The sequence below is a fragment of the Actinokineospora spheciospongiae genome (genome assembly GCF_000564855.1).
Taxonomy (GTDB): domain Bacteria; phylum Actinomycetota; class Actinomycetes; order Mycobacteriales; family Pseudonocardiaceae; genus Actinokineospora; species Actinokineospora spheciospongiae.
In genome coordinates this window covers 57,672-99,369 of record NZ_AYXG01000039.1, presented here as the reverse complement: position 1 = coordinate 99,369, position 41,698 = coordinate 57,672, and the positions used below count along the sequence as shown (strand labels likewise).

At 74.1% G+C, this 41,698-nt stretch carries 39 protein-coding genes and 1 pseudogene (1 of these 40 running past the window's edge); 16 read left to right on the top strand and 24 right to left on the bottom strand.

From position 1 onward, the window contains the following. Nucleotides 1-349: 349 nt before the first annotated feature. The 4 genes and pseudogenes from UO65_RS05005 to UO65_RS04995 all read right to left on the bottom strand — a co-directional run bounded on the left by UO65_RS05005 (nt 350) and on the right by UO65_RS04995 (nt 5,144). Nucleotides 350-1,825: a DUF4185 domain-containing protein gene (locus UO65_RS05005; RefSeq protein ID WP_035279145.1), complete on the bottom strand. Its 1,476-nt coding sequence runs from the start codon at nt 1,823-1,825 to the stop codon at nt 350-352. Between the two features lie 151 nt (nt 1,826-1,976). Further along, nucleotides 1,977-2,993 carry a glycerophosphodiester phosphodiesterase family protein gene (locus UO65_RS37890; protein WP_267880585.1) on the bottom strand — a complete coding sequence of 339 codons (1,017 nt, stop codon included), beginning with the start codon at nt 2,991-2,993 and terminating at the stop codon, nt 1,977-1,979. After that, nucleotides 2,979-3,992, bottom strand: a pseudogene (locus UO65_RS37885) (glycerophosphodiester phosphodiesterase family protein); the annotation flags it as partial. The pseudogene UO65_RS37885 and the gene UO65_RS37890, both read right to left, overlap by 15 nt. Nucleotides 3,993-4,250: 258 nt before the next feature. Continuing rightward, on the bottom strand, nt 4,251-5,144 hold the full coding sequence (locus UO65_RS04995; protein WP_035279144.1) for an MBL fold metallo-hydrolase: 894 nt from the start codon (nt 5,142-5,144) through the stop codon (nt 4,251-4,253). A gap of 82 nt (nt 5,145-5,226) precedes the next feature. Between UO65_RS04995 and UO65_RS04990 the strand changes: the two genes are divergently transcribed. Beyond that, nucleotides 5,227-6,126: a LysR family transcriptional regulator gene (locus UO65_RS04990; protein WP_052020752.1), complete on the top strand. Its 900-nt coding sequence runs from the start codon at nt 5,227-5,229 to the stop codon at nt 6,124-6,126. Here UO65_RS04990 and UO65_RS04985 read toward each other — a convergent pair. Then, entirely contained in the window at nt 6,095-6,946 is an 852-nt protein-coding gene (locus tag UO65_RS04985; RefSeq protein WP_200873311.1) for an alpha/beta fold hydrolase, read from the bottom strand. The two genes, UO65_RS04990 and UO65_RS04985, sit on opposite strands and share 32 nt — an antisense overlap. A gap of 173 nt (nt 6,947-7,119) precedes the next feature. Here UO65_RS04985 and UO65_RS38545 point away from each other — a divergent pair, with 173 nt between their 5' ends. Beyond that, on the top strand, nt 7,120-10,230 hold the full coding sequence (locus tag UO65_RS38545) for a CHAT domain-containing protein (RefSeq protein ID WP_052020750.1): 3,111 nt from the start codon (nt 7,120-7,122) through the stop codon (nt 10,228-10,230). A 42-nt stretch (nt 10,231-10,272) separates the two neighbouring features. Here the strand turns inward: UO65_RS38545 and UO65_RS04975 are convergent, their stop codons facing one another. Further along, entirely contained in the window at nt 10,273-10,926 is a 654-nt protein-coding gene (locus UO65_RS04975; RefSeq protein ID WP_035279142.1) for an FMN-dependent NADH-azoreductase, read from the bottom strand. Between the two features lie 101 nt (nt 10,927-11,027). On the opposite strand from UO65_RS04975, the gene UO65_RS04970 reads away from it, so the two are divergent. Together UO65_RS04970 and UO65_RS37215 are read left to right on the top strand one after the other, a co-directional pair. Further along, nucleotides 11,028-11,513, top strand: a complete 486-nt coding sequence (locus tag UO65_RS04970) for a MarR family winged helix-turn-helix transcriptional regulator (protein ID WP_035279139.1) — start codon at nt 11,028-11,030, stop codon at nt 11,511-11,513. Between the two features lie 257 nt (nt 11,514-11,770). Further along, a complete protein-coding gene (locus UO65_RS37215; RefSeq protein ID WP_035279136.1) occupies nt 11,771-12,415 on the top strand; it encodes a hypothetical protein in 645 nt (214 codons plus the stop codon). A gap of 46 nt (nt 12,416-12,461) precedes the next feature. Here UO65_RS37215 and UO65_RS04960 read toward each other — a convergent pair whose 3' ends face one another. The 3 genes from UO65_RS04960 to UO65_RS04950 form a co-directional block, all read right to left on the bottom strand. Next, nucleotides 12,462-13,574: a serine hydrolase domain-containing protein gene (locus tag UO65_RS04960; protein ID WP_052020749.1), complete on the bottom strand. Its 1,113-nt coding sequence runs from the start codon at nt 13,572-13,574 to the stop codon at nt 12,462-12,464. Nucleotides 13,575-13,652: 78 nt separating this feature from the next. Further along, nucleotides 13,653-14,513 (bottom strand): DMT family transporter, encoded by an 861-nt coding sequence (locus UO65_RS04955; protein ID WP_052020748.1) that lies wholly within the window; start codon nt 14,511-14,513, stop codon nt 13,653-13,655. Between the two features lie 130 nt (nt 14,514-14,643). Further along, nucleotides 14,644-15,135, bottom strand: a complete 492-nt coding sequence (locus UO65_RS04950) for an SRPBCC family protein (protein ID WP_035279134.1) — start codon at nt 15,133-15,135, stop codon at nt 14,644-14,646. A 55-nt stretch (nt 15,136-15,190) separates the two neighbouring features. On the opposite strand from UO65_RS04950, the gene UO65_RS04945 reads away from it, so the two are divergent. Next, nucleotides 15,191-16,216 (top strand): LLM class flavin-dependent oxidoreductase, encoded by a 1,026-nt coding sequence (locus tag UO65_RS04945; RefSeq protein ID WP_035279132.1) that lies wholly within the window; start codon nt 15,191-15,193, stop codon nt 16,214-16,216. A gap of 2 nt (nt 16,217-16,218) precedes the next feature. Continuing rightward, nucleotides 16,219-16,785 (top strand): TetR/AcrR family transcriptional regulator, encoded by a 567-nt coding sequence (locus UO65_RS04940; protein WP_233427445.1) that lies wholly within the window; start codon nt 16,219-16,221, stop codon nt 16,783-16,785. 36 nt (nt 16,786-16,821) lie between these two features. Here the strand turns inward: UO65_RS04940 and UO65_RS04935 are convergent, their stop codons facing one another. Together UO65_RS04935 and UO65_RS04930 are read right to left on the bottom strand one after the other, a co-directional pair. After that, a complete protein-coding gene (locus tag UO65_RS04935) occupies nt 16,822-17,631 on the bottom strand; it encodes an LLM class flavin-dependent oxidoreductase (RefSeq protein ID WP_233427444.1) in 810 nt (269 codons plus the stop codon). A 296-nt stretch (nt 17,632-17,927) separates the two neighbouring features. Further along, nucleotides 17,928-18,227, bottom strand: a complete 300-nt coding sequence (locus UO65_RS04930; protein WP_035279131.1) for a DUF1540 domain-containing protein — start codon at nt 18,225-18,227, stop codon at nt 17,928-17,930. 395 nt (nt 18,228-18,622) lie between these two features. Here UO65_RS04930 and UO65_RS04925 point away from each other — a divergent pair, with 395 nt between their 5' ends. Next, on the top strand, nt 18,623-19,426 hold the full coding sequence (locus tag UO65_RS04925) for an isocitrate lyase/PEP mutase family protein (RefSeq protein ID WP_035279129.1): 804 nt from the start codon (nt 18,623-18,625) through the stop codon (nt 19,424-19,426). Nucleotides 19,427-19,471: 45 nt separating this feature from the next. Here UO65_RS04925 and UO65_RS04920 read toward each other — a convergent pair whose 3' ends face one another. Beyond that, a complete protein-coding gene (locus tag UO65_RS04920) occupies nt 19,472-20,692 on the bottom strand; it encodes an alpha-amylase family glycosyl hydrolase (protein ID WP_063935885.1) in 1,221 nt (406 codons plus the stop codon). A 160-nt stretch (nt 20,693-20,852) separates the two neighbouring features. On the opposite strand from UO65_RS04920, the gene UO65_RS04915 reads away from it, so the two are divergent. Both UO65_RS04915 and UO65_RS04910 read left to right on the top strand, forming a co-directional pair. Next, entirely contained in the window at nt 20,853-21,593 is a 741-nt protein-coding gene (locus tag UO65_RS04915) for an SDR family oxidoreductase (RefSeq protein WP_035279127.1), read from the top strand. Further along, complete coding sequence (locus UO65_RS04910) at nt 21,575-22,006, top strand: hypothetical protein (RefSeq protein ID WP_200873309.1); 432 nt, start codon at nt 21,575-21,577, stop codon at nt 22,004-22,006. The genes UO65_RS04915 and UO65_RS04910 overlap by 19 nt, the downstream gene beginning before the upstream one ends. Before the next feature lie 198 nt (nt 22,007-22,204). On the opposite strand, the gene UO65_RS04905 is transcribed toward UO65_RS04910, so the two are convergent. Then, nucleotides 22,205-23,119 carry an alpha/beta hydrolase family protein gene (locus UO65_RS04905; RefSeq protein ID WP_035279125.1) on the bottom strand — a complete coding sequence of 305 codons (915 nt, stop codon included), beginning with the start codon at nt 23,117-23,119 and terminating at the stop codon, nt 22,205-22,207. Between the two features lie 138 nt (nt 23,120-23,257). On the opposite strand from UO65_RS04905, the gene UO65_RS04900 reads away from it, so the two are divergent. Both UO65_RS04900 and UO65_RS04895 read left to right on the top strand, forming a co-directional pair. Then, on the top strand, nt 23,258-23,851 hold the full coding sequence (locus tag UO65_RS04900) for a TetR/AcrR family transcriptional regulator (protein WP_035279123.1): 594 nt from the start codon (nt 23,258-23,260) through the stop codon (nt 23,849-23,851). 37 nt (nt 23,852-23,888) lie between these two features. Beyond that, nucleotides 23,889-24,320, top strand: coding sequence for a protein-tyrosine phosphatase family protein (locus tag UO65_RS04895; RefSeq protein ID WP_035279121.1), 432 nt, complete (start codon nt 23,889-23,891; stop codon nt 24,318-24,320). Between the two features lie 6 nt (nt 24,321-24,326). Here the strand turns inward: UO65_RS04895 and UO65_RS04890 are convergent, their stop codons facing one another. From UO65_RS04890 to UO65_RS04875, 4 genes are all read right to left on the bottom strand, one after another. Next, on the bottom strand, nt 24,327-25,955 hold the full coding sequence (locus UO65_RS04890) for a hypothetical protein (RefSeq protein WP_052020747.1): 1,629 nt from the start codon (nt 25,953-25,955) through the stop codon (nt 24,327-24,329). Between the two features lie 235 nt (nt 25,956-26,190). Further along, on the bottom strand, nt 26,191-28,287 hold the full coding sequence (locus UO65_RS04885; protein WP_035279118.1) for an alkaline phosphatase family protein: 2,097 nt from the start codon (nt 28,285-28,287) through the stop codon (nt 26,191-26,193). Further along, complete coding sequence (locus UO65_RS04880; protein WP_324608951.1) at nt 28,277-28,885, bottom strand: DedA family protein; 609 nt, start codon at nt 28,883-28,885, stop codon at nt 28,277-28,279. Before UO65_RS04880 ends, UO65_RS04885 begins: the two co-directional genes overlap by 11 nt. A gap of 395 nt (nt 28,886-29,280) precedes the next feature. Further along, complete coding sequence (locus UO65_RS04875) at nt 29,281-30,078, bottom strand: MBL fold metallo-hydrolase (protein WP_035279117.1); 798 nt, start codon at nt 30,076-30,078, stop codon at nt 29,281-29,283. A gap of 135 nt (nt 30,079-30,213) precedes the next feature. Here UO65_RS04875 and UO65_RS04870 point away from each other — a divergent pair, with 135 nt between their 5' ends. Both UO65_RS04870 and UO65_RS04865 read left to right on the top strand, forming a co-directional pair. Next, nucleotides 30,214-30,870 (top strand): carbohydrate kinase family protein, encoded by a 657-nt coding sequence (locus tag UO65_RS04870; RefSeq protein WP_052020746.1) that lies wholly within the window; start codon nt 30,214-30,216, stop codon nt 30,868-30,870. 107 nt (nt 30,871-30,977) lie between these two features. Next, nucleotides 30,978-33,002, top strand: coding sequence for a trehalose-6-phosphate synthase (locus UO65_RS04865; RefSeq protein ID WP_052020745.1), 2,025 nt, complete (start codon nt 30,978-30,980; stop codon nt 33,000-33,002). Here the strand turns inward: UO65_RS04865 and UO65_RS04860 are convergent. Then, the gene (locus UO65_RS04860) at nt 32,989-33,729 is read right to left on the bottom strand and encodes a PP2C family protein-serine/threonine phosphatase (RefSeq protein ID WP_233427443.1); all 741 of its coding nucleotides are present in this window, start codon (nt 33,727-33,729) and stop codon (nt 32,989-32,991) included. The genes UO65_RS04865 and UO65_RS04860 overlap by 14 nt on opposite strands. A gap of 276 nt (nt 33,730-34,005) precedes the next feature. Further along, nucleotides 34,006-34,467, bottom strand: coding sequence for an SRPBCC family protein (locus UO65_RS04855; protein ID WP_035279116.1), 462 nt, complete (start codon nt 34,465-34,467; stop codon nt 34,006-34,008). Between the two features lie 75 nt (nt 34,468-34,542). Here UO65_RS04855 and UO65_RS04850 point away from each other — a divergent pair, with 75 nt between their 5' ends. The 3 genes from UO65_RS04850 to UO65_RS04840 all read left to right on the top strand — a co-directional run bounded on the left by UO65_RS04850 (nt 34,543) and on the right by UO65_RS04840 (nt 36,879). After that, on the top strand, nt 34,543-35,406 hold the full coding sequence (locus UO65_RS04850; protein ID WP_035279115.1) for an ADP-ribosylglycohydrolase family protein: 864 nt from the start codon (nt 34,543-34,545) through the stop codon (nt 35,404-35,406). A 259-nt stretch (nt 35,407-35,665) separates the two neighbouring features. Continuing rightward, the gene (locus UO65_RS37210) at nt 35,666-36,565 is read left to right on the top strand and encodes a peptidoglycan recognition protein family protein (protein ID WP_052020743.1); all 900 of its coding nucleotides are present in this window, start codon (nt 35,666-35,668) and stop codon (nt 36,563-36,565) included. Further along, the gene (locus tag UO65_RS04840) at nt 36,565-36,879 is read left to right on the top strand and encodes a hypothetical protein (RefSeq protein WP_035279114.1); all 315 of its coding nucleotides are present in this window, start codon (nt 36,565-36,567) and stop codon (nt 36,877-36,879) included. The genes UO65_RS37210 and UO65_RS04840 overlap by 1 nt, the downstream gene beginning before the upstream one ends. 16 nt (nt 36,880-36,895) lie before the next feature. Here the strand turns inward: UO65_RS04840 and UO65_RS04835 are convergent, their stop codons facing one another. The 5 genes from UO65_RS04835 to UO65_RS33045 form a co-directional block, all read right to left on the bottom strand. Then, on the bottom strand, nt 36,896-38,353 hold the full coding sequence (locus UO65_RS04835; protein ID WP_084175323.1) for a DHA2 family efflux MFS transporter permease subunit: 1,458 nt from the start codon (nt 38,351-38,353) through the stop codon (nt 36,896-36,898). Between the two features lie 99 nt (nt 38,354-38,452). Beyond that, on the bottom strand, nt 38,453-39,292 hold the full coding sequence (locus tag UO65_RS04830; protein WP_035279113.1) for an LLM class flavin-dependent oxidoreductase: 840 nt from the start codon (nt 39,290-39,292) through the stop codon (nt 38,453-38,455). Beyond that, nucleotides 39,292-40,026, bottom strand: a complete 735-nt coding sequence (locus tag UO65_RS04825) for a class I SAM-dependent methyltransferase (RefSeq protein WP_084175322.1) — start codon at nt 40,024-40,026, stop codon at nt 39,292-39,294. Before UO65_RS04825 ends, UO65_RS04830 begins: the two co-directional genes overlap by 1 nt. Next, a complete protein-coding gene (locus UO65_RS33050; RefSeq protein ID WP_084175321.1) occupies nt 40,023-40,871 on the bottom strand; it encodes a class I SAM-dependent methyltransferase in 849 nt (282 codons plus the stop codon). The genes UO65_RS04825 and UO65_RS33050 overlap by 4 nt, the downstream gene beginning before the upstream one ends. A 42-nt stretch (nt 40,872-40,913) precedes the next feature. Then, nucleotides 40,914-41,698: the 3' end of a hypothetical protein gene (locus UO65_RS33045; protein ID WP_052020741.1), read on the bottom strand. The gene runs 1,078 nt beyond the window's last position; the window shows 785 of its 1,863 coding nt (coding positions 1,079-1,863); the start codon falls outside the window, past its right edge — the gene reads right to left on this strand; it ends in the stop codon at nt 40,914-40,916.

The window sequence follows — 41,698 nt, the reverse complement described above, 5'->3', positions numbered from 1 at the left end:
CGGCGGTTTGTTGGGTGGTCGGCTGGCCGAGCACATCCACCCACCCGGGCAGTTGGCTTGCCGGGCCGCCGGTTTCGGGGGTGGTTGGCTGGGCAAGCACATCCACCCACCCGGGCAGGGGCGTAGCCGGGCTGGCGGTTTGTTGGGTGGTCGGCTGGCCAAGCACCTCCACCCACCCGGGCAGTTGGCTCGCCGGGTCGCTGGTTCTCGGGGTGATCGGCTGGCCAAGCACACCCGCCCACCCGGGCGTTTGCTTGGCCGGGCTGGCGGGTTTCGGGTGGTCGGCTGGGCGGGCACCTCCACCCACCTGGGCATTCGCTCGCCGGGCTGGCGGTTGCGGGGTGGCAGGCTAGCCGGTCGACGCCATCGCCCCCGCTCGGTGGCGTGCCGCCGACACCCCGGTGTTGGCGCCCGCCGCAGTCCTGGTCACCGCCGCGATGTCGGCTCTGCTCACGCGGTTGTCGGTGTTGTCACCGAGTACCGCGATCTGCTCGGCCAGTGGCAGCTTCTGCCACTGCGGCGACACCGGCCCGACGTGCCCGGGAAGGGCGGGCTCGTCCTTCGTCACCTCCAGCGTGGCACCGACCGAGCCACGCGCCGCGACGGTGCCGTACATGTTGCCGGTCCACTGGCGGACGCCGTAGTACTCCAATCCGACCCATTGCGACAACAGGATGTGGGAGTTCGCCAATGTCGAGTACGGATGCACGATCGGCGCGTAGATGTTCTGGGCCTGCGCGTAGGTCACGTGGGTCTTCGGGGCGGTCCACAGGCCCGTCGGGTACGTCGCCGTCTGGGTGACCGCGCCGCGGCCGCCGTTGAGGAACGACAACACGACCCGACCCTCGATGACCTGTGCCGACAGCTCGCCGATGGCTTCGTTGCGACTCGGTGCGTTGATGATCGGCGTGATCGGCCCGTACTGGCGCCAGTCCCAGCGACCGGAGCCGTCGACGCCCCAGAAGCGGTACTGGCTGTAGTTCCACATCTTGTCCCACGGCACCCGCATGAGGTGGATGCCACCGCCGTTCCAGCGGCCCTCGTTGGTCCCGTAGACGTAGACGAAGTTCTCACCCGGCCACATGATCATGGTGTTGTTCTGGAACAGGCTCATGTCGCCGCTGTTCCAGTAGTCCATGTTCTCCCGGTTGGTCTCCAGGTTCCACGTGGTGGTCCAGTTCTCCGCGTTGGTGTCGGTGGACGTCCACAGCCGGGAGTACCAGGTGCGCCAACTGCCACCGGCACTCGGGATGCCGCCCTGCTCGGGGATCGCCCAGTCCCGCACACCGAACGTGCTCATGATGTAGCGGCCGTCGGGCAGGTGGATCAGGTCGTTGGGGATCTCGGTGACGACCTGCCCCGGCGTGTTCCTGGCGTAGGCGGGATCGTTGTGCCGGTAGAGGATCATCTCCTTGGCCCGTGAGCCACCGATGGCGTTGTCCCAGCGGATGCCGTTCTGCAGGTCGGTGTTCGACTGGCGCAGCCCGACGGGCGAACGCCACCCGGTGACGTTGACCGGCACCGGCTGGTCGAAGGTGTCGCCGAAGATCGAGATGCAGTAGCCGTGGTTGGTCCGTGCGGTGAACCCGAGGTCGGTGCCTCGGAAGCCGAACCGGGCCGTCTCGTTGCCCGTGAGGTCCTTGAGGTAGCCCGCACGCGGTGTGCTGGCTGCGCTGGCCGTCGCGGCGCCGAGCCCGCCGAGCCCGGTGCCTGCGCCGAGCAGTGCGCCCGCGGCCCCCTTGAGGAACGTCGCACGGCTGATGCCGAGGCCCGTCCGTGCTGTCGGATCGGTGCCATCGCCGCTGGTGTGGTCGTCGCGTCGCATTCCGCTCCTTCAGGAGTGACCGCTGTGTGACCACGACGCTACCCACTGTTCCAGAAAACCGGAATGACCAGATTTTGCCGGTGCCGGAACCCGGGGTCTGGCTGCCGGGTGGGGCGGGGTGGCGCCATGCCCGGCGCCGCCCCGCCCGGGGTCAGCGCAGGCCGTTGCGGCGGGCGACCGCGATCAGCAGGTCGGGGTCGTCGCTGATCGCGCCGGTGACCCCCAGGTCGATCACCCGCTGGATGGTGGCCTCGTCGTTCACGGTGTACGGGACGACCTTGAGCCCGTACCGGGACTGCAAGGTCCGCACGTCCGGGCCGAAGTGGTAGGCCGGGTCGGTGCGCAGGTACCAGTCGTCGTTCGGGGACTTGGTCTGGGTCGGGTCGTGCACCTGCCAGTTGGCCGACACCGTGGACGCGCCGGAAGCCTTCACCAGCTTGCCGAGGTCGCGGTACCGCCACCAGTCCAGGCCGCCGGTCCACTGGCTGCGCACCGACGGGTCGCCGTAGACCGCCTGCAAGGAGCACTCGTCGGCGGCGGTCTTGCACTCCTCCGGGCCGTACTGCCAGACCAGGGCCACGGTTTCGATGCGCGGGTCCAGTGCCCGGGCCAGGCGGATCGTCCGCCAGTCGAACGACTGGATGGTGGCGCGGCGGGCGAACCCGGCCCGCTCGATCGCGGCCACCAACTGCGCGGCGAACTGCTGGTGGGGGGCGGTGTCGTCGGCGGTGGGGCTGAGCTTGGTCTCGACGTTGAGCCGGATGTCGGTCCGGCCGCTGCGCCTGACCAGTGCGAAGACCTCGTCCAGCGTCGGGATGCGCTGGCCGGGGGCCGCCTGCTGCCTGGGGAACTCCGGCAGGGTCTTGCTGCCGCAGTCGATGGTCTTGAGCTGCGCCAGGGTGAGCTGCCGCACCTGCTTGCCGACGTACGGGTACAGCGGGTCGCCCGCGCGGACCGGGGCGGTGTCGACGCAGTGCGAACCGTTGACCGTCCGGTCGTGCAGCACCACCAGGCGGTTGTCGCGGGTGATGCCGGTGTCCAGTTCCAGTGTGGACACGTCGCGCTCGGCCAGCGAGTACCCGAAGGCCGCCAGGGTGTTCTCCGGGCGCACCGACCGGCCGCCGCGGTGGGCCTGGACGTCGAAGGGGGAGGCGTACCCGCGGGGCAGGGCGACACCGCGCTCGCGCAGGACCTCGCGCAGCCGGTCGGGGTAGTCGGTGATCAGGCCGTCCACGCCGTCGTCGACCAGCTTGGCCATGGTGGGGGCGTCGTCGACCGTCCAGGGGATGACCTCGATGCCGTTGGCGTGCGCATGCCGCACCAGTTCGGCGGTGACGTAGGGCCGGTAGTCCGGGTCGGTCACCTTGCCCGCCTGCGGGAACCCGTGCACGGGGGAGAAGGCGTTCGCACCGAAGGACTTCACCGCCGCGATCGGGTCGCCGCCGAAGTCGTCGACGTCCAGCCCGCCCAACCACGGCGAGCGGCCGGGCTGCCCGGTCTGCAGGAAGTCGAAGTTGGTCAGCGCGACCAGGGGCAGCTTCGGCGACACCTGGCGCATCCGCATCAGCGCGCCCCAGTCGAAGCTCTGCACCGACACCCGGTCACCCACGCCCGCCTCGGCGATCACCCGCGCGGTGACCCGCACGAACTGCTCGCGCGGCGCGGTCTCCTGCGGGGCGCCCGCCTCGACCTTCGTCTCCACGTTGAACCGCACGTTGTCGGCGCGGTGGCGGGCGGCCAGCGCGAACACCTCGCCCAGCAACGGCATCCGCGAACCCGGCGACAGGACCTGGCCGGGGAAGTTCGGCAGCCGCTTCGACCCGCAGTCGAGCGTGCGCACCTGCGCCAGGGTCAGGTCCTTGACGTAGCGGCCGACGTACCGCGCCCCCGGTTCGGTGTCGGCGCACTTGTTCCCGTCCACCTTGCGGTCGTGCGTCACCACGGCCTGCCCGTCGGCGGTGATCTGCACGTCCAACTCCAGCGTGCTCACCCCCAGCCGCAGGGCGTTGCCGAACGCGCTGAGCGTGCTCTCCGACCGCAGCCCGATCCCACCCCGGTGCGCCTGCAGGTCGAACCCACGCCGCTCCCCGGGCGCCGCGTCGGCGGGCGCCACCACGAGCCCCGCCGCCAGCGCCGCCACCACCACAGCCCAGCCCGTACGTCTCATGCCCGGCATGGTGCCAACGGGTCCGGCCCGGACCAAGGCGCGCACCCGCCATTCACCCAGGTTTCCCCCGGCGTACCCCGGATGCCCCAACCCTCGGCCGCCGCAGGTTCCCTGAGGTAAATATAAGCTATCTCTTATCAAGATATTTCAGAGCCTGAAACGTGGTGGGAACGATATTCGGGTAGGAGATGGACGAACGCGAAGATGGGACCCCGCCTGGCTGTACGCGAGCTGAGGCAGGTGCCGCGTTCTCGGGGGTCACGGGTGTTCGGCGCAGAAGCAGCCGATGCCCTTCTCGATCCAGTCGCGGCCGACCCATTCCGGGTGGCGTTCGATCGCCAGGGCCGAGACCTCCGCGACGATCGTCTCCCGGCTCACGGCCGAGTCGCGTCGGAGCCAGGTTTCGTCGCGCAGGAATTCGAGGTAGGTGCGGACCTCGTCGAGCACCCGGGGGCCGGAGATGTCGCCGTGGCCGGGGACGACGGTGTCCGGGGTGGTGGTGATGAGGGTGCCCATGACGTCGATCCAGCGGGTGCCGGAGACGTCGGTGTCGTACGGCGGGAACCAGGGGAAGATCGCGAACTGCCCGGCTTCGACCAGGTCGCCGGTGAACAGCACGCCCGCGTCGGGGATGGAGATGACCTGGTCGCCCTTGCTGTGGGCGCGGCCGGTGGCCCGCAGGTGCACGGTCCGGCCGCCCAGGTCGAGGTCGTGTGCGCTGTCGTAGACGGTGTCCGGGGTGATCGGTTCGACGCCTTCGAGGCGGCGGGCGACCGGTGTTCCGAGGCCTCGGAACATGTCCAGGTAGGCCGGGCCCTTGTCCGCCAGGTCCGCCGCTTGGGCGCGGTTGAGCAGGTAGGTCGCCTCGCCCGCGAAGGACTGGGCGCCGAAGGCGTGTTCGGGGTGGAAGTGGGTGGTGGTCAGGTGGATCTTGCGGCCCCGGGCGTACTCGGTGGCGAAGGTGAGCACGTCGGTGCCTGCGCGCGGTCCCAGGCCGGTGTCGACGACCAGGATGGAGTGGCTGCCGCCGATGATGCCGATGTTGGGCACCAGTTCCACCCCGCGGTTGGGGATGACCACCAGGTCGTCGGCGATTTCCCGGGCGTCGGTGGTGGTGACGGCCGGGTCGTGGGTGAGGGGTTCGAAGGCCATGTCCTGACCTTGGTGGTCGGGGGTGGCGGGCGTCCAACACCGATCCCGCACCGCCGATACCGCGTTGGTATTGTCGCTGGTGATGGAGCTTCGCCTGCTGCGCTACTTCGTGGCCCTCGTCGAGGAGCGGCACTTCGGTCGGGCGGCTGCCCGGTTGCACATGACGCAGCCGCCGCTGAGTCGGGCCATCCGGCAGTTGGAGGCCGACCTGGGGGTCGTGCTGCTGCTCCGTTCGGCGGTCGGTGTCGAGCCCACGCCCGCCGGGGACGTCCTGTACGCGGAGGCGCGCACGTTGTTGGAGCGGGCTGAGCGGGCTCGTGGGCGGGTGGCGGCGGCGGGTGCGGTGGCGTTGACCGTGGGCATGCTCGCGGACAGTGCGGCCGAGGTGGGTACGCGGGTGGTGGAGGCGTTCCGGGAGCGCCACCCCGGGGTGTCGATCCGGTTCCGGGAGGCGGACTTCGCCGATCCGACCGCTGGGTTGCGCACCGGTCTGGCCGATGTGGCGCTGACCCGGACCCCCTTCGACGACACCGGCATCGGTTCGCGCGTGTTGCGGTCGGACCCGACCGGGGTGGTGCTGCGCGTGGACGACCCGCTCGCCCGCCGCGACACCCTGTGCCTGGCCGACCTCGCTGACCGCCCGTGGCCGCAGTTGCCGGAGGGTGTGGACCCGGTGTGGGGTGCCTTCTGGAACGGGGCGACCCCGGTTGGGGGGCGGTTGGCGGGTCCGGTGGTGCGGACGGTCAACGAGTGCGTGCAGGCCGTGCTGTGGAACGGCTCGGTCGGGGTCGCGCCGTTGGGCCACGCCCTGCCTGTCGGGTTGGTCTGCGTGCCGTTGGCCGACATGCCGCCGAGTTCGCTGGTGGTGGCCTGGGCGGTGGGGAACCGGAGTCCGCTGGTCGGTTCGTTCGTCGACATCGCCGACCGGTCGGCGCGGGTGTGGGGTGGGGTCAGGTCAGCCAGTCGAGGATGCGCCGGTTGATGTCGGTGGGGGCTTGCAGGTGCAGGAAGTGGCCGACGCCGGGGATGACCTCGGCCTTGGAGCCGGGGGAGAGCAGGGCCTGGGTGGTGGTCGGGTCCGGGGGGAGGATGCAGCCGTCGTCGGCGCCGTGCAGGTAGAGGGTGGGGGGGTCGGGGGTGCGTTCGGTGGCGGCCTGTTCGGTGGCGTAGCGGGGTTGGTGCAGGTCGGGGTTCATCCGGGCCCGGTAGTAGCCGAGGGCGGCGGTGAGGTTGCGGGGGTCGGCGAGGGCGGCTTTTACCTCGGCGAGGTCGTCGGCGGCGGGGTAACCGGGGGACCAGTCGGCCCAGAGGCCGTCGAGGAAGGCGAAGTCGTCGGCGGCGACGGCGCGTTCGGCGCCGGGGAGTTGGAAGAGGTAGGAGTAGAAGAAGCGCTTGTGCTGCTCGTAGCTGTGGTTCCAGGCCCCGGCGGGGGGTGCGGCGAGGGTGACCAGTTTGCGCCAGCGGCCGGTGCTCGCGGCGGCGTAGGCGGCGAAGGCGCCCCAGTCGTGGCCGATGAGGACCGCGTCGTCGGTGCCGTCGAAGGCGTGGTGCAGGGCGTTGGCGTCGGCGGCGAGGGCGCCGACCTGGTAGGCGCCGTCGGTGGGGATGGCGGTGGGTGCGTAGCCGCGCAGGAACGGGGCGACGGCGTGGTGGCCCTGTTCGGCGAGGGCGGGCAGCAGGTGGCGCCAGGTGTGGGCGGTGTCGGGGAAGCCGTGCAGGCACAGGGCCAGTGGTCCTGATCCGGCTTCGAGCAGCCCGAATTCCAGTCCGCCCGCCACCACGCTCCGCGCTGTCACAGTCACGCGCCGACCATAACGGTTGTCGAACCGGGCCGGGGTGATGTGTTGTGCGGGGGTACCGGTGGGCTGGAAGTGTGCCAGGCTCGAGTGATGAGCGCGTACGACTACGACCTGGTCGCCACCGGTACCCGGCCCGCGCGGCCGGGGAAGGCCTAGGTCGCACGGGCGAGGGAATCGTGGACTTCGACGAGTTGCTGCGCCGGGTCGATGCCCGGGTGCGGCGCTACGACGGCCCGGACGACGCCGCGGTGGTGTTGGGTGCGGCGGCGGAGGCCGAGGCGGACGCGCTGTGGGGTGCGGCCCAGCCCGCGGACCCGGGTCGGGTGAGCGGGGTGGAGGAGGAGCGGCGGGCGGCGGCGAGCCTGGTGTTGGGGTGGTTGGCCTATTGCAGGCACACCGCTCTGGGGCCGGGGCTGCCTGCGGTGGTGGAGTTGGCCAGGGCGGTGTTGCGGTTGTCGCCGATCGCGTCCGCGGGTGCGACCGTTCCCGCCGCGCTGCGGTCGATGATCGGTGCGGAGGCGGATGCGCAGGTGCAGGCCGACACGGGGACCAGGTTGTTGTTGGCCACCGGGCACACCGATGACCGGGGGGTTCTCCAGGCGGCGGTGGTGCTGCTCGGTTCGGCGTTGGGGCGGTTGCCCGCGGAGCACCCGGAGTGGGCGCGGTTCACGGCGAACTTCGGGTTGGCGTCGTTGCGGCTGTACGAGAGCCAGGGGTCCGTCGGGGACCTCGACCTCGCGGCGGAGGCGATCGAGGCGGCCGTGGCCGCCGACGGGGAGCACCCGGACCGGCCGGGGTGGTTGTCGAACCTGGCCCGCGTGCACCAGGCGCGTTACGGTCTGACGGGGGACGTCGCCGAGTTGCACCGGCAGGTCGACGTGCTCGGGCAGGCGCTCGCCGGGGGGCACTTCGACGAGCCGGGTGTGCTGGGGATGCTGGGTGCGGCGCACCGGAACCTGTACTGGCGCGATCGGGAGCCGGCCGACCTGGACCGGGCGGTGGACAGCCACGAGCGGGCGGTGGCGTCCACACCGGACGGTGCGCCGCGGGTGGCGGAGCAGTGGGCCGCGTTGGGGGTGGTGCGCCTGGAGCGGTGGGAGCACACCGGGGTCGAGGCCGACCTCGACCGCGGGATCGAGGTGCTGGGGGCGGCGGTGGCCGCGGCGCCCGCCGGGCACCCGGACCGGCCGGGGTGGTTGTCCGGGCTGGGGGTCGCGCACCGCAAGCGGTACCGGTTGACGGGGGTGCCCGCGGACCTGGATCGGGCGGTGGAGCTGCTGGAGGGGGCGGTGGCGGCGTTGCCGCCCGGGCGGCGGGAGCGGCCGGGGTTGCTGTCGGCCCTGGGGTCGGCCTACCGGGCGCGCTTCGACCGCGCCGGTGCGGTGGCCGACCTGGACCGGGGGGTGCGGTGCTTGGCGGCGGCGTCGGCGGAGACCCCGCCTTCGGGTGGGGGGCAGCCGGTGCTGCTGGCGGACTTGGCGGCGCTGCACGCGAGCCGGTTCGGGCACAGCGGGCAGGAGTCCGACGCCGCCGCGGCGATCCGGTTGCTGCACCTGGCGGCGTCGGCCGAGGAGCACCCGGCGCGGCCGGTGTTCCTGCGGGACCTGGCCGCCCAGTACGAGTCGCGGTACGCGCGGTCGGGCAGCGCCGCGGACCTGGATCGGGCGATCGCGCTGCTGCGGCAGGTGCTCGCGGTGATCCCGGTCGGGCACGGTGGGCGGGCGCCGGTGCTGGCCCGGTTGGGTCGGGCGTACCTGCGGGCGTTCGAGGCGGGGGACCACAGCGTGACCCCGGTGTTGCTGCGGGACTTGGCCGAGGGGGCGCGTGCGGCTGCCGCCGGCACCCCGGCCGATCGGGTTCGCGCGCACCGGGCGGTGGGGGAGTTGGCCTACGCCATGGGTGATCACGAGGTCGCGGTGCGGTCGCTGGGGGCGGCGGTGGCCCTGTTGCCGTCGGTGGCGCCGGGGGGTGGTGGGCCGCGGGACCGGGAGCGCCTGCTGGGTGAGTGCGCCGGGGTGGTGTCGGAGGCGGTGGCGGCGCACTGCGAGGTGGGGGACGCGGCCGGTGCGGTGGAGGTGGCCGAGCACGGGCGTGGGGTCCTGCTGGCCGCCCGGCTGGGTGGTCGGTCGGAGTTGGCGGAGTTGGAGCGCGCGCACCCGGAGGTGGCCGAGCGCTTCCACCGCCTCCGGGACGACCTGGGGTTCGCGGAGTCGGCGGACCAGGTGGAGGGCCGCGGGCGGTTGTGGGCGCGGTACGAGGCGCTGTTGGCGGAGATCCGGCGGCACGAGGGCTTTTCCCGGTTCCTGCTGCCGCCGGGGTTGGCCGAGCTGCGCCCGGCGGGTGGGGTGGTCGTGCTGGTCAACGCGGGCAGCCGCCGCTGCGACGCGGTCCTGGTCGGGGCGGCGGGGGAGCCGGTGGTGGTGCGGCTGCCGGACCTGACCCGGGCTGAGGTGTCGGTGCGGGCGGCGGAACTGCTCGACGCGCACGGTCCGGGCAGGCAGGCGGTGATCAGCGCGCACCTGGCGTGGTTGTGGACCGCGGTCGTCGGCCCGGTCCTGGGTGCCCTGCCCGAGGGGGTGTCGCGGGTCTGGTGGTCGCCGACGGGTCTGCTCGGTCTGCTGCCGCTGCACGCCGCGGGCCCGCCGGGGGAGCCGGGTGCGTTGGAGCGCGTGGTCTCGTCGTACACGCCGACGCTGCGCGCCCTCGTCGACGCGCGCAGCCGGCCCACCGCGACGGTGCGCGAGCAGGTGGTGGTGGCGCTCTCGCGCACCCCCGGTCTGCCGGACCTGCCCGGCGCCGACCCGCACCCGGACGCCCCGCACCTGCTCGACCGGGACGCGACCGCCGAGCGCGTGCTGGCCGCGTTGTCCGGTGCCACGTGGGCGCACCTGGCCTGCCACGCGGTCTGCGACCCGGAGGTCCCGGCGCGCAGCGGCCTGCGCCTGGCCGACGGCCCGCTGCCGGTGGCGGGGCTCACCGGGCTGCGCCCCGACGCCGAACTGGCCTACCTGGCGGCGTGTTCCACCGCCCCGGGCGGGCAGGCCGACGAGTCGGTCCACCTCGCCTCGGCGGTGGTGCTGGCCGGGTTCCGGCACGTCGTCGCCGGGCTGTGGCACCTCAACGACCAGGTCGCCACCTACGTCGCGCAGGCCTTCCACCACCACCTGCCCGACGGCCCGACCGCCGACGGCGCGGCCGAGGCGCTGCACGCGGTGACCAGGACCCTGCGGGGCAAGTACCCCAACCGCCCCGAGCTGTGGGCGGCATTGGTCCACAGTGGACCCTGACCGGCGCGCGGGGCACCCCGCGCGCCGGTCGGGCGGTGCCGGTCAGACGGAGGCGGCGGCGCGCTCGCCGAAGGACCTGCCGGTGGCGGTGGCCAGCTCGTGCGCGGCGGCCGCGGACTCCTTGGCCAGCGGGATCAGCTCGGCCATGGCCGGGTTGACCTCGGCCAGGGTCAGCTCGGCGGCCACCACGGTGACCTCCGCGCCCCAGACGTCGCGCAGGATGCGCACCAGGTAAGGGGTGGCGTGGTCCCAGCCCGCGCGCGGGGTGCCCTCGCCGTAGCCGCCGCCGCGGGCGACGACCAGGGCGACGGACCTGCCCGCCAGCGGCTGGGTGCCCGGGCCGAAGCGCGGGTCGAGGATCAGCAGGTCGATCCACGCCTTGAGGTGCTGCGACACCCCGAAGTTGTACAGCGAGGTGGCGATGACCACCGCGTCGGCGGCGGCGAGCTGGTCGGCGCTCGCGGTCACCTCGGCGAGCGCGGCGGTCTGCTCGGCGGTGCGCTGGTCCTCCGGGGTCTGCCCGGCACCCAGGGCGGTGGCCCAGGTGCTCGCGCCGAGCGGGTCGGCCCCCAGGTCGCGCCGCACGACCTCGGCGCCGGGGTGCACCTCGCGCCAGCCCGCCTCCAGCGAGTCGGCGACGGCGCGGCTGACCGAGCCCTCCTGGCGGATGCTGCTGTCGAGCCGGAACAGGCCCATGTCCACTCCAAGGTTGCGATGCGGATTAGATGTTCTGTTTTACAGACTATCGTCTCCACAGACCATACCCTTCGGCGGGTCCCCTCCCGTAGGATGGGACCGTGCACACCCCCGCCGTCGAAGCCGATCTCGGCTGGGCTCTGGGCTCGGTCTTCCGCGGGTACCTGCGCGCCACCGGCGAAGCGCTGGCCGGGCTGCCCGGCGGCCCCCGCGGCTACCAGGTGCTGACCTCCGCCGAACAGGGCGAACCCTCCAGCCAACTGGCCCTGGCCCACCGGCTCGGCGTGGACCGCACGGTGATGACCTACCTGATCGACGACCTGGAGCGCTCCGGCCTCGTCGAGCGGCGACCCGACCCGGCCGACCGCCGGGCCCGCCTGCTCTCGGCCACCGCGGCGGGCCGGGCCCGCCTCGCCGAGGCCACCGAGGCGCTGCGCCGGGCGGAAGACCACGTGCTGGCCCCGCTCAACCCCGCCGAACGCGACCAGTTGCGGGACCTGCTGCGCAAGCTCGCCACCGAGGCGCCCGGGGAGAACGCCTGCCGGGTCGTGGCGGACGTGGCCGCGCTGGAGGGCGGTTCCTGCTAGGTCATCCCCGTCTGCCCGCTCCGAACCCGTTGCGCGGGAACACGTCCGACTTCCCGTCTGTTTCCAGTGGAGTGTCGAGTTCGACGGTTGTGTCCTTTTGGGATCATCGAGCCGGGGTGTGGGCATGGCGGTGCGGGTGGGTGGTCGGGAGATCACCAACCGGGCCGGTTCCCCGAAATCGAGGCGGGGTCGGTAACGCGTGGCGGGGGCTGCCGATGTAGGGGGGCATACACCGCACGTCCGTCTGGAGTGGTCACATGCAGAACCCATCGGCCGAGCAGGCCATGATGTCGGGCGAGGTGGCCGTGTCGGTCGCCGAGGAGCAGTACCGGGGTGTGCTCCCGCGCCGCCGGGCCGCCCGGTGGCGCGCGTTCTCCGGTTTCCGCCGCCCGGTTGTCGTCACGGGTCTGCTCGTTGCCGTGGTCGCCCTCGTCACCGCCTGTTCGGGTGGTGGCGACGCGCGTGGCGGCGGTGCGGCCGGGATTTCCGTGGCCGCGTCGACCTCCGCCATGCCGACCTCCACCACCGCGGCGCCCACGACGACCACCACCACGACCACGACCACGGTGGCCCCGCCGCCCCCGGTCCCCACGACCGTCGCCGCCCCGGTCGCCGTGCCCCCGGTGCAGCCGCCCGTGACGGTGGCCAAGCCCGCCACCACGACCAAGAAGCCCGCCACCACGACCAAGCGCACCACCGCGGCCGCGCCGCCGCCTGCCGAGAAGGCCGCTCCGGCGTCGAAATGCGACCCGAACTACAGCGGCTGCGTGCCGGTGGCCTCCGACGTCGACTGCGCGGGTGGCAGCGGCAACGGTCCGGCCTACGTGCAGGGACCGGTGCGGGTCACCGGGAGCGACATCTACGGGCTCGACAACGACAACGACGGCCTGGGCTGCGAATGACGGTCCCGGCGCCGACCGCCCGGGGGCGGTCGGCGCCGGTCGTCGCTCACCCGCACAGGGCGTGGTTGACCAGGTCCCGCTGCGCCTGTGACGCGGCGGCGCTGTCGGCCACGACCGGGGTGTTGTTGATCGCGATCGACACCGCCCGCTCGCCGTCGCCCACGGTCAGCGTGGTGTAGCCGGCGATCTGTCCGGAGTGGCCCCAGACCTGGCCGCAGTCGGTGCTGTAGCGCTGCAGGCCCAGGCCGTAGTTGGGGAGGCCGGGGCCGGGTGCCACGTCGCGCATCTGCGCCAGCAGGGTGGGGGACACCAGTTCCCCGCTGAACAGGGCGTTGAGGAACGCGGTCAGGTCCTCCCCGGTGGAGACCAGTCCGCCCGCGGCGCCCCAGACGGTGGGCTCGTAGCCGGTGACGTCGGCGAAGGCCATGCCGCCCACCGACAGGTAGCCGTGGGAGGCGGGGGCGGGCAGTGCCTTCTGGCCCGGGGCGGGCAGGAACGTCGAGGGCATGCCGACCCGGTCCAGCACCCGTTCCTTGATGGCGGTGCGCAGGTCCTGGCCGGTCAGCTTCTCCACCAGCATGCCCAGCACCGTGTAGCCGGTGTTGGAGTAGGCGCCGCCCTGGCCGGGGGCGAACTGCGCGCCCTTGCCGGTGCCCTCGTCCACCAGCCGCTGCGGGGTGGGTGGGGTGATCTGCCAGGTGGGGTTGAGCAGCAGCACGGCGGTCTGCAGGTAGTCGCCGCCGACGAAGCCGAGGTAGTCGGGGATGCCGGAGCGGTGTTCGAGCAGGTGCCGCACGGTGATCGCGTTCGGGTCGATGCCGGGACCGCGCACGACGCCGGGCAGCACCTGCTCGATCGGCGCGTCCAGGTCGAGCCTGCCCTCGTCGACCAGTTGCAACAGAACGGTGGCGACGAACATCTTCGTCTGGCTGCCGACGCGGAAGCGGGTGTGCTCGTCGGGGGCGACCCCGGTCAGCACGGCGGTGCGACCGCTGCCCCACCCGGCCACCGCGTCGCCGTCGCGGGTGGTGACCATCGCCCCGACCGAACCGGTCGCCACCCGGTAGGCGTTGAGCCGGTCCTGCTCCGCAGCCTGGGCGGGGGCGGCCGAGGCGCCGAGCAGGGCGCAGATCGCCGTGGTCACGAGCAGGCAGCGCACGGGGCCTCCAAGAAGGGTTTGCGAACACCGGTGTTCACAATCGTAGCGCGCGGGTGCTCCGGTTGTCACGGCACCGGATCACCCGGTGGCGGGGGAGGTCTCCGCGACGGCGGCGGGCGCCACGTCGCGGGCGCGGGCCAGGCGGGTGACCCCGAAGGCGGCGAGCGCCGCGCAGGCCACCGCCAGCACCACCAGCAACCCGTTGGTCGCCAGCTCCTCGCCCAGGAACACCACGCCGATCGCGGTGGCGCTCGCCGGGTTGACCAGGTTCGTCACCGCCAGCGGGGCACCCAGCCCGGCGCGGTAGGACTGCTGGGTGAGCACGGTGGCCGCGATGGCGAACGCGACGATGGCCACGACCGTCAGCAGCGTGCCCAGGCGCAGCAGGACCCCCGGGCCCCCGCTCTCCAGGTTGCGCACCACGGTCTGGCACAGCGCCGAGCACACCGCGAACGCGATGCCGCCCGCGACCGCCTCCCACAGCGGCGAGGCCCCCGGCCTGCTGCCCTTGACGCCCAGCAGCGCGACCAGCACCATCGTGGCCAGCAGCAGCCCGGACAGCTCCGCGTTGGTCAGCGTGTCCGAGCGGCCCCCGGTGGTGATTAGCATGGTGAGACCGGCGAGGCCGACCACGGTGGCGCCCATGCCGACCGCCTCCAGCCGGGTGACCCGCCGGTGGCCTGCCGCTGCCGTCAGCGGCACCGCGATGACCAGGGTGAGCACGCCCAGCGGCTGGATCAGCGACAGCGGCCCGAAGTTCAGCGACAGCACGTGCAGCCCGGCGCCCGCCACGTTGAGCAGTTGCGCCAGCCACCACACCGGCACCTTCAGCAGCTCCCGCACCGACAGGTGCGCAACCCGGGCCTGGATCAGCGCGGCCGAGGCGTAGACGACGGCGACCACGACGCACAGCGCGATCGTGATGAACAGGTCATTCATGAGTCGCGGCCGCCCCAGTCTCCCGCTCGGCCGACCCCCACGTCGACCCGATGTCGCTATCGACGGCCACAGTAACGCCTCACCCGCTGTGACCGGGCGATTCCGGCGCAACTCCCGGGTGGACGGTGCCTCAGCCGCCCAGCTCGGCGCGAATCCCGGCCAGGTTCGCGCGGATGCCCGCCTCCCACTCCCCGAGCCGGTGGGCGATGATCCTGCCCTCCTTGTCCGGCATCGAGGCGATGACCGCCGTCAGCCCCGACGGGTCCGGCCCCATCCGCCCCCACTGCCGCACCAGGACCGCCCCGCGCCCCGGGTCCACCTCGAAACCCCAGGTGGCGATCGTCGACCCGGCGGCGGTCACCCGCCAGACCCACCGCCGCCCGTCCTCCACCTCCACGACCACCGACTCCGTGGACCACTCGCCCATCCGCGGGTGCCGGTTGTGCCCGACGAACCGGTTGCCCACCGCCACCCGGTCCGCGTCGCCCACCCAGGCCACCGACTGGAGTTCCGGGGAGTGGCGGGCGGGCAGGTCGATGTCGGTGACCAGCGCCCACGCGGCCTCCGGGGTGGTCTCGATCCGCTCGGTGACCTCGACGGTCGGGCAGTCCCGGTAGCGCACGCCACACCTCCAGTCGTTAATATGTCATAGAGCATAGTACGGCGGAGGGGTGCGGATGAGGGTCGGCGTGCTGGTCGAACCGAGGCTCCCCGGGGCCGCGGAGTTCGCGGTGGAGGCCGAACGCCTCGGGGTGGACTCCCTCTGGGTGGCCGAGGTGTGGGGCTACGACGCCCTGACCGGTCTGGCCTACCTCGCCGCCAAGACGGAGACGATCGGCCTGGGCACCTTCGTCGTGCAGTTGGGCTCGCGCAGCCCCGCCCTGCTCGCCACCTCCGCGCTGAGCCTGCAAGCCCTCTCCGGTGGCCGCTTCTCCCTCGGGGTGGGCGTGTCCGGCCCGCGGGTCATGGAGGGCTGGCACGGGGTGCCGTTCCGCAAACCCGTGCAGACCACCCGCGAGACCATCGAGATCATCCGCACCGTCAGCGGCGGCCACCGCCTCGAACACGCCGGTGAGGTCTACCCGCTGCCCCTGCCCGGCGGCCGGGGCAGACCCCTCACCCCCATGGTCGAACCCGCCCACGTGCCGGTCTACGTCGCCGCCATGGGCCCGGCCAACCTCCGCCTCACCGGCGAGGCCGCCGACGGCTGGCTCGGCAACGCGTTCATCCCCGAATCCGCCGAGGTCTTCCTCGACCCCCTGGCCGAGGGCGCCCGCGCCGCGAGCCGCTGCCTCGACGCGCTCGACCTGGTCGCTCCGGTCGCCGTCTCCTTCGCCGACACCGCCGAGCAGGCCGCGCAACTGGGCCGCAAGCACGCCAACGGCTACGCCTTCACCATCGGCGCCATGGGCTCGGGCCCGGACAACTATTACAACCGCGCCTTCGCCCGCCTGGGCTTCGCCGACGAGGTCGCCGAGGTCGCCGCCCTCTGGCAGCGGGGCAGGCGCGCCGAAGCCGCCGCCGCCGTCCCCCTGGAACTGGGCACCATGACCAACCTCGTCGGCCTCCCCGACACCGTCGCCGACCGCGTCACCCGCTACCGCGACGCCGGGATCACCACCCTGCTGGCCAAGGTGGACGGAACCTTCGAGGAACAGGCCCGCACCCTCGCCACCCTCCTCGACATCACCGGCCGGAGCTGATCGTGTCCCCCCGAGGCACCCGCGACCGGATGATCGACAGCGCCATCGTCCTCATGCGCGAACGCGGCGCCGCCGCGGTGAGCATCGACGCCGTGCTGACCCACTCCGGGGCACCGCGCGGGTCGGTGTACCACCACTTCCCCGGCGGGCGCGACGAACTGATCCTCGCCGCCGGGCGGCGGGCGGCCGACGTCATCAGCGGGCTGATCTCGCAGGCCGCCGAGGCCGGGGACGCGCGGGCGGCGGTCGAGCGCATCGCGGCGTTCTGGAAGAAGGTGCTCGTCGCGGGCGGGTTCCGGGCCGGGTGCCCCATCGTGGCCCTGGCCGTGGACGCCCGGGCGGACCTGCCCGAGGCCGAGGCGGTGGTCCGGGAGGCGTTCGAGCGGTGGCAGGGGCTGCTGCGCGAGGCGATCGAGGCTGCCGGGGTGCGGACCGAGGAGGCCGACGAGCTGGCGGCGCTGGTGCTGGCGGCCATCGAGGGAGCGGTGGTGCTGTGCCGCGGCAAGCGGAGCGTGGAACCGCTCGACGTCGTCACCCGGCGGCTCGTGGGGTTGCTGCCAGAGGGGTGATCGGAGCTGTGGACACCCCAGGCTCCACGCGCGGGTTCAGCGGCAGGCCAGCCGCTCGAGCACGGGGGCGAACGCGTCGGTGTTGCTGCCGTGCACGGCGAAGTAGGTGACACCGAGCCGGTCACGGCGACGGAGCAGTTCATCGGCCGTGGCGACAGGGTCTCCCCGTAGCAGGGACAGCGAATCCCGGGCCGACAATTCGGCTGTCGACGCGCCGAGCAGGTTCTCGGCCCACGGCTCCAGGCGGTCCTCGACCGCGAACACGGTCATGGCGAACTCGACCGGGCGGGTGCCCGCCGCGGCACGGATCTCACGCACCAGCGCCGCCACCTCGTCGCGGGTGGCCAGGGCTGGAGCGGCGACCATGACGATGTCGGCGATCTCCGCTGCCAGCGCGCGAGCCCGGGGGCCCGCGGCGGGGATCATCACCGGAGTGTGTTCCTCGCCGTCCGACTCCCGCAGCGCGGCGACGGTGGCGGCCACCCGCTCCAACGCGCTGCCCTCGTGCGCGAGCCCCAGCTCCCGCGCTGCCGCGCGCGTCCCCGGGTTGCCGATCCCGATGCCGAACTCGAACCGCCGCCCGGTCAGCACCGACAGGCTGTGGGCCTCCCGTGCCGCCATGCGCGGCACGCGAAGCGCGCCGGACATCACCAGGGTGCCCAGTCGCAACCGCTGCGTGAGACCCGCGGCCATCCCCAGCGACACCGCGGGAGCAGGCATGTGCAGGTTGTCCGCGGTCAGCAGGGTGTCGTAGCCGAGGTCCTCCGCCCGGCGCACCACCGTCCGCCACTGCTGTGCGTCGCGGGGGTTGGCCACCATGCCGAACCGCAACCTGCCCTCTGCCACCGCAGTCCTTCCCCGTGTGGTCCGAACCCCGGACCGCACAGCGATCGAACGCCCGGACCGGCGAACGTGCAGCGGCGAACGTAGTGCCACAGCGCCGACACCACGACCGAATATCGCTCGAACCCACTGGGACGTGTGCTTCGGTCGCCGGTGTTTTCGCGGGGGTGGCCGCCGGTTCGCTCGCGGGAGGCCCCGAGGGCGCTTGAGCGCCCGAGGAGCCCGCGCGGGGTCCTCGGGCGCTCGTCGGTGCGCTGGCCGCCCGGTCTGCGCTCGCCGACGCGGCTCCGGGCGGGTGTTCAGTTGGTGGTGTAGGTGAGGCAGTTGGCGTCGTGGGCGCCCTGGCCGGGGCCGACGCGGACACCGGAGGCGGTGCACTCCAGGTTGGCGTTGAACTTGCAGTCGACGCGGGAACAGGCCCCGACCTGGGCGACGACCTTGTCCAGGCCGCCCTTGCGGGCCAGCGGGACGAAGGTGCCGCAGTCGGCGGCGCCGTTGTTGCCGCCGACGGTGATGGCGAAGGCGTGGCAGCCGTCGTGGTTGTACGAGCAGCCGGTGACGGTGCACTCGTTGACGGCGGGCATCTCGGTGGTGGTCATGGCTTCTCCTGTGGTGGGAGTCGGCAGTCCTCGCGGCCTGGCCACCGGGTGGTTCGCCCGGCGGTGCTTCGACGGTCCCACCGGTCCCGGGAGGTCGCAACAGGGGGGCGATTAGGTGAGGCTAACCTAGAAACCGTTGTGCTGGGCCGGATTCGGTGTGTCGCAAGAGGATTGGAGAGGGGAGGGGCCGCCAGGGTGCGCCAGGGTTGACCCGTCCGTGGAGGGGGCGCGGGTGGGCTCCGCGCCGACCGCGCGGCCTGCGGCGGGGCTGGGCGGCACCCGGTTGCGGCTAGGATCGGGCGCCGACGCGGGGGGCGGTGGCTCGGCCCACCCGCGCGCCCGGCCCGAGTCGGCTCGGGTCCCGATGACCTCCCCTACCCCGTGCTGGAGCAGACATGAGCGAGTGGCAGAACAAGGCGGCGGCGTTCCGGGCGCTGCACGACGACGGTGTGCTGGTGCTCCCCAACGCGTGGGACGCGGGCAGCGCCGTCGCCGTCGTGCGGGCCGGGGCGGCGGCCGTGGCGACCAGCAGTGCCGGGGTCTCGTGGTCGTTGGGCAGGCCGGACGGGCACGGGGTGAGCGGGGCGGACATGGTCGAGGCCGTGCGGCGCATCGCCGGGGCCGTCCAGGTCCCGGTCACCGCCGACGTCGAGGGCGGCTACGAGGACGTGGCCGCCACCGTGCGGGGCGTCGTCGACGCGGGTGCCGTGGGGGTGAACCTGGAGGACCCCCTCTCCGGCACCGAGCTGCGCGCCGCTGCCGCGCAGGCTGATCTGATCCGCGTCGCCCGCGCCGCGGGCGGGGCTGACCTGTGGATCAACGCCCGCACCGACGTGTACCTGCTCGGCATCGGCGAACCCGGCGGTCGGTTCGACGAGGTGGTCAGCCGGGGGCGGGTCTACGCCGACGCGGGGGCCGACTCGTTCTTCGTGCCGGGGTTGCTGGACCTGGAGGTGCTGGCGGCGCTCACCGCCGCGGTTCCGCTGCCGGTCAACGCACTCGCCGGACCCGGGGCCCCCGGCATCGCCGAGTTGGGCGCCGCGGGGGTGCGCCGGGTCAGCCTCGGCGCCGCTGTGAGCAAGGCCGTTTTCGGGTTGGTCCACCGGGCGACGCGGGAGGTGCTGGCCGAGGGGACCTACGGCGCGTTGGCGGATGCGATGGACTACGACGCGGTGAACGGGCTGTTCGACCGGTCGTGAGCCCGCCTGCTCGTGCGACCGGTGGGTTCGGGACCCGGGCGTGGGTCAGCGTCGGGCGATGCGCCAGCCGAAGGGGCCGAGGTGGTCGGCGGGTTCGCCCGCCACGGCCTCGGTGCCCGCCGCCCTGACGGTGCCGGGGCCGTAGTTGAGGGTGACCACCAGGGCGTTGTCGCCGGAGGTGGATTCGTAGGTCAGGTGTTCGTGGGTGGTTTCGGTGATCCTGGTGCGGGCGGTGTGGAGCCAGGGGTGGCGCCTGCGCAGGCCGATGAGGTCCTGGTGCAGGCGCAGGACGGCCGGGTCGCTGCCGGGGAACGGGTCCTCGGGGGTGGCGGGGAACTCCGGGCGGATCGCGTCGTCGCCGCCGTGGCGGTCCTCTTTGACCGCGTGCAGGCCCAGTTCGTCGCCCGCGTAGACGGCGGGGGTGCCCGCGGTGGTGAACAGGACGACCAGGGCGTGGGGGAGGTGGTGTGGGTCGGTGAGCTTCGCGGCGATGCGGGTGACGTCGTGGTTGCCCACGAACGTCGCCGGGACGAAGGTGTCGAGGAAGCCGTCGTGGCGGGTCAGGGCCCAGGCCAGTTCGTGGGGGTTGCCGTCGTTGAGGCTCGACCACACCGCCTTCCACAGCTCGTACTGGGTGACGCTGTCCACTGTGGACTTGGTGGTGAAGTCGGCGTAGTCGCCGTGGATGACCTCGGCGACGAACCAGGCGCCGGGGTGGCGGGCGCGGACCCGGGGCAGCACGTCGGCCCAGAAGTCGGGGGGCGTGGCGTAGGCGGCGTCGAGGCGCCAGGCGTCGGCGCCCCGGTCCAGCCAGTGGGCCAGCACGGCGGTGACGTGGTCGCGGACCTCCGGGTTGGCGTGGTCGAGGGTCAGCAGGCCCTCGTGCCCCTCGAAGGTGTGCCCGGGCCGCAGCCACCCCGGGTGACCGAACCCCGGGCCCACGTGGTTGAACACCCCGTCGAGCAGGACCCGCAGACCGCGCTGCCGGGCCTCGGTGACCAGGGTGTCGAAGTCCTGGTCGTCGCCCAGGCGGGGGTCGACGCGGAAGTGGTCGGTGGTGTCGTAGCCGTGGCTGGTGGAGGCGAACACCGGGCCGAGGGCGATGCCGGAGGCGCCGAGCCGCACCGCGTGGTCCAGCCAGGGCAGCAGCCGCAGCAGCCGGTGCTCGTGCGGTCCCGGCGCCGGGTCGGCCGGGTACGCGCCGGTCATCCCCAGCGGGTACCCGTGCCACCAGATCGCGTGCCGCACCCAGTCCGGCTCACCCACGCCCGATCCCTCCCTCGACACCGCTGCGCGCCCAGCATCCCGCCCCGCCGGGGCCGCCGCCATCGCAACCGCCCCGCTGACCTGCCGGAAGCGCCCGGTGTCACATCCCGGCCGCCTGCCTCGTCCTGGGAGTGGAACTCGACGGACGGGAAGGTGCGACATGCGGATCGCGGTGGCGGGTGGGACGGGGGCTGTCGGGGCCCCGGTGGTCGAGGCGGCGCGGGCGGCGGGGCACGAGCCGGTGGTGATCGCCCGGTCGGCCGGGGTGGACCTGGTGACCGGGGAAGGGCTGGCAGCGGCCCTGGACGGGGTCGAGGCGGTGATCGACGTCAGCAGCGTGACCACCACCAGCGCCGCGGAGTCGGTGGCGTTCTTCGAGCAGGCCACCACGCGGCTGCTGCGGGCCGGGGCCGACGCCGGGGTGCGCCACCACGTGGTGCTCTCCATCGTCGGCTGCGACCGGGTGGACCTGGGCTACTACCTGGGCAAGCGGCGGCAGGAGGAGCTGGTGCTGGCCGGGCCGGTGCCCGCCACCGTCCTGCGCGCCACCCAGTTCCACGAGTTCGCCGAGCAGGTGCTGCGCCGCACCGCGTTCGGGCCGGTGGTGCTGGCCCCGCGGATGCGCAGCAAGCCGATCGCCGCCAGGGAGGTCGCGGCGGCGCTGGTGGCGGCGGCCGAGGCCGAACCGGTGGGGCGGGCACCGGACCTGGCGGGACCGCAGGAGCGGGACGTGCCCGCGATGATCCGGCAGGTGCAACGCGCTCGCGGTGGGCACCGGCTCGTGCTGTCCATCCGGCCCCCGGGCAAGCTCGGCGCCCAGTTGTCCGGCGGCGGCCTCCTGCCCACCGGACCCGGCCCGCTCGGGGTGGAGACCTTCGACGAGTGGCTGGCGCGCTCGTGACCGCCACCGCCCAACGCGTCCTGCTGCTGGTGCTCGCGGTCGTGGCGGCGTTCATCGGCGGGTGGGCCTACTTCGCCGCGGAGGGCTGGTACGCGACGTTCCCCGGGTTGGGGATGAGCTGGCTGCCCCGGCTGGGCCCCTACAACCAGCACCTGGTCAAGGACGTCGGCTCCTTCTACCTCGGGTTCGCGGCCCTGAGCGTCGCCGCCGCGTGGCGACCGCGCACCACCGCCCTGGTCGCCGCGACGGGGCTGGCGTGGGTGGTGTTCAGCGTGCCGCACCTGGTCTACCACCTCCAGCACCTGGACATGTACGACGGTGTGGACCGGGTGTTGAACGTGGTGAGCCTGAGCGCGTTCGTCGTCGCCGGTGCCCTGCTCCTGGTGCGGCCCCGGCCCGAGCCCGACCGCTGAGGGCGGGCCGTCGACCGGTCAGGCCGACGCGGTGACGAGTTCGGCGGCGGCCCAGCGGGCCACACCGGTGGGGTACGGCGAGGCCGTCCACCGAGTGGTCCCGGTGGTCGACCTGCATGGGGGCGGTCATGACGCCGAAGCTGGGCATGGTGCCGCAGGGCCTTTCCGGTGTTCTGGGATGTCGGGCTTCCCGGGGCGTCACTTGGATTCGACCCGGCCCAAGGGATTCGTGCTCTCCGCCAGTTCGGCGCGGGCCGCGGCGAAGCCGGTGTCCCCGGGGTACAGCGCGCTGCGGAGGAAAGCCGAGGTGAGCCGCTGGACCAGCGCGACCCGCTCGGGGCTCTCGTCGGTCGTCTCCGTGGCGGCGTAGCCGGTGATGCCACCGAGGGAGTGCTCCGCCCCGAACAGGGTGAGCAGGCTCTTGGGCCCCGGGCTCAGGGAGTACGGGTCGGTGAACCACTCCGGCCCCCGGGTGGTCAGGGCGGACTGGTCCGCGTCCCCGGCGACCACCAGGGCGGGCGTGGTCATGCCCGCGAAGCCCGGGTTCATGAAGGGGAACTGCTCGGCGGCGAACGGTGCCAGGTCGGCGCCCCCCGTGCCCGGCGCGGCGAGCAGCACACCGGCCGTGATCCGCGGGTCGGACAGGTCCTCGCCCGGCACGCCGTCGGCGTCGAGGACCCGCGCGCCCAGCAGCGTGCTCGCCGTCTGGGCGCCCCAGGAGTGCCCGGCGGCGGCGACGCGGCTCCGGTCGAGGCGCCCGGCGAGGCCGGGGACGGCGGCTTCGACGACGTCCAACTGGTCGACGACCCGGGTCAGGTCCTCGACCCGGGTGCGCCAGATGTCGGGGTGGCGGGGGTCGTCGGGTGCGAGGTCCAGCGTCCGCGAGTCGAGGTGGGTGGGCTGGACGACCACGAAACCGTGGGCGGCCCAGAAGTCGACCAGCGGGGCGTAGCCGTCCAACGACTCGCCGAAGCCGTGCGAGAAGACGATGACGGGCAGTTCGCCGCCGGTCGCCGGGGCCGACACCCGCACGTGCAGGTCGGTGCCGCGGCCCGGGGCCGCCAGCGCCACCGGGCGCAGCGAGAGGACGGGTGTGCTGACGAGGTCTTGCACGGGATCTCCTTGACGGGTGGGGGTGAGTGGTGACGGGACGGGCGGTCTGACATGATGGTCAAACGGATCGCCGTTCCGCTACTGAACATACGGATCAATGTTCCGTTTGGCAAGCCGAGTGATGGGGGCGACAGGCCAGTGGCCGACACCGACAGCGGACCGGGCTCGTCCGCGCCCAGGAAGCGGGCCGATGCCCGGCGCAACGAGCAGGCGCTGCTGGAAGCGGCCGCCGCGACGTTCGTCGCCTCCGGCGTCGACGCGCCCGTGCGCGACATCGCCGCCGCGGCGGGCGTCGGCATCGCCACGATCTACCGGCACTTCCCGACGCGGGCCGACCTCGTCGTCGCCGTCTACCGCCACCAGGTCGAAGCGTGCGCCGCGGCGGCACCCGACCTGCTCGCGACCAGCGGCTCACCGCACACCGCCCTGGCCGGGTGGATCGATCTCTTCGTCGACTTCCTGGTCACCAAGCACGGCCTCGCCGAAGCGCTGCGGTCCGACGACCCCACCTCCACGACCCTGCACGCCCACTTCCTCGACCGCCTCGTGCCCGTCTGCGCCGGACTGCTCGACGCCGCGGTCGGGGCGGGCGAGATCCGCTCCGACATCCAGGCCCTGGAGCTGATGTTCGGCGTCGGCAACCTCTGCATCGGCGCGGGCAAGGACCCCCGGTACGACGCCCGTCGCATGGTCGGGGTCCTCCTGGCCGGGCTGCGCCTGCCCCGGGGGTGATGGCCCGGGTGTCGGTGGTGGGCTCTAGCCTGGCGTGATGTCGACCTGGGATGCCGATGCCGAGGGAGTGCTGCGGCTGCCCTCCGGCCGCCTCGTGCGCGGGCGCGGCCTGCGCCACCCGCTGCCCGCCGGTCCCGAACCCCACTTCGCCCTGCACCTGCGGGGGCGCAGGCCGCCGGAGTTCGCGTGGGAGACCCGGTGGGTCCGGTGGCCGGACTTCTGGCTGCCCCTGGACCGCCCGGGCTTCGTCGCCGACCTGCGCGAGCTGTTGCGCCGCGCCGACACCGAGCGCGTCGAGGTGGCCTGCGGTGGCGGCAACGGGCGCACCGGCACGGCCCTGGCCTGCCTGGCGGTCCTGGACGGGGTCGCACCCGGGGACGCGGTGGCCCACGTCCGCGCCCACTACCGAAAGCACGCCGTGGAGACGCCCTGGCAGCGGCGCCTCGTGGAGGGCTTCCGCGCGGGCTGAGCGGGCTCAGGCGTCCGGGCGGCCGAGCACCCGGTGGAAGGTGCCGTCGAGGTGGACCAGGACGTCGCCCGCCCCGGGGCCGACGACCACGCGGAAGCCCGCCAGGCCGCCGGTCCGGGGGACGTCGGGGCGGGGCAGGGCGGTGATGCCACCGCCGACCACGAGCCCGTCCGGGGTGGTCACCAGGGCGCAGGTGCCCGCCCGCCCGGCGAGGTCGGCCCAGCCCGCGACCACGGTGTCCGCGGTGAGGGCCGGGGCGTCGACCACGCCGTCGGCGCGGGGCAGGTCGCGGGTGCGGGCCGGGTCGACGCGGTCGCCGAGTTCCAGGTTCGCGCAGCCCAGGGTGTGGGTGCCGTCGAAGGGGTACATGCCCAGGGCCTTGGCGGCGGGGAGCACGGCGGGTTGGACCTGGAGGGCGGCCAGTGCCCGGGTGCTCTCCATGCGCAGGGCCACCGGGACCACGCCGAGGGGCGCGTGGGAGTTGCGCACGGCCCCGGCCTTCGCGGTTCCGGTCACGAAGGTGATCGCGACCAGGGCCGCGGCGAGCGGAACCGCCACCCGCCCCGGCACCGGCCGCCGCCGGACCAGCAGGGCGATGAGGGCGCAGGTCGCCAGGACACCCGCCAGGGCGTAGCGGCTGATCAGGCCCGCGTTGCCACCCGGTGCGGCCGGGGTGGTCCGCCCCAGCCCGATGAGCACGGCCACCGCCACCGCGTACGCCGCCAACCCCACCCACCCGGCGTCCGCGACGGTCTCCGCGCTGCCGCGCCGCCGTGCCGCCGCGACCCCCAGCCCGACGAGCACCGCCCCCACGGCCGCGCCCACCACCACCGCGACCGCGGGGGTGGCCGAGGTCCACACGCTCCCGAGCACCGCCGTGACGACCTTCGCCCGCGCCACCGGCGCGAACCCCGAACCGGCCATCGACTGCGCTTCCGGCGGCCGGGTCGCCAACCACCCCGCGACCACCACGACCCCCACGGCCGCGGGCACCACGACCCGCCACCACCGCTCCCGCCGCAACCACAGCACCAGGGCCACGGCGAACCACACCGGCATCGCCGCCCCGAACGACACCGCGCCCACCGCGGCGGCGGCGAGGGCGAACCCCACCCGCCCGTGGTGCGCGGCCACGACCGCCAGCACCGACAGCACCACCGCGGGGACCCAGCTCATGCCGTTCGTGGCCTGCACCCACAGCTCCGCCAGGTGCGGGGTGCAGACCAGGAACGCGAACACCGCCACGACCGCCGCCCGCGCGACCCCGCTGACCGCCAGCATCGACCGCATCGCCACCAGGGCGACGACGAGCAACCCGACGGTCAGCAGGGTCAGCACCCGGTTGTCCCCGCCGAACCACGCGGCGTCGCCGTAGAACAGCAGGGACGGCAGGACGAACGGCTGCTCCAGGTGGTAGCTCCACAGTGGACCGAACTCCAGGGAACCGGAGTCCGACGTGACCTTCGCCAGCACGTGCCAGTAGTCCAGCAGCACGTTGACCCGCGTCGTCCGCACGGACTCCCAGGCCGCCAGGAGCACCGGCGCGGCTGCCAGGAGCCCGAGCGCCACCACCCACCGCCGCTGCTGTTCCCGCTCCCGCACCACCGGTTCCGCGGCGCGCTCGGCCACCACCATCGACCTCCCCAGTTCGGAGGGTGATGGTACTGAGCTGCATTCACCTGCTCGTGTACGCCCGATGTGGTGAAACTTGTGCGGTCAGTACTGTTTGTCGCCCACTTTTTCGTCGATGCGGCCGGTGTGACCGATCATCGGTCGGTCGGTTCGGCGGCGGGTCGGGCTGTCCTGTCCGGCCGGAGTCGGCGGCGTCCGGGCGCGAACCGTGAGTGAGCGGTCTCGTTCTCCGCCGACTTCACCCGGGCGGGACAGGGGCGGTCCGGGCTCCGGTGTCGGCTTGGCCCGGTTCGGGGTGGCCCAGGCCGGTGAGCCAGTCGCGGACCACCCGGTGCAGGTGCTCGGCGCCGATGATCTCGCCGGGCGGTGGGAACTCCGCCGGGTGCACCAGGAAGCCGCGGGACTGGCCGCCGCCGAGGCCGCCGTGCGAGCCGACGTGGACCTCGAACGGGGAGGCCTCGTCGGTGGCCGGGCTGTAGCGGCTGTTGATCAGGATGTCGGGGCAGTGGGCGAAGCCGTCGGTGCGGCGGATGAGGTCCGCCGCGTGCGGGCCGTAGTGCGCCAGCGGGTCCGCGCCGCGCACGGTGTCGTCGGACAGGTGGCGGATGCCGTCGCGGCCGAGGACCAGGGGGCCGGATTCGGCGCTGCGCACCAGCATGAACCCCACCCCGGGGTGGTCGACCAGGGTGGGCAGCAGGTCGGGGAACAGGCGCTCGACGGTCTCCACGTCCACCCGGCCCTCGACGTCGGTGAACGACACCATCGCCACGTGCCCGGACACCACCACGACCACCCCGGGCGCCGCCCTGGTCACCGCCGCGGGCCTGCCCTGCTCGGTGCGGTGCCGGTCGGGGGCCGCCGCCCGGGCCGCCCGGGCCCGCAGCGCGCTCGCGATCGGACCGGAGCCGGTGGACGCCTCGGCGACCGCGGCCCCCAGTTGCCAGCCCTCCGCCGGTGAGCGGCGCGGTCCGCGCCCGGACCGCGGCTCCCCGCACAGCCTGCCGACCAGTTGCTCGATCGACTCGCCGAAGCGGTTGGTGAACGCCTCGCCCTGGGTCACCCCGTGGTCGGAGAGCACCACCAGGTGGTAGCGGCGCGGGGCCAGCCGGGCCGCGCGGTGCAGCCTGCCGATCTGCTGGTCGATCGAGCGCAGCACCGCCAGCGCGTCGAACCGCTCGATGCCGGTGTGGTGGGCGACCTCGTCGTAGCCCAGGAAGTCCGCGTACACCACCGGGCGACCCGCCAGCATGTCGCCGATCAGCGCGGACACGACCAGGTCGCGGACGATGACCGTGGTGCCCGCGCGGGCGAACGGGTAGAAGCCGCCGCGCCTGACCCGCGGTCGCACCCCGGCGCGGCGCTGGCGGGTGGAGGCGGACACCTCGCGCAGCACGTCGACCAGCGCCGAACCCAGGGTGCGCAACAGGTTCACCGGGTTGGCGAAGTAGGCGTAGTACCCGGCGCCGATGGTGTCGCGCGGGCGCCGGGTGAGGAACGGGACCGCGCTCATGGTCAGGCTGGTCTGCTCGGCGTCACCGGTGAACAGCCCGCCGCGGGCCGCGCCGCCGCCCGCGAGCAGACCGCGGCCGTCGGAGTGCCTGCGCTCGATCTCGGCGGCGTCGCCCGGGTGCGCGCACGCCATCACGTGGTCGCGGTCCTTCTCGTACCAGCGGAAGCCGAGGATGTCGTCGTTGGAGCCGTGCAGCAGCCCGCACACGCTCGCCCCGGTCTGCGAACTCCAGTCGCAGTGCCAGTCGGTGAGCACGTGGCTGCCGGTGGACAGCCAGCGCGCCAGGGTGGGCAGGTCGCCGTCGCGGACCGCCCGGCGCACGGTGTCGTGTCCCAGCCCGTCGATCTGGAGCAGCAGCACCCCCGGTGGCTCATCGGCGGGGGAGCGGTCACCGTCGCGGAACCGGCGGGCCGCGCGGCGGAAGAAGACCTCGTCCTCGTCGATCGCCAGGACGCTCGACGCCAGACCGGCCACGGCGGAAACCACGACCGCCACCAGCACCGCCGTGTGCAGGTTGCCGATCACCACGTACGGCACCGCCAGCGAGATCGCCAGCACGCCCGCGCCGAGCAGCAGGAACGAGCCCAGGCCGAGCAGCAGCACCAGGCCCGGCGGGACGAACCGCATGATCAGCGGCCAGACCACGGCGCTGAGCAGGCCGACCGCGGCGGCGAACACCGTCGGCTGCCACCACCGCGGCATGGCGAAGTCGGTCAGCCACAGGTCGAGCAGGTGCAGGCTGACCGCCACCAGCACCCACACCAGCAGCAGGCGGGCCACGACGCGCCCGCCCCGCACGAGGCTGCCGGTGGTGTCACGCGGCACCGCGCCGCTCCTCCCCGCGCCGCCGCAGCCGCTGGACCCCGCCGACGGCCAGGGTGAGCAGCAGGATCAGGGACGTGGCGACGACGGTCGCGACCAGCGGGTTGTCGAACAGCCCGCCGCTGAGCACGCCCAGCGCGGCGTAGGCCACCGCCCACAGCAGGCACGCGGCGGCCGCGGCGGGCACCAGCCGCCGCCACGGGTAGTCCAGGGCACCGGCGGCCAGCAGCACCGGGATGCGGCCCGCGGGCACCAGCCGCCCGACCACCACCAGCACCCAGCCGCGCGCGGTGAACCGCTCCCGCGCCCCCGCCAGCTTCTCCGGCGACTGGCGCCGCTCGAACCACCGGCTCAGCGCGCCGCGCCCGCCGCGGCCCGCGCCGAAGGTGACCAGGTCGCCCACCAGCGCGCCCAGGGTCGACAGCAGCACCACCAGCACGAGGTCGAGGTGCCCGCCGCTGACCGCGATCGCCGCGCCCGCGCCGACCACCGCCCCGGTCGGCACCACCGGCACCACCGACCCCAGCAGCACCCCGCCGAAGATCACCGGGTAGCCGAGGGAGGACGGGTTCGCCCAGTCCACGCCGAGGAACCCGCTCATCGCGGGTCCGGTGGCGGTATGTGGTCGGTGGGGTGGGTGATCGGGGCCGGGGTTGGTGTGCCGGTTCCGGTGGTGGGGTCGGGGGTGGTGGGGTGGGTGACCGGGACCCGGTTTGGTGTGGCGGGGTCGGGGGTGGTCAGGTTCGCCCGGTCCACGCCGAGGGAGCCGCTCATCGCGGGTCCGGTGGCGGTATGTGGTTGGTGGGGTGGGTGACCGGGACCGGGGTTGGTGTGCCGGTTCCGGGGGTGGTCGGTTTTGCCCGGTTCAGGGCGGGGATGCCGCTCATCGCGGGTCCGGCGGCGGTATGTGGTCGGTGGAGTGGGTGACCGGGACCGGGATTGGTGTGCCGGTTCCGGAGGTGGTCGGGTTTGCCCGGTCCAGGGCGGGGAAGTCGCTCATCGCGGGTCCGGCAGCGGCACGTCGTCGCCCGGTCGGGTCACCAGGACCCGGGTCGGCACACCGGTCCCGGCGACGGCGGCGGCGAACTCGTGCGGCGGGTCGTGCAGCAGCCGCCGCATCCGCCTGCCGTGCCCGCCGGGCAGCCGGGGCAGCCCGGCGAGCGCCAGCGTCCCCCAGTGCACCGGCACCGCCACCCCCGGCCGGACGCGCTCGACGGCGGTGGCCGCGCGCACCGGGTCGAGGTGCCCGGGCCCCAGCGTCGGACCCCACCCCCACACCGGCAGCAGCGCCACGTCCACCTCGCGCAGGTCGGCCATCCCCGGGAACAGGTCGGTGTCGCCCGCCGCGTAGACCCGCTGCCCGGCGCCGTCGATCAGGTGGCCCATGGCCCGGGCCTGCGGGCCCCGGGTGGACCGCGGCCCCCACCGGTGCCCAGAGTGCTCGGCGGGGACACCGGTGATCCGCAGGTCGCCGTGCTCCAGCTCCGCGCCCGGGGCCAGCTCGTCGACGTTGCGCACGCCCTTCGCCCGCAGCCAGTCGCCCGCCCCGCGCGGCACCACCACCCGCACGTGCGGGCTGAGCAGCCGCAGCGACGGCAGGTGCACGTGGTCGCCGTGCAGGTGCGACAGCAGCACCAGGTCCACGTCGGCGCGGTCGGCCGGGGTGCTGGGCGCGCTCACCCGCGCCAGCGCCGACACCCGGTCGGTGAGCACCGGGTCGGTCAGCACGACGTGCCCGGCCAGCTCCACCCGCACGGTGGAGTGCCCGACGAACCGCAAGGCGAGTGGACCCACCCGGCCAGTATCCCCACCGGAGCGGCCGGGGGCACTCCCGCGCCGCCGAGGGGCACCCCGGTTCACCCGTCCGGTTCCGGTCCTCCACCGGGGACCGCGCCCCGCCGCCCGGGTCCGGTCGCGCGGCGGGAAGGGTTGGACGGGAGCGGGTTCACCGCCGTCGACGGGCCGCAGCGCAACGTGACCGCCGTGCTGTCGGGTGCGGGGGACCGGGCGATGGTCAGCTACCGGGACCCGGCGGTGGAACCGCCCCTGGGGGAACTGGTGGCCGCCCACCGCCCGCGCGTGCTGCTGCTGCCCATCCTGCGCCACGGCGCCGGGGTGGCGCGGGCACTGGGGAGGGCGCGGGCGGCGGGGGCGCTGGTGTTCATGGACTGCCAGGACGTGCCGGTGGCGCTGGGGGCCGTGCGGGACGTCCTCGCCCAGGTGGACGTGTTCGCGCCCAACGCCGAGGAAGCGCTGCGGCTGACCGGGGCCTCCACCGTCGAGGACGCCGCGCGGGTGCTGGCGGAGGTGGTGGGGACGGTGGTGGTCAAGCGGGGCGCGGACGGCGCGTTGGCGTTGCGGGGCAAGGAGTTCTGCGCGCTGCCCGCGCCCGCGGTGGACGTCGTGGACACCACCGGCGCCGGGGACTGCTTCGACGCCGGGTTCGTGCACGGGCTGCTGGGCGGGGCCGACCTGCGCACGTGCCTCGCGCTGGCGGTCGCCTGCGGGTCGGCGTCGGTGACCGGGGTCGGCTCCAGCGCCGCGCCCACCCGCGCGCAGGCCGCCGAACGGGTGAGCGGCGGGTGATCGTCGTCGCACCACGGGTGGGCGGGCCCGGCGGTGTCCTAACGTGAAGCGGCTTCACCCGGGGGTCTTGTCCTGGTCACCGGGCGTTCGCTTGACTGGGGGCGACGATGCCGGTGCTGGTCACGGACCTGGACGGGACGCTGCTGGCCGGGACACCCGCCGAGCGCGCCGCGCTGCTGGCGGCGCTCACCCCGGACATCACCGTCGTGTTCGCCACCGGGCGCGGGCGGGCCTCCGTCGCCGAGGTGCTGCGCGACCCGCTCGTGCCCCGGCCCGCCTGGGTGATCGGCGACGTGGGCGCGACGGTGTACGACGGGTCCCTGCGGACCGTCCCCGAGGTGCAGGACCCGCTGCGCCGGGGGTGGCCGGGGGCGGCGCGCGTGCGGGCCGCGCTGCGCGGTTTTCCGTTGGCGTACCAGGAAGGCGTGCCGCAGGAGGGGCGCTGCTCCTACCTTGCCGAGGAGGTCACCGCCGAGCTGGTCGAGGCGGTCCGCGCGCTCGGGTGCGACCTGCTGCACTCCGGTGGCCGCTTCCTCGACGTGCTCCCGCGCGGGGTCGACAAGGGCGCCGCGCTGCGCGCCCTGGCCGCCCACCGGGGGTGGTCGATGACCGACGTCCTGGTGGCCGGTGACTCGCTCAACGACCTGTCGCTGTTCACCACCGGCGCGCGCGGTGTGGTCGTGGGCGGCGCCGAACCGGGCCTGACCGCCGCCGTCGGCCCCGGCGCCACGCACCGCCCCGGGCAGGCCGGGGCGGCGGCGATCCTCGCCGAACTGCGCGCCCTGGGCTGGGTCGACGACCGCGGGCCGCTGGTCGTCGGCTACCACCGGCCCCCGGTCGTGCCCACGCCGGGCGGGTGGCGCCCACCCGGCAGCCCCAACGGCATCCTGCCCACGCTGACCTCCCTGTTCGCCCAGGGCCTGGACGCGGTGTGGGCGACCACGGCCGTCCACACCCGCACCGACGACCACGGCACCGGCCTGCCGCTGGCGTTCCTGCCGCTGACCCGCGCCCAGTGGTCGGACTCCGTGCACCGCGCCTGCAAGGAAACCCTGTGGCCGGTCCTGGTGTCGCGCCCGGACCTGCTGCGGTTCGACGCGCGGGCGTGGTCGGTGCACCGCGGGGTCAGCGAGCGCTTCGCCGAGCACGTCAGCGCGCTCGCCCGGCCCGGGGCGGTGGTGTGGCTGCACGACTACAACCTCTGGCTCGTCCCCGGCCTGCTGCGCGCCGCCCGACCCGACCTGGTGGTGGGGCTGTTCCACCACACCCCGTTCCCGGAACCGGCCGTGTTCGACCGGCTCCCGGTGGCCGAGGAGGTCCGGGAGTCGCTGACCCGGTTGGACTGGGCGGGGTTCCACACCCGCGGTTTCGCCGAGAACTTCCGCCGCGCGGTCCCGGGCGGGCCCGCGGTCGGGGTGCACCCGCTGGGGATCGACCGGCCGCTGGTGGCGGACCTGGCCCGCGCGCACGCGCCGGACCGGACCCCGCGCCTGGTGCTGTCGGTGGAGCGCCTCGACTACGCCAAGGCGCCGGTGGCCAAGGTCGACGCGGTCGACGAGCTGCTGCGCCGCCGCCCGGACCTGCGCGGCGAACTGGTCTTCCGGCTGGTGTGCCCGCCGCCGGAACCGGGCGTCACCGCCTACGACACGACCGGGCGGGACCTCGCGCGCCGGGTCGCCGAGGTGAACCGGCGGTGGTCCACCGGCACCTGGCGGCCGGTGGAGCACCTGCCCGGCCTGCCGTTCCCGGAGGTCGTCCGCCAGTACGCCGCCGCCGACGTGTTCTGGGTGACCTCGCTGCGCGACGGCATGAACCTCACCGCCCTGGAGTTCGTCGCCGCCCAGGTCGCCACCGGCGGCACCGGCGTGCTCGTGCTGTCCCGGTGCGCGGGGGCCGCCGAACGCCTCGCCGCGGGCGCACTGCTCACCGACCCGGCGTCACCGGAGGACCTGGTGTCGACAGTGGAAACCGCGCTCGCACTGCCCGTGCGGGAGCGGCGGGCCCGCCTGCGCCGCCTCGGCGCCGCCGTCGGGCACACCCGGCCGATCGACTGGGCGGCGGACATCCTCGCCGCCACCACCGCGAGCCGCGCGCCCCGCCCTTCGTGGGCCGACGGGGTCAGCGCCTGCTGAGCTGCGGTGGGGTGCCCGCCGGGGCGTGGCGGTCCGCGCGGACCACGACCGCGGTGGCGTTGTCCTCGCCGCCCGCGGCTTCCGCGTCCGCCAGCAGGGTCGCCACCATCGCCTCCGGGGCGCCGGGGGAGCCCAGGACCTCCGCGATGCGGGTGTGCGGGACCTGCCCGGAGACGCCGTCGGAGCACAGCAGCAGGACGTCGCCGCCCGCCACGTCCAGCCGGAGCAGGTCCGGGGCCGGGCGGTCGAAGTGGCCGACGTAGCGGGTCAGGTGGCGGCGGGTCGGGTTGGTCGCGGGAGGACCGAACGGGGGCGGGCTGTGCACGGTGTCCAGCCAGGCCATGGTGTGGTCGGTGGTCAGCAGCTCCAGCAGGCCGCGGCGCAACCGGTACAGCCGCGAACCCCCGAGGTGCACCACCCAGAACCCGTCCGCGCACTCGGCCAGGGCGGTCAGCGCGCAGCCCGCGAAGGTGGTGTTCCCGGCGGCGTGCGTGGCGGCGCGCTCGTGGGCGGCGACCACGGCGGCGCGCAGCCCGTCCACGCCGCCACCCGCGTGCCCGATCAGCAGCTCCACCGCCGTGCGGCTCGCGTGGGCGCTGCCGGGGCTGGAGCCGAGGCCGTCGGCGACCACCGCCAGCAGCGGGCCCAGCCCCAGGTGCGCCACGTCGTGGTTGACCCGGCGGCGGCGACCGGTCCTGCTCCCGGCCGCCCCGCTCAGCGTGCTCACCTGCACGACGCCCCCCGTGGTTTTGTCGCGGGGTGTTCGCCCACCCGCCCGCGCGAGGTCGAAGAATACTAGGCATTCCGGACTTCGGAAGGCGGGGTCCGGTATATCACTCGATCCGTGCATTCGGGGCCGGGTGCAGGGGTTTTCCGCTGCACGGTGGGTGACGGGAATGATCTCGGAAAGCGAATTCGCCGACCCGGCCGGTTCGATTCTTCCGGATTTACCGGGCTGTTTGGGAATCCTTGACCACCGCGGAATCGCGGCGTCGCCGCCCGGTCAGCCGCGGGGTTCGACCAGGGCGGCGAGGTTGGCCAGGGCCATCCGGGTCCCCGCCTCGTTGTCGGCGGGGGCGACGCTGTCGGGGAGTCCTTCGTGGACGATCGTGACCACGGTGGCGCCGCCCGACTCGGCCAGGCTGGTCGTCATCGTCATCACCCCGGCCAGGTCCGGGTCGTCGGTCTCGAACTCCAGCACCTCCACCACCCGCTCGCCGGGCACCAGCTCGGCGAAGTGCCCGCGGTAGGTGTCGGTGCCCGACGACGACTTGCCCGTCCCGTCCGGCACGTCGTAGGTCAGCGACACCCGGAAGGCGCCGCCCTCGCGGGCGTCGAACCCGTGCACGTGCCCGGTCATCCCGTCCGGCACGCGCCACCGCGCGACCGCGGCGGGGTCCAGCAGCGCCCGGTAGACCGCCGCGCGCGGTGCGTTGACCACCCGCGAAACCCGAGTCGAGTGCACGCGCCGACCGTACCGGTCCCGGGCGGACCGGAAAAGCGGGTGCGCGCGGGGCGGGGCGCGGCGCACCCTCTGCCCGTGACCGGACCTCCCGCCGCCCTCGACTCCCTGCGCGGCCTGGCGCTGGGCGACCGCTTCGGGCAGACCTGGTTCCGGCCGCTGGGCGACCTGCCGTCCCGCCGGGTCGCGCCGGTCCCCTGGCCGTGGACCGACGACACCGCGATGGCCCTGGTGCTGCACCGGGTGCTCGTCGAGCACGGGGAGGTCGACCGGGACGCGCTGGCGGCCGGGTTCGCCGCCGCCTACGCCCGCGACCCCCACCGCCACTACGGGGCATCGATGCACGACGTCCTCGCCGCCCTCGGCGCCGGGGTGCCGTGGCGCGCGGCCGCGGGGGCGGCGTTCGGCGGCGCGGGCTCGTGGGGCAACGGCGCGGCCATGCGGGTCGCCCCGCTGGGCGCCTGGTTCGCCGACGATCTCGACCGCGTGGCCGCGGCGGCGGTGCGGTCGGCCGAGGTCACCCACGCCCACCCGGAGGGGGCCGCCGGGGCGGTCGCGGTCGCCTTGGCCGCCGCCGTCGCCGCCGGTCGCGACACCCCCGGGGAGGGGTTGATCCCGGCTGTGCTGGAGCGGGTGCCCGCCGGGCGGGTGCGCGACGGGCTGCTGCGGGCGGCCCGCGTCGGCTTCGGCACCGACCCGCGCAACGCGGGCGGGACGCTGGGCACCGGCCGCCGGATCTCCGCCGCGGACACGGTCCCGTTCGCGCTGTGGTGCGCCGCCCGGCACCTCGACGACCTCGTCGAGGCGCTGTGGGCCACCGCCGCGGCGGGCGGTGACGTCGACACGACCTGCGCCGTCGTCGGCGGTGTCGTCGCCGCCCGCACCGGGCTCGACGACGTTCCCGCCGACTGGCTCGACCGGTGCGAACCGGTCGGACCGTGAGGCCGGGGCGCGGTCGCGCCCGGTGATCCGGCAGCGGAACCCGGAGAGCAGTTTCATCACGACGGGGTAACGGGCGTAACCCCGGTCGGCGGCGGAACGACACTTGCCTCCGAAGAGGACCGCTCGACCGCGCACCGTCCACTCCGGTCGGTGCGCGGTCGGTCACCTTGCCGCGCCGGGGATCGGGAACCCCGGGCGCCACCGCCGGGGCCGGACTCCGGGTGGACCGTGTCGACGGGGAACCGTGAGGAGCCGTGCCGTGCCGTACCTGACCGACCTCGCCCAGGCCGTGCGGAAGTCCGGGCTGCGCGTCGTGGAGTGCGGCTCGTGGACCGGCCGCGGGCACGGCCCGATGACCTCGGTGAAGGGCGTCGTCTGCCACTGGACCGCCACCGGTCCCGCCGTGCGCCCCGGCGAGGACTACCCGTCGCTGGGTATCGTGCGCGACGGTCGCGCCGGTCTGCCCGGACCGCTGGCCAACCTCGGCCTCGGCCGCGACGGCACGGTCTACGTCATCGCCGCCGGGCTGGCCTACCACGCCGGGGAGGGCTACCTCGCGGGCGTCGGGGCCAACGGCAACGCCAACCTGGTCGGCATCGAGTGCGAGGGCTCCGGCACCTGGCCCGCCGCGCAACTGGCCGCCTACCCCCGGCTGTGCGCGGCGCTGTCGGCGCACTACCGGTTCCCCGCCGCCCGGGTCATCGGCCACTCCGAGTGGACCAGCCGCAAGATCGACATCAACACCTGGCCGGGCGGCATGGCCCGGTTCCGCGCCCAGGTCGGCGCCCCTCCCACCCCACCCCCGCCCCAGGAGGACGGTTTCTTGTCCGCACTCTCCAGCTCCGAGCAGCGCGCCCTGTTCAACCGCGTGTTCGGCTTCTGCCGCCAGCGCTGGTTCGTCACGGGTCCGAACGGTCCTCGCGAGGTGGCCGAGGGCACCAAGGGCGCGACCCCGGCAACCGCCCTGGACACCTTGGACGGCAACTACCTCGTCGAGCGCATCGCCGCCGCCGAGGCCGCCGCCGAGGCCGGTGCCACCATCGACCACGCCCGCCTCGCCGCCGAGCTGATCGCCCGCGGCGGCCTCAAGGTGGAGATCGACTACGCCGCCCTGGCCAAGGCCGTCAACGACGACGCCGCCCGCCGGATGGTGGGCTGATGGCCGCCGAACCGAGCCGCACCGAACCGAGCCGCACCGAACCGAGCCGCACCGACCTGCGCCGCACCGACCTGCGCCGCACTCTGGCGCGCACGCTGGCCACCGAACCCGCCCGCGTCGCCGAGGCGGCCCGGCTGGCGCTGGTCGCCGCCACCGCTGCGGCCTGGGTCGGCACCGCCAACCCCCGGGTGCGCGCCGCCGTGGCCGCAGGCGCGCTGCTGGCCTCCACCGCCGCCACCCGCCGGGTCCGCGCCGCGGTCACCCCGGTGGCCAAGCTCGACGGCTGCGCCCTCGTGCACGAGCACACCCCGTGACCCCGGGGGCAGCGGCTCAGCCGGTCTCGGTGGGCCGCTGCCTGCGCGGCAGGGCGAACCCGACCACGAAGATGAGCGCGGCGGCCACGAGCAGGGACCAGAAGGTGTCGGAGTAGGCCGACTCCGCGGTCCCCGAGGCCAGGTTGCGTTGCAGGACCAGGGCGACGATGGCGATGCCGAAGGCCGCGCCGAGCTGGTGCAGGACCATGGCGGCGCTGGTGGCGCGGGGGACCGCGTCACCGGGGACCGTGCGGTAGAGCGAACCCATGGTCGGGGCGCCGACGCAGCCGACGCCGAAGCCCGCCAGGAAGGTCCACGGGATCAGCCAGCCGACCGGCGTGGTGGGGCCCGCGGTGATGAACACGACGGCGGTGGCGGCGATCAGCAGGCCGCCGAACGGGGCCAGGACCCGGGCGCCGAGGCGGTCGACGTACTTGCCCGCGACCGGGTTGCCCACCAGCGCGCCCAGCCCCAGCGGGGCGAGCAGGAGCCCCACGGCGAGCGGGCCGTAGGAGCGGATCTCCTGGTAGTACAGCGGGATGAGGAACAGCAGGGAGAACAGGACGACCCCGAGGACCGTCATGCCGATCGCGCTGGCGGTGTAGGTCCAGCGGGCGAACAGGCGCGGGTCGATCAGCGGGGTGCCGCTCATCCGCAGCGCGTGCACCAGGTAGGCGATCAGGAACACCGCGCCGACCACCAGCCCCAGCACCACCGGGGCGCTGCCGAAGCCGCTGCCGTCCCCGGCCCGGGACAGGCCGAACATCAGCCCGACGCTGGCCGGGCACAGCAGCGCGATGCCCAGCACGTCGACCTTCGCGGGCGGCGCGCCTCCGCCGCCCGCCCCCGGTGAGTCGGCGGGCAGGTAGCGCACGGCGCAGGCGATCGCGGCCAGGCCGAGCGGCACGTTGATCAGGAACAGCCAGTGCCAGTCGAGGTTGGCCAGGATCGTCCCGCCGAGCAGGGGGCCCAGCACCGGACCGACGGTGACGGCGCCGAGCAGCCCCATCAGCCTGCCGATGCGGGCGGGCCCCGCCGCGCGGACCAGCAGCGCCAGCATGATCGGTTCGAGCATCCCGCCGCCGAGGCCCTGCACCACCCGGAAGGCGATCAGGCTCGGCGCCGACCAGGCCAGGCTGCACAGCACCGACCCGACGAGGAACGCCACCAGCCCGGTGAGCCACATCCGCTTGCCGCCGAAGCGGTCGATCAGCCACCCGGCCAGCGGGGTCACCACCGCCACCGCCAGGAGGTAGCCGGTGGCGACCCACTGGATGGTCTCCAGCCCGGTGCCGAACTCGGTGCGCAGGGTGTCCACGCCGACGTTGACGATGGTCGCGTCCAGGAAGGCCATCATCCCGCCCAGGACCATGACCAGCACGAGCCGCAGGAACGGCCAGTCGAAGTCGGTGGGGTGCGCCGTCTCGCCGGTCGTCTCGGCCGTCGTTTCGGTCGTTCCGGGGACGTCGGACATGGATCACTCCGGTGCGGTGGGGGTCGGTTTCCGTGCCGGGGCGCTCACGCAGGGTGCCCGGCGGGGCGGACGAACCATACCGGGTTCGCCCGCCCGCGGTCACCGGAAGGTCCGGACCACCTCCTCGTACAACCGGGTGATCTCCTCGGCGGGGTCGGCCGGGGGGCGGGCCGGGACCAGGATCACGTGCGCGGCGCCCTGGTCGCGGAACTCCGCCACCCGGTCGACGACCGCCCCGTAGCCGCCGAAGGCGTAGATGTCGGCGGTGGCGAAACCCGGCTTGTGCCTGCGGACCTCGTCGTCGAGCTGTTCGGTGAGCCAGTCTTGGCCGTCCAGCTCGGGGGGCACGTACACGACCTGGACCGCGTGCGTGACCTCCTTGCGCCCGCCGCGCTCGGCCACCAGCCCGTCGATCATCGCCCGCCGGGCGCCGAACTCGGCGGGGGCGATGAACGACGGCACCCAGCCGTCGGCCAGGGCGGCGACCCGGCGGGCCGCCCTGGGCGAGTGGCCGCCGAGCCAGACCGGGGGCCTGGGTCGGGAGTCGTCGGCGTCGAAGTGGGCCGCCATGTCGGTGAGCAGGCCCTCCATCGCCTTGGCCGCCTCCCTCGGGTCCGGGATCAGCGCCTCGCGCGGCCCACCGAGGCCGAGCTGGGCGACGAACCGGCCCGAGGACGCCGCGGCCAGGCCGCTGAGCCGCTCGGCCAGCGGCAGCGGGGGCATCCCCGCCGCCACCAGCACGTGCGGGCCCACGACCAGCCGCTCGGTGCGGGTCACGGCCTCGGTGAGCAGGTCCAGCACCGGCGGCAGGGCGCCGTTGGTGTTGTAGAGCCAGGCCGAGTCGTACCCGACCCGCTCGACCTCGGCCAACAGCTCCCAGAGCCTGCTCGCGTCCGGGTCGGCGCGCAGCATGGTGCCGAAGCAGAACCCGAACTCCATCACCGCTCCACCGGCCGGTAGAGCGAGATGTGCGAGCGGCTCTCGGCCAGGAACGGCCTGCTGCGCGCCCAGTCGCCCCACCGCTCGGCCAGCCGCATCCCGGCCAGCTCGCACATCAGGTCCAGCTCGCAGGTCGAGGTGAGCCGCAGCGCCATCGGGTTGAGCCGGGTCTCGCCGTCGCGCACGATCACGTGCTGGGCGAAGTAGTGCTGGTGCACCGGGTCGTACTGGGCGGCGAGCAGGTGCAGCTCGTCGGAGGTCATCCGCAGGATCTCCAGCCCGGGGCGGATGAACACCGCCGGGTTGGCCTCCTCCAGCACCAGCACGCCGTCGGGCGCCAGGTGCTTGGCGACGTTGCGCAGGCACTGCTGCTGGGTGTCGGCCCCGGCGAGCTGCAACAGCGAGTTGACCACCAGCACGACCTTGAACCGGCCGGTCACCGGCAGGTCGATGAAATCGCCGAGCACCGTCTCCACCCTGCCGTCGGGGTCCTTGGCCCGGAGCTGGGCCAGCATCGGCTCGGAGATGTCCACGCCGGTGACCTTGACCCCGCGCTCGGCCAGCGGCAGCGCCACCCGCCCGGTGCCCACGCCCAGCTCCAGCACCGGGCCGCCGTCGGCCAGCTCGACCACCGTGTCCACGGTGTCGTCCGGCGTCCAGTTGCTGTGCACCCGGTCGTAGATGTCGGCGATCCGGTCGCCGTAGGTGGACTGCTGGTATCCCTGCACCGTCACTCCGCCTTGCGGGCGGCGGCGATGATGTGCGTGCCGCCGTCAATGTTGCCCGGGGCGCGGCAGGCCTGCAGTTCCCAGCGGGTGAAGGCGGCCATGACCTCCGGGTCGGCCAGCAGCGACTCGTCGAGCAGCGGGGTGTCGGCGGACAGGAAGTTCGACGCCGAGGCGGTGACGATCTCGCAGCCGCGCGAGGTCAGGTGCGTGCGCAGCTCGTCCCAGGTGAAGAAGTGCGTGGTCAGCAGCTCGAAGTCGGCCTGGACGCCCGCGATGTCACCGGTGGCCACCGCCTGGTCGATCGCCCCGAGCTGTCCGCCCGCGGCGACCATCGGCAGGATGGCGTTGAGGCCCGCCCGCAGGTAGCCGTAGCGGGAGGTGACGCTGACGATCACGGTGCCGCCGGGGCGCACCAGCCGGATCAGCTCGTCGAACGCCTCCGGGATGCGGTCGAGCACGCAGCTCAGCACGCTGCCCACGCACACCACGGTGTCGAAGCCCGCCGACGGGAAGCGGCTCAGGTCGACGATGTCGGCCTGGTGCCAGCCGGTGACGTTGCCCGCCAGGCCCGCCTCGGTGACCTTCTCCTTGTTGAAGGCCAACTGCACGTCGGACAGGTCGCACACGGTGACCTCGGCGCCCGCCTTGGTCAGCTCCAGGGTGAACCGGCCCGGACCGGCGCCCGCCTCCAGCACCCGGTCGCCCGGCTTGACCAGCTCACCCAGGATGGTGCGGTGGATCTGGTAGTTGATCCGGTTCTCGAACGAGCTCTCCAGCCGGTTCCACTCGTTGGCGCCCCAGTTGTTGTAGAAGGAGCGGGTGGTCTCGGGCTGGTACATCGCCGAAGTCATGACTCTCCTCGATCTGGTTTACGGACTGTCCGAACGGGGTGGTCAGCGGGTGTTGGCCGCGTGGTAGGCCAGGTCGCGGCTGCCCAGGCGGATGCGGCTGCCGGAGGCGACGGTGAACGGCTGCCCGGGGGCCAGGCGCACCCAGGTGGCGCTGTCGGGTTCGCGGACGTGCGTGCCCTGCGGGTGGCCGCGGTCGACGACGGTCACGTCCCACTCGCTCAGGGCGATGTCGGCGTGGGAGTCGGCGAGCAGCCCGGTGCCGTCGGCGACGGCCAGGGCGACCGCCTGCCCGGTGCGCACCTTGTCGTCGTGGTGCGGCGCGGTGCCCAGCACCACGTCGCGGTCGAGCACGTGCGAGGCGCCGTCGTCGCCGATCAGGTAGCCCAGCGGCGGGCGCGGGCCCTGCCTGGGCTCGTGGGTCAGGCCGTGCATCGCGGTGCCGCAGGCCGCGCAGTAGCGGGCGTCGGGGCGGTTGAAGTGCCCCTGCTGGCAGTTGATGCCCCAGACCATCGGGGTGTTCGCGGCGGAACCCCCGGCGGACTGGGCGGTGGTGGGCGAACCGGGCAGGGAGTGGAACCCGCCTGGGCCGTCGGTGGAGCTGCCCCCGGCGGTGGCGGGCGTGCGGCGGTACAGCAGCTTGCGGGTGGGCGGGACCTTGCCCAGCAGGAGGGTGCCCAGGCTGATCAGCACGGCGACCACGCCCAGGTCGATGGCCAGCGCGACCTCGTCGACCACGTACCCGTCGGGCAGCAGCAGGGTCTGCGCGCCGTAGGCCAGCGCCGCCTCGGGCACGGCCTGGGCCAGCAGGAACGCCACCGGCCAGTCCT

What these genes read in the sequence shown, in the direction of transcription:
- UO65_RS04830 (WP_035279113.1), bottom strand. Translation starts at nt 39,292, where the DNA reads ATGGAGTTCGGGTTCTGCTTCGGCACCATGCTGCGCGCCGACCCGGAC.
- UO65_RS04930 (WP_035279131.1), bottom strand. Translation starts at nt 18,227, where the DNA reads ATGACCACCACCGAGATGCCCGCCGTCAACGAGTGCACCGTCACCGGC.
- UO65_RS04915 (WP_035279127.1), top strand. Translation starts at nt 20,853, where the DNA reads ATGCGGATCGCGGTGGCGGGTGGGACGGGGGCTGTCGGGGCCCCGGTG.
- UO65_RS37215 (WP_035279136.1), top strand. Translation starts at nt 11,771, where the DNA reads ATGCAGAACCCATCGGCCGAGCAGGCCATGATGTCGGGCGAGGTGGCC.
- UO65_RS04890 (WP_052020747.1), bottom strand. Translation starts at nt 25,955, where the DNA reads ATGGTGGTGGCCGAGCGCGCCGCGGAACCGGTGGTGCGGGAGCGGGAA.
- UO65_RS04990 (WP_052020752.1), top strand. Translation starts at nt 5,227, where the DNA reads ATGGAGCTTCGCCTGCTGCGCTACTTCGTGGCCCTCGTCGAGGAGCGG.
- UO65_RS04975 (WP_035279142.1), bottom strand. Translation starts at nt 10,926, where the DNA reads ATGGGCCTGTTCCGGCTCGACAGCAGCATCCGCCAGGAGGGCTCGGTC.
- UO65_RS33050 (WP_084175321.1), bottom strand. Translation starts at nt 40,871, where the DNA reads ATGACTTCGGCGATGTACCAGCCCGAGACCACCCGCTCCTTCTACAAC.
- UO65_RS04835 (WP_084175323.1), bottom strand. Translation starts at nt 38,353, where the DNA reads ATGTCCGACGTCCCCGGAACGACCGAAACGACGGCCGAGACGACCGGC.
- UO65_RS04995 (WP_035279144.1), bottom strand. Translation starts at nt 5,144, where the DNA reads ATGGCCTTCGAACCCCTCACCCACGACCCGGCCGTCACCACCACCGAC.
- UO65_RS04945 (WP_035279132.1), top strand. Translation starts at nt 15,191, where the DNA reads ATGAGGGTCGGCGTGCTGGTCGAACCGAGGCTCCCCGGGGCCGCGGAG.
- UO65_RS04895 (WP_035279121.1), top strand. Translation starts at nt 23,889, where the DNA reads ATGTCGACCTGGGATGCCGATGCCGAGGGAGTGCTGCGGCTGCCCTCC.
- UO65_RS04880 (WP_324608951.1), bottom strand. Translation starts at nt 28,885, where the DNA reads ATGAGCGGGTTCCTCGGCGTGGACTGGGCGAACCCGTCCTCCCTCGGC.
- UO65_RS05005 (WP_035279145.1), bottom strand. Translation starts at nt 1,825, where the DNA reads ATGCGACGCGACGACCACACCAGCGGCGATGGCACCGATCCGACAGCA.
- UO65_RS04925 (WP_035279129.1), top strand. Translation starts at nt 18,623, where the DNA reads ATGAGCGAGTGGCAGAACAAGGCGGCGGCGTTCCGGGCGCTGCACGAC.
- UO65_RS04955 (WP_052020748.1), bottom strand. Translation starts at nt 14,513, where the DNA reads ATGAATGACCTGTTCATCACGATCGCGCTGTGCGTCGTGGTCGCCGTC.
- UO65_RS04865 (WP_052020745.1), top strand. Translation starts at nt 30,978, where the DNA reads ATGCCGGTGCTGGTCACGGACCTGGACGGGACGCTGCTGGCCGGGACA.
- UO65_RS04840 (WP_035279114.1), top strand. Translation starts at nt 36,565, where the DNA reads ATGGCCGCCGAACCGAGCCGCACCGAACCGAGCCGCACCGAACCGAGC.